We start from the raw sequence: 57671 nt of genomic DNA on the forward strand, positions 1-57671 counted from the left end.
AGAAGATTTATGAAAAAGGGCAGCGGTTAGGGAAGAAGATCGGGGAATGCATTGGAGAGCGCATAGGCAGACAGCAAGGGGAACGCGTTGGCGAGCTTAATGGGCAGAGAATGATGCTTCGACAGATGTTGAGCTTCCAGATTTCGATCGGAGAAAAAGAAACAGATTTGCTTCAACAGTTAAATGGTGATGAGTTGCTGATATTATCGGAGCGGTATGAGATGATCAAGACATCCGAAGATCTGGCAGAACAGGTTCGTCAGATTGTGAATCAAAGGACGAATGCCATCCCACAGTCTAAGCTGGCGGCCACGGTTTAAAACTATCTTCAGAGGTGATTCCAATGATCAGAATGACAGAAGAACAGCGGATGGAGTTTTTGAGAAGTACAAGCTTGGACATCGCATTGATGAGGACACGGTTTGATGAAATTGACGAACAGAAGATTTACGAAAAAGGGCAGCGGTTAGGGAAGAAGATCGGGGAATGCATTGGGGAGCGCATAGGCAGACAGCAAGGGGAACGTAAAGGGGAAGCAAGACAAAGAATGATGCTTCGACAGATGTTGAGCTTCCAGATTTCGATCGGAGAAAAAGAAACAGATTTGCTTCAACAGTTAAATGGTGATGAGTTGCTGATATTATCGGAGCGGTATGAGATGATCAAGACATCCGAAGATCTGGCAGAACAGGTTCGTCAGATTGTAAGCCAAAGAAGAGAGCGAAAAATCAATTTAAACGAGTTTCCAGAGTCGGAAGCTTATAGAGAAATCGGAGAAATACTTTAAAAATTTTATTTTGTCTGTACCGTTATATTTCATAACTTAAACAATAGCGGTAAAGCAGGCAAGATGTATCGTATTCATGAGGACATACCGTTTAGATATGTGGGTTGGTATTCAATTTTTGATACCCCGTTAAAAAACACAGTCTGGTTCAGTTCAACAGTTCAACTGAATGAGAGGCTCTTCGATAAGATCTTAAATATCCGGACTAAAGCAGACATAGTTTTTTCACAAAAACTTTAATAAGATTTAAGAGTTGCCAGGATTGAATCATGATATACTCCTATCATGAACCGGAAAGAAGGGATACTGTGTTTAAAAATAAAAATGGAGAACTTCGTTCCGGCTGGAAAATCGCAGGAATGCTGGGAACGGTTTTCGGCGTTTTGTTTCTTCTTATGTTTCTCATTCAGTTTGGATTTGTGTTTATCATGACCACAACCGGGAATCTGGATCCGACGACTGCGGCCGCGACGCCGCTGGCTTTTCAGACAGCAGCGATCATCAACAGTTCCATGATGTTCTTACAGACGATCGTTATGATCACGATTCCGATTCTGTTATGGACGAAGGTGCTGAAAAAGGATAAGGCGTCGCTGGGACTTCCGCCGCTGGCGAAGCAGAGAAGGACAATGAGACAAGGACTGGCGATGGGCGCTGGCTCCATGACGTTAGTTTTTCTGCTTCTCATAGTCACGGACAGCGCACAGGTTTTGACTTGGATTCCCCAAGGCTCACCTTCGCTGCTGATCATGTTCTTCCTGTATATTCTGATTGGCTATTCGGAAGAAATCATCTGCCGCGGCTATATTCAGGGCGTTATGCGGCAGACACACAATCCAGGGCTGATCATTTTGGTGCCTTCCCTGATCTTTTCGCTGCTTCACTCAGCGAATCAGGGGATCGGGTGGCTTCCCTATCTCAATCTCTTTCTGATCGGCTTGTTTCTGTCGCTGATCACACTTTCCAGCGGCAACCTGTATTCGGCCATCGGTTTTCATATTTTCTGGAATTTCTTCCAGGGACCAATTTACGGCTTTTCTGTCAGCGGCGGTCAGGAAAGCGGTCTGCTGACAACCTATATGAAAGGCAATTCCCTGCTTAATGGCGGAACCTTCGGACCAGAAGGCGGGTTGATCGTAACGGCGGTCATGTTATTCATGATTGGCGCCTGGTATTGGCGGACAAAAGAACAGCTGCCGGAAATGATTGCCATGTTGAAAACTGAGGAGAATTCCGTCGCAAAACCGGTTTTCGTTAATGACGACACAAAATTCAGGCCATCGGGAATGAATACAGAGGAAAAGGCCAACGCAGAATCCATCCACATCAGTCAGGCTGAAACGCCGATCCGGTAAAAGCCTGAAGTAAAACGCGTTCACCCCTGAACTGACAGGATGAACGCGTTTATTTTAAATAAATCTGAACTTTGTAATCTGATTCCGGTTTAGTCTGCCGTTTTGGAGTCCGCTAACAGCCGGATTTCACTGCGGTATAAGAACAGGATGTAAACGAAGGTGATCGCCATATTCACGACGTTGCTGACAAGCGACAGGACGCTGGACCAATCGGATACAAACAGCAGTAAGACGGAAAACAGAATATTGAGCCCATAGCTGATAATCATCAATTTCCAGGTTGTTTCCCCATGCTTGACCAGCGCTTCTTCCTGCAGTTCACCCAGGAATTTCGTCGTTCCCTTGATGATGAAGAAATTCTGAAGAAATCCAAACACGGCGGCGACGACAGACAGGATCAGCGCCACGATCATAAAGGTTTGAGCCGCGCCGAGATTTCCATCGGCATACAGGCTGGAAAAGTAAACTGTCGCCATAGACAGAACCAGACTGCAGCCCAAGCTGCACAGAACCATGATAAAAGCCCGGTTATATAAAGCATCCGCTTTGCGGATTTTGACAATACCGACTAAAATGGTAATTCCGGCGATCAAGCTGATGAGATTTCCCACATTGGGCAAACTGACGAACAGCGCGATGACCTGACCGATGAAAATCAATTTCAGGGCTTTTCCGGCTGTGAAAAAACGTTCTTCTAACATAAAATGCTCCTCTCTGCGTGAATTTGCATGAAATTGCGATTGTACAACGGGAATTCTACCATAGAAAAGGGCGCAGGACAAGGCGGGGACCGGAATTGGGGTAGCGGCAAAAGGGATAAGCGGCAGAATTCAGGAAAGAATAGCGGATAAGGGAGGATTTGCGCAATGTACTTTAATTATCATGCCAAAGCGATGCGTCTGATCCGTCAGGGACATTGCACCCATTTTGAACTGGTCGAGCGATGGAATCAGATTGCTCCGGCGCTGGTGCTCTACTTTGACAACGAACCGCCGATGCCAATCCGTGAAGAGCGCTGGGCAGATTATTTTGAATTGATCGACGAAATTCATAACAAGACCATAAAGGAAGGGGAATAATCCTTTACTCTGGTTGGGAAATCCGCTAAACTAGAAGCGATTGAGAGGGTGATGACATGACGCAGATCAAAGCGGTTGTGTTCGATATGGACGGGGTTCTGATCGATTCGGAACAGTATTATCAGGATAGACTGATGGAATATTTCAGAGCGATGAAGGTGGATCTGCCGCCGCAGCGATTAAATCTGCTGGTCGGCGCGAATGGCAAGATGAACCTGTGGCCGAAAATTCTGGAAGGCATTGAACTGCCGCAGCCGTATGACGAATTCATGGTCGGGATGCGGGAATATCGCCATGCGCAGCGAATTGAAGATTATCAGGCGCTGTTGTTTCCGGGAGTGGAAGAGACGTTGAAAGCGTTGAAGGCGCAGGGAAAGAAACTGGCGCTGGCGTCTTCCAGTTCGTTTGCCATGATTGAGAAGATGTTGTCGGACACCGGTCTGTATCCTTATTTTGAACTGGTCACCTCCGGCGGAATGTTTAAAGAATCGAAGCCGAATCCGGAAATCTATCTGTTCACGGCGGAGAAATTGAAATTGGATCCGCGGCAATGCGTCGTTGTGGAGGATTCGCCGTATGGGATCCAGGCGGGCGTCTCGGCAGGAATGACGGTAATTGCCCGGCAGGGCGAACGATTCCCGATGGATCAGTCGAAAGCCCATTATTTTGTAAAACAACTGCCGGAAATACTGGCAATTCTGGCTCAGCTGGGCTGAATCGGCAAAAACAAATCAGGAAGTCAAGGCGATCGCCAACAGATCCTGATAGCCGCATGATTCCTGATTTTATTTCTATCCCTTTCGAAGTTTATCTGGAATTCAAGTCACAACCAGGCATAATGAGTCTTAAATCCAAGCGTAAAGCTTGAATATTACGTTTGATCCTGACTCATAGGCGTCAGCCGTGAAGGGCTGTGGATTTTGAAAAATCATCAAAAAAAACTGAAATCTGTTCCGGGCGATGCTTCTGGACAGATTTTTATTTGTGAAAAAACAAGTTTGTAAGCGCTTCACATTTTCTCTTGACTGGTCTGACCAGATCCTGCTATGATGGAAGAGTCGAAAAGGAAATCTCTGGAAAGAGATCGTCGAAAGAGAGGAACAAGGATGAAAAAACTGATGATTTTAGTCCTGGCTGCCGTGTTAGCCACCACGGCGGCAGGCTGCAGCGCAAACAACTCGTCATCCGCCGGCCAGCCTTCGGCGCAGACGAATGAAACGCGCGGCGTTACGCTGAGCGAAGGCGTCAGCGTTAAAGGCGTTCAGGCAGATGTCACCTATCCGCTGGAGGGATTGGACGACACGCTGGCGATGAACAATCTGACAACAATCAAAACGTATGCCGGACAAGGCCAGGTTTCCGTGACGCCGAAGGGAGCGGAAAGCTTCGATCTGTTCATCAACGGAACAGCCGTCGATCACAGCGAATTTGCGGGGAAAGCCTTCACGGTCGATTTCTCGGCTCTGGCAACCAACGAGATCAACACGATTCAGGTAACCAACATTCTTCCGGAAACCGCAAGCGTCAATATTAAAGTTGACTATCCGACGGTGATCGAAGGGACACCGGAGGAAGTCGGCTTCAGCAGCGAGAAGCTCAGCTTTATTGACGATCTGCTGAACAAGGAAGTGGAATATGGATTCCCGGGTGGTCAGCTGGTCATCATCAAAGACGGAAAGATGATCAAAAACACGGCTTACGGCTATGCCAATTCCTACAATCAGGATGGAACGCGGATTGAAAATCCGGTGCCAAGCACTCCGGAAACCTTATATGATTTAGCGTCCAACACCAAAATGTACGCGACCAACTATGCGCTGCAAATGCTGGTCAGCGAAGGCAAGGTCAACATTACCGATACGATTCAAAGCTATTTCCCGGAATTCAAGGATGAAGCAGGCGCTGCCATCCGGGGCAAGGACACGATGACTCTCCAGAACATTCTGGAACATCAGGCCGGATTCCCGGCCGATCCGCAGTATCATAACGATACCTACGACAAGGATGATGGAATTGTCAACGGCGTCAACGATCTGTATTCAGTGGAAAAAGCCACGACCAGGGAAATGATACTGAAGACTCCGCTGCAGTATGAGCCGGGAAGCAAGACCGTATACTCTGATGTCGACTACATGCTTCTGGGACTGATCGTCGAACAGGTTACCGGCATGGATCTCGATGTCTTTGTCGAAGAAAATATCTACAAGCCGCTGGGCCTCGATCACATCGTCTTCAATCCGCTGCAGAAGGGATTTGAAAAAGACCAGTGCGCGGCAACCGAGCTGAACGGCAATTCCCGCGACGGCGCGATTTCGTTTACGGTTAACCGTACCGATACGATTCAGGGCGAAGTCCATGATGAAAAAGCTTTCTATGCGATGAACGGTGTTTCCGGTCATGCCGGTCTGTTTGCCGACGCGCAGGATCTGGCGCGCTTAGCGCAGGTCATGCTGAACCAGGGCGGTTATGGCGATGTCAAGCTGTTCTCGAAACAGACGATTGATCAATTCACCAAGCCGAAGTTCACAAGCCAGACCTATGGATTAGGCTGGCGGCGCATGGGCGATCATGGTTACAGCTGGTATTTCGGACCACAGGCCGGAGCTTCAACGTATGGTCATACCGGTTGGACAGGTACACTGAGTTTAATCGACCCGGAAAATGATATGATCGTCATCTGGCTGTCCAACAAGATCAACAGTCCGGTTGTCGATCCGACGGTCAATCCGAATTATTTCTATGGCAACCATTTCATCGGCGGAACCCTGGGCGGTGTGGCGACGCTTGCTTATGACGCACTGAATCCGACATCCATGGACAGCATCGATTCCCTGTTGGCGCAGATGGTTGCGAACAAGCTGACATTGATCGAAACTGACGAAGGCTATCAGAACGCGGCGGACGAACAATCGCTGCAAGCCTTGATGGATCTGCTGGTCAGCCGTGTGGAAAAGACCGGCTCGGCCGCCGTGAAGAGTCAGGCCGAACGGCTGGTTGAAAAACTGAGCGATGAAGCGGCGAAAACGGCGCTGAACGAACGGCTGGCTGCGGTGAAATAAACAATCTCGATTCATCAAAATCAGGATTTCACGCAAACTGTTGGAATGCAGAAATCTGCGGCAGGGAGCCTGCTTTCAGGCGCAGGGTGCTGAAAGGGCAGAGCTTGCCAAAAAAGAATCAGGATCAGGAAAAGGTTCTTCCTCAGCTTAGGGCAGACCTGAAATTTTCATGCAAAGAAGCAGGGGGTATGAAGCGTTATCAAAACTTCGTACCCCTGTCTTTTTATCTTTCCTCAAGTTTAAGAAAGAACACGGGAAAAGGAGCGGATTGAATTTCGCTTCTTTTTGCTTTTGTGCAGATGAAAAATTGAAGTCTTCATTGAACCCGCTCTAACTCGCCTCTTCGCTCCATCGTGCGGTAATCATTTTTCAGCCATTCCCCTTCCCCTATTTACCTGTTTCTTCATCAGAAACAGGAAAATGAGAGATAAAAAGCGGACTGCCCGGGCGTTATGTACACCGTCAGGCAATCCGCTGTTTTCGTAAGCAGCATTAGAGATAAAACGGAAATCTTTGAGCGAAAATCTTATTCTCTGTCCGTCGGTTTCCAAGATCCGGATCAGGGATGGGATAAAGTTTCGGCCTTTTCCGTTAATTGATCCTGAAAATAACCGCTGCCAAACAGCCGCTCATATTGCAGGGTCTGATAATCCTCAAGGACAGCGGTGAAATCCGTAGATTCCCAATGACTGTACGCATTTCCCTGCGAATCCATATAGCCCGCAAAGGTAACGACCGGCAGCGATGTGCGCAGAGTCTGTAAATACTGACCATAAGCATCCGGTTCCAATCCGGCATAGTTTAACAGAAGCGACGACAGAAAATTAAGACTGATTTCCGGCAGCGCTGTTTCCGGCAGGGGGTAATTAGCCCAGAGGACAAACGGAACTCGAAATTTGTTCATATACTCTTCCATGGATAATGTGCCGTCTTCCACGCCATAAGCTTTGTCCAGAAATGCCGGTTCCACGGAAGGCTGGTGATCGCCGAACATCAGAATCAGCACCGGTTCATCCTGTTGGCTGAAATATTCAGTCAGCCGCAGAAACTGGTCTTCTGTTTTGTGAACGAGCGTCAGATACTGTTCGGCCATCGGATAAACGCCCGGCTGATCCATCAGGCGAATTTCCGCCGGATAGTCCTTGACAGTGTACGCGCCATGATTCTGAATGGTGACGTTAAACAGAAATAACGGTTTGTCGGGATCGCGATGTTCATAGTCCCACACAATCTGATCAAAATCTGTTTCATCGCTGACATAGCCATGTTCTGTGATGATCGGAACGTCCAGTTCATCTGCGCTTTTAAACGAGTCGAAGCCCAGCCGCGGATAAGCCTGATCCCGCTGCCAGGAACTCCGCTCGCCCGGATGAAACGCCGCCGTTTGATAGCCGAGCTGTTTCAGCTGGGAAGCCAGAGAAAAGGAATCCTTTAAAATATATTGTTGATAAGGGATGCTTCCAGAGGGCAAAAAGGCCATCGAATTTCCGGTGAGAAACTCAAATTCACTGGCGCTGGTACCCGCGCCGAAAACGGAAGCATAGGCGTGGGAGAACCGGGCGTTATCCAGCTTGGCAATACCGTCGATGACGCTTTCGCTGAGCTGAAGATTGCCGAATTCTTCAAAATCCGCCCACGATTCATTCATGATTGCGATGATATGCGGTTTCTGATTCAAAGTCAGTGCCGGCGCCTTTGCAAAGACGGAGCTTAAGATCTGATCCAGCTTTTCTCTGGAGGTATCGGAAGGAACTTCGACGTTCATGAATTCGGTATTGCGCAGGAAGGTAGCGAGGATTCCGCTTTTCTGATAAGCGCCGCGCTGATCCCAGACATCTGTCTGAACGTTGAAGCGGGCCAGGTTTTTCGGAGAGGTGAAGACCGCGCAAAGCAGCGCCAGCGTCAGGCAGAGAAGCCGCAGCGGCAGGGGAAAGCGTCGGCAGAGCGCATGGGGCAGTACGTCAAACCTGCGGAAATGAAGGAGAACGATCAACGCTCCGATCAAAACTACCGCAGCGATGATCATGGGCCCGGTCGGCGTAAAATCATAGGTGGAAGAGACGGCCAGCGCCGTGTTCAGCGCCGTCAGGTCCCAGGGCAGAACCGGCGTGCCGCGGAAGACGGAGACGAAATAATTGATCGCGCCTAAAAGCGCGCAGGCCGTGTGGATCATAACGCTGGCGGCGGCCGGTTTGCGGATCAGGGCGCAAAGCAGATAATAAAGCACGCCGACGCAGATCGCGTTGGCCAGAAAGGCGGACGCGGAAATTTGCCACGGATCGCCGCAGTAGACATACTGCATCAGAAAGACGGCGGTAAAGGGCGTCGCGCTCATCAAGCACAAGCCTCCGATCCGAAGCCGATGCTTATTTATATTTTTTAACACGTGGTTCAAGGTGTTTATCCCCCTTTCATGTTCGCTTTCACAGAACGAACAACTTGGCTTATTTTAAACGAGTTCCCCGGAAAGATCAAGAAAGCCCTGGGAATTCACTAAAAATTCCCATATTTAAAAGGCTGCTTGCGATTGGCGTAGGGGGGAAAACCGCTGAATTCAGCAAGCGATAGCGGCCGAGAACAAGGAAATATGAAATGGTTAAACAGCGATCAGAATCAATCGGCGAGTTTAACTGCCGCAGGATTTGCGGAGATAGGGAAGCAAATTCGGGAAAGCGGAAAAAAGCGAAGCTTGACAACAAGCCGGACACCCTTCTTATCGTGCCTGCTCTCTGGGATATGGCGGGCTTCAATGAGTTTGTCAATCAGAGGGAAAAATTGAGTTCAGGCAACGATGCAAGGCAGCGATCCTCTCTGGAAAGCTGCAACATTGATCCCGAAAATACAGCGTCCATTCTCTGCGGACGTTTCCCGCCGTCTTGCATTCATTGTCATTTCGCCTTACAATATCTTTCATAACCAGCTTGAATAAGGGGGAATTCAGGATGAAGCGGGAAAACTGGGCGTTTTTAAAACGGGTAATTTTACTCTCGCTGCCGGTCATGATCCAGCAGCTTTTAACGAATATGCTGAACCTGTGCGATACGATGATGATCGGCGGGATCGGGGAGAATGCGATCAGCGCGGTCGCGATCGTCAACAAAGTCTTTTTTGTTTATCAGCTGATTTTATTCGGATTAAGCAATGGGATCGGAATCTTCATCTCGCAATACATGGGGGCGCGGCAGGAGGATCAGATTACCGATCTGTATAATTTTGGACTTGGCTTGTGCTGTGTGATGGGGATTCTGGTGACCGGAATTCTGGTCATTTTCCCGCAGCCGATTCTCGGTTTATTTGTTCAGAATCCGCTGGTGCTGGCGGATGCGGAAGCGTATTTAGGCGTGCTGCTGTGGACGCTGCTGCCGTTTGCCTGCACGTCGATGATCAGCGTGGCGTGCCGCGTCATGGGCCGGCCGGCGATTCCGATGGTGTCCGGCGTAATTTCCTGCCTGGTCAACATTGTGTTAAACGCGCTGCTGATTTATGGTTTATTCCACTTTCCGCGCTGGGGAGTGATCGGCGCAGCGGCCGCAACGATGATCGCGCGGTTTTTGGAAGCGGCTTATTTGTTCTATGCCTCCCGCAAATATCTGCCAACGCTGAAGCTGCGGTTAAAAAATAATCTGCCCTCTTCGATGCGTTGGACGGTTATCCGCAAGGCGCTGCCGCTGATGGGAAACGAATTGATCTGGTCGCTGGGGCTGAACATGATCTTTATTAATTACAGCTTTATCGCGGAACAGTACATTCCGGCGATCACGGTGGTCGACAACATCAGCAATCTGGTCTACGTTGCCTTCAGCGGCTGTTCGGTGGCGGTCGGGGTGATCATCGGTCAGGCGTTAGGTTCAGGGAAGCTGGACCAGGCAAAGCAGGATGCAAAGAAAATGATCGGCTTTGCGCTGACGGTGTATCTGGCAGGAGGTCTGATTTTAGTGGCGATCCATCGCTGGGCGCCGGTCTGGTTCTCGCTGAGTCCGGCGAATGTTTCGATGGCGGCGGTTTTAATTCTGGCGAAGGCATTTCTGGCCTGGACGCAGGGCTACGCGAACACGGTTTATTATATTCTGCGGGCGGGCGGCGACACGAAGTCGGTGCTGATCATCGACGGCCTGTTTACCTGGTTTGGCCCGGTGCTGCTGAGCTTTCTTGTCGCGCGGGTATTCCGGGTTTCGTTGTTTCCCGCTTACTGCATCGTCGAAGGCGCGGGTTTAGTCAAAGTTTGCCTGGCTACGGTTTTTCTGAAAAAAGGCAACTGGCTGAAAAACTTAACGGACAGTTCGTCAGAAAGAATTCAGGCTGAGCAGGCGTAATCTTTCTATAATAAAGCAAGGCAGACGCGTGATACTGGATTGTGAGGAACAGATTGACGGAAAATAATCAATGAATTTGAACAACGAATCAAAGAAATAAAGGAGTTAAAAAAAGCATCTCTTCCTGCCGCGAATAAGCGCTCCCGGAACAAGCGGGACGCAAAATTGCCGCGGGGGCATCAGGACAGATATGCTTTTTATTTCGTTTTAACAGGGAAAAAATCGTTTAATCATATTGATTAAAATAATGGCGTCAATAAGAGCGCGATCAGTAAGGCAGGAAGCAGATTGGCGACCCGAATTTTAGTGTTAAACATCAGATTGACGCCGACGCAGAAGATTAACATGGAACCGGTCATGGCCAGATTGGCGATCATCCCATCCGTCAGCACCGGGGCGATCAGCCGCGCCAGGAAAGTGATCGAGCCTTGGAACAAAACGAGCGGAATGACGGAAAAGACCGCGCCTTTACCCAAAGCCGAAGTAAAGATCATGATGATCAGACAATCCAGCACCGCTTTAGTGATTAACAACGACGGGTCGGCGGACAAGCCGTCCTGCAGCGCGCCGACAATCGCCATCGCTCCGACGCAGATCGTCAGCGAAGCGGTGAGGAACGCCTCCATGAACTGATCGTCCTGATCGCTGCCGGTTTTCTTTTTCAGCCAGCTTCCGAATTGCTCAAACCGGAATTCAAGGTTAATTCCTTCGCCCACCAGCGCGCCGGCAGCCAGGCTGATCACCGCCAACATTGTGCCCTGTACGCTGACAACACTATTTTGAATCACCAACATTTTTTCCAGGGCTCCGGAAATTCCGATAAAGATCGAAGATAAGCCCAGCGCCTGCATTAACGTGTCCTGAAACCGCTGCGGCAGACCTTTACGGAAGATCAGACCCAGCAGCCCGCCGCCGATGACCGCCAATCCGTTTATCAATGTCCCTAAACCTGGTATCAATGTTATCCCTCTCTCTCTGTTTACCGGCTTCTTGTTTTCCCTCGCACGTTGCGCTCAGAGGCTTTAATCGGCGCAGTGAGAAACAGTGGAATTCCATCGCTGAGATAGTGAAGAAAACCGCAGTCTATCGCATTCCCGCACCTATTTCTTGAATTCCCCATAAGTTTTATAGATTTTTTCTTCATTGTTCATGACGGTCTGACTTGGCTGATAATCCGTATCACCGTAAATATTCGCATGCAGATGACGCACCATATCACTGTAACTGCGCACCAGATAACCACCCAGTCCCGGACAGCGCATGATATCGTCATATTCGCCGCTCGGTTCTTTATACGTTTCAATTCTGGTCAGATCGAAGCTCAACAATGAAACGAGATATTTTTTGATCTCGGAATTCGTCAGGTTCGTCGTGATATAGGGAAGCATGTCGTTGACGATCTCCATCAATTCCAGAATATTCTTATGCTTCAGTTTGGCGATGATCGCGTTAATCACGTTGTTCTGGCGGTCCATCCGCACGAAATCACTGTCGATGTAGCGCTGCCGGCAGTACATCATCGCGTCGTAGCCATTGAGCGTATTGGTTCCCGTCTGCACGCTGTGCTTCGTTTTTCCTGTCAGCGCCCCGACTTCCCTGGCCGTCAGATCAATGTCGACGCCGCCGATCAGATCGACAAGCCTTTCCACCGCGTTAAAACTGAATGTCACATACTGCGTGATGTCCAGGTCCAAGTTGTAATTCAGGGTCTGAACGGCCAGCGTTGCGCCGCCGAACCAGTAAGCCCAGTTGAAATGTCCGTATTTTTGATGATCGCCGGGAATCCAGACGACGACATCCCGTTCCACGGACGTAATTTTTAATTTTTTGTTATCAAAATCAAGCGATACAATTTTCATCGCGTCGCTGCGGTCCTCGTCGGTGCCCGTCGGCCCCTGGCTGTTATCCGCGCCAAACAAAGCGATATTCACCAGCTTCCGTTCTTTCACCGCTTCGCTGACTTCCGGCGCGATCGCCGCCGTTTCGCTCTCGATGGTTTCGCCATGTTCCATTTTGTTAAGCATCGCATCCATCGCCCAGTTGGCCGCGCCATAGCCGCAGCCGCCGGTCAACAGGATGACGGCGATGACAATGCATCCTGTTTTTACCCCTTTTTTCAATTCCTTCACCTCTGCGATAATAAACGAGTTCATTCCTTTATCTTTTTCATTATACCAGTTTGAAGCCAAAGCGAAATGATAAAAGCAGAAAACCGGCGACGCAGGAACATCTCAGCAGCTATTTTGTAAATATAATTCAACTCATCCCTGAAAATAATAAACAGGAATGAAACGCAGGGATAACCGCACAGATTTTTTGAATAACAGGTTAAATCCGCAGGCAGCGATCGGGATGAAGCCGGATGACGAAGGGGCAAAATTAACTGGAGTTATGATTTTAATCTTTTGGTTTGTGAATCTGGTTTTTTCTTTCCGGCAAGAATGTATAAAATCACTGCCAGAATAATGATCAGGCAGCCGAGGATCTTCGCCGTCGTTAATTCTTCGTGCAATAACAATGCGCCGCAGATCACGCTGCCGATCGGTTCAAACAGGCAGAAAATCGAAGCGGTTGAGGAACCCAGAGCTTCAATACCTTTTTGAAGCAGGACCACCGCCAGAAACGAGGTCATCATGGCGATCACAATCATCGTCAGATAGGAAATGACCGGCTGTTGATAATGCAGACCATCGGTAAACGTTCCGACGAGAAAGAGATCGGCGGCCGCAAACAAAGCCAGCCAGAATGAACAAAGAAATGGATTCATCCGGGATAATCCTTTCTTTTCCAGCAAGACCAGATAAAATGCATAGGTCATTCCTGAAGCCAGCGCTATCGCGACGCCCGTCAGGTTTTTCAGATTGCCGAAGTCCATGAAAAACAAGGTGCCGGTCAAGGCCAGGATTAACGCCAGAACTTTAATTTTGCCCAATTTCTCGTGATAGAAAAAGCGGCAGAACAAAGCGACGAACAGCGGGTAGAAAAAATGCAGCGTGGTGCCGGCGCCGACGCCGATATAGGAATAACTGCTGTATAAAAGCAGCGGCGTAAGACAGGATCCCATTGTTGCGACGAACAACAGGGCGAGAAACTGATCCCGCGGCAGCTTAACCGAAACCCGGCTGCGTCGCATCAGAACGAACAAAACCGGAAGCACAAACAAATTACGGAACATGACCATGGTCAGCGGATTATTGCCCCAATCATAAGTCCAACTGACGAAAACCGGCGAGATGGCAAACAAGAGAGCGGAGAGGATCGTTAAAACGATGCCTGTCGTTTTCATGACGCATTCCTTCTTCCTTTTCTCCTTTTATTATAAACCTCTGGAAAGTCAGGTGAAGCAAGATGATTGCACGAATATTGAGGAAGTCGATTTTCATCTTGATTTTTCCATGAAATCTCTCTATAACTAAATCAGAACCTGAAAAGGAATTCCGTCAGGACGCTCCAAAGTCATGGAGATGGGAAACGGAAAACAGGGGGGAATAATGAAACTGATTGAACAAACCAATTCACAAAAACGGGTTTTTACCGGACGGCTGATTCATGTGCGGCATGATGAAGTTACCTTGCCCGACGGGACGGAAACGATCCGTGAGGTCGTTGAACATCCCGGCGGCGTGGCGATCGCAGCGCTGACCGATCAGAACGAGCTGCTTCTCGTCGATCAATTCCGCTATGCCCAACAGCGGATCATGCGCGAAGTCCCGGCAGGCAAACGAGAACCTGGCGAGGATCCGTTAGTCACCGCGAAGCGGGAGCTGCAGGAAGAAACCGGCTATACCGCTGAAACCTTTGAGTTTATGGGCGAGATGGTGCCGACCGGCGCGTATCTCGAAGAAACAATACAGATGTATTGGGCAAAGGGACTGACCTTTGTCGGTACGCATCTGGATGAAGATGAATTCCTGAACTGCGTAAAGGTGCCGTTAAAGGACGTCGTCGATCAGGTGATGCGCGGCGAGATCATCGACGGGAAAACGATCGCGATGACGCTGAAATTACAAGCTTTATTGGAGGAAGAACAATGATGAATTTCGACTGTTTTGATCAACCGTTTTCATCCAACCGCTATCCGGTGATGGCGCGCAGAGGGATGGTCTGTACCGGATCGGCGCTGGCGTCGGCAGCCGGCTTGGAAATGCTGCGGCAAGGCGGCAATGCGATCGACGCGGCGGTGGCGACGGCGGCTGCCCTGACGGTTGTGGAACCGACGGCCAACGGACTGGGCAGCGACGCGTTTGCGATCGTCTGGCATAAAGGAGAATTGATCGGGCTGAATTCTTCCGGCTTTGCACCGCAGGCGATCAGTGCTGAACAGGTCAAAGCTCAGGGTCATTCGACGATGCCGACCTTCGGCTGGACGCCGGTCACGGTGCCGGGCGCGGTCAAAGCCTGGAAAAGCCTGAACGAGCGCTTCGGAAAGCTGACGCTGGCGCAATGTCTGGCCCCGGCGATCCGCTATGCCCAAGAAGGCTATCCATGTTCCCCGGTTTTAGCGCATTACTGGCAGGCGGCTTTTGACAAGTACAAAAAAGAATTTGCCGGGAAACCGGAGTTTGACGAATGGTTTGCGACGTTCGCTCCGCAGGGACAAGCGCCGCAGGCGGGGGATGTGATCACCTTGAAAAATCATGCGGAAACATTAAAAGAAATCGGCCGCACGCAGGCGGACAGCTTTTACCATGGCCCGCTTGCCGATCAGATCGACGCCTGCAGCCGCAAATATGGCGGGTACCTCCGCAAAGCGGATCTGGAAGCGTTTGAAAATGAATGGGTCACTCCGATCCGGCTGAATTACCGCGGCTATGAAATCTGTGAAATTCCGCCGAATGGGCAGGGGATCGTCGCCCTGATGGCGCTGAATATTCTGAAAGAATTCCAATTTCATGAGAAGCTGCACGTGGAAACGGTTCACCGTCAGCTGGAAGCAATGAAGATGGCGTTCAAGGATGGCTTGTTCTATATTACAGATCCGAAGGCAATGAAGGTGAAAACGGAACACCTGCTTGATCCGCAGCTGGGGCGTCTGCGCGCCGCTCAGATCACGGACATTGCGCAGGATCCACAGGTCAGCGAGCTGCCGCAGAGCGGAACGGTGTATTTATGCACGGCGGATGAGGAAGGCAACATGGTGTCCTATATTCAGAGTAATTATATGGGCTTCGGCAGCGGCATCGTCGTTGAGGGCACCGGCATTTCCTTGCAGAACCGGGGTCATGATTTCTCGCTGGATGACAAGCATGCCAATTATTTAGAGCCGCGCAAGCGGACGTATCACACGATCATTCCGGGATTTTTGATGAAAGAGGGGAAAGCAGTCGGACCGTTCGGCGTCATGGGCGGCTATATGCAGCCGCAGGGGCATGTCCAGGTGGCGATGAACCTGATCGACTTTCATCTCAATCCGCAGATGGCGCTGGATGCGCCGCGCTGGCTGTGGGAACGGGACAACCGGATTCTCGTTGAACCGCACTTCCCGACCGCTTTAGCGAAGGCGCTGCAGAAGCGGGGACACCGGATTGAGGTTTGTCTGGATCCCGGCGTTTTCGGCAGGGGACAGATGATTCTCAGAATGGAGAACGGCACGTTGATCGGCGGGACAGAATCCCGTACCGATAGCAACATTGCCTGTTTCTGACAATGGCTTCGACATTGGAATTTGTCAGGTATGTGTGCGATCAGCTGGCTTTGGCCGGCACAATTACCTGGAAACGAATGTTCGGGGAGGTTGGCCTGTATTGCGATCAGGTGTTCTTTGCGGTGATCTGCGACGATCAGCTGTTTATTAAAATCACGCCGGAGGTGGCGGCCAGGATGCCGGATTGTCCAAAAGCGCCGGCTTATCCGGGCGCGAAGGAAAGTTTTTTGATGGAAGATCTGGATGACCGGGAAAGACTGGCACAGATCGTCCGAGCGACCTGTGACGCTTTGTCCAAGCCAAAGACGCGGCGGCCGAAAACCGCAAAATCCGAATGATGTCTAAAAATGATGTCTAAGATAGAACGGCAGGTTATGCTCTGTTCTATCTTTTTTTCTTTTTTTCCTGAATCCGGCAGTCAGTAAGCGGGGATGAACCTGTCGTCGCCGGCAGCGGTGGGTTAAAGAAGAAATTTCGGCAGAATTCGTCTTATTGGAAATCCGGTTTTGCGGTTTTGTCGTAATCGTCCGGGCTTGCGTGAGCGTCGTGCAATGCTCCTGCTGAACGGTATTGGAAGATGCGAAATTCCCATCGGGAGATAAACCGCGGAATAACTTTGACTTCTTCGCAGCACCAGACAGTACCGAAAGTAAAATAAAAGGGGACAGGGAAGCTGTGCTTTAAAAGAAAAACGAGGGAAATCCAAAACGGGAATCCCTCGCTTTCCATCCAGATAACGGATGTTCAAATCCTTAATGTTACAAGCCGTTAAGGACGATAACGTTCTTCATTATAAGCGTGCGTCAGTTTTTTGAACTGATCGTCCGGTTCTTCGTCCTGAACTTCCTGCCAATATTCCCATGGCGTCGCAGAAGGGGCGAACGGATGTCCTTTCCGAATTCGCTCGTCAACCGCTTCTTTATATTGTTTTCTTACGGGCGAAAGTGCTTCCGGATGCAGCCAGGAATGCAGACGCTGACGCAGTGTCGGCCGGGGTTCCAGCGCGGAGGCCGCGATTTTCTCACTGCGGAAGTTGCCTTCCAGAGAAGGGTAATGCGTTTTCCGGATTAAACGAATGAACCAGCGAAGTAAGAGAAAAAGCAGAAGCCCGGCGGCGATGATGAGGATCAAAGTCAGAATTCCATTGAAAAGCGGCGAAGTCGTCATTGCGGATTCTGGGTTCTGCGTGATCGTTGCTTCGCTCTGGGGCGGCTGCATCGTGACTTCTGTTCCTGTTTGATGCGCCAGAATCCAGCGGATCAGACTTTGCAGCGACAGGATGATCGCCGAGAAGACAAACGCGAAAATTTCGATCAGACGGCTTAAAATCCAGGTCAGCACCTGGCCTGCTCCCTCAGCGGCGGCAAGAATCAAAGCGCTCAGCGGCCCGATCGCCAACGTGGCCGCAAGCTGAATTCCAGCCATCCTGAGCAACAGTTTTTCCTGATCGGGATCGAGCTGGTACAGGGATGCCGGATCAGCCGGATTGAATAGTTGAGACTGCACGCGCAGGCATAACGCCGCCAGTGCCAGCAGCAATGAGCTGCGGATCAGGTCCGGACTGGCGCTGACCGTATTGATGAGGATCAGGATTAAGCCGCCGATCCCCAACCGTCCCCAGGAACAATCCCGGAAATTTTCCAGCGTCAGGATCAGGCCGGTTTCCAGAATCAGTCCGACGGCGGTTAACGCAATCGCCGGAATATTTTTCTGCAAGGGAAGCAGAAGCGCAAAGATCACGATGTTCAGCCACAACAGGCCAGAGCGCAGCGCTGGTTTTTTCTTGTTGGAAAGCAGCGACAGGCCCCATTGCAGGATGAAGAACAGGACACATCCCGGCAGGAAAAGCATTCCGGACAGAAACGCCTGCGCCAAGACAAGCATGATCCACAATCCGCACAGAACCTGTTGGAAGGCGATCAGATAAGGAAAGCACCGTTTCATTCTGTTCCCTCCTTCCGCAGCGGCAGCGCCTGACAACGCGCCGGCAGTGTCCTGGGATCGGGCAGCGTCCAGCAGACCAGCGTGACGGCCGTGCCCTGGGCGCAGAGTTTCATCACCCATTCGCGGATGGCGTCCGTCAATGAATTGAGAATGAACAGGCAATGATGCGAGGCATCCAACAGCTGTGGATATCGCTGAAATAACCGCGTCGGTTCACCCAGCGGATAGGGTGCGGCACAAGCTAACAGATCCAGACAGCTGACCGTATGGTTCAGACTGGTATCGCACGCCGAGGTATCCGCGACGGTAAAGCGCACGACGGCATTGGTGACCAGCGCTGCAGGCAGCTGTTGGCGCTGGCTTTGGTCCAGTACGGCGGCCGCGAACTGCACCGCGCTTTCCATAAATTCTGCATCATCCGCAAACAGATTCTGAATCGACTGCAGGATTAAGAAAATCGAAAATGCCGGATCGGAGGTATGATCGTATTCTTTGACATAAAACGATTGATACCGCGCCGTCGCCCGCCAGTCGATATCGCGGAAGCTGTCCTGCGGCTGATAGGGACGCACGCCGGTATAAAAGATCGGATCCGGATAGAGCCAGCGGCGTACTGACTGCTGCCCCTGAAGACCGCACGGACTGGCATCGAGCGCCGCCGGGAATTGCCGCAGGGGATGGACGACGCATAAACGCGGCGCAGCCTGCGGACCGTCCAGCTGGGTCAGATTCAGATAATCGGAAAGCGTCGTTGCGGCCCGGAATTCGCCAGCCCCACGCTGTTTCGCAGTGAATTGCAGCGTGCGGGTTTTCTTCTGGCGTCCACTCAGGGTCGTATGCAGGACAAACGCATTCGTCGCGCTTTCGCCGGTCAGGGACAGATCGGTTTCCTCGCATTCCAGAATCGCGGGAAAAGTGATCCGCACCGCGGCATGCGGCACGCTCATCCGCTTTTTATTCTCCAGAATCACCGTCAGCGTCAGCGTCTGTCCCGGTTCCAGCCGGCTGACGTCGCTGAACAGCGTGACCGTTAACTCCCGAGCGCCGCGGCGTTCAAAATCATAGCGTCCCAGCTGGGCGAGAAACAGACCGAGGACGAAGATGAACAACAATGTCATGGGGAATCAACCCTGAAACTTTTCAACCGGAACCGGGATCTCTTCCAGAATCTGCGCCAGCACGGCTTCTGCCTGTCGGTCCGATCCGAGGCTTAATCCGCCCAGAATCAAACGATGCGCCAGCACCGGCTGGGCACAGGCTTTCAAATCATCCGGCAGCACATAATCGCGCCCCTGGATCGCGGCCGTCGCTTTCGCGCAGCGCACCCACGCCAGCGCTCCGCGGGGACTGACGCCTAATTGAATCCGCTCATGCGCCCGCGTTCTGCCTACGACCTGCAGCGCATACGCCAACAGCTCGTCATGGATCTGAACTGCGTCGACCTCACTGCGCAATGTAAGCAGCTGTTTTCCGTCGAGCACCGGCGAGAGCTGCGGCGCGGCTGCCTGAGCGCTGAGATTTTTCAGCATTCGCTGTTCCTCCTGCGGCGAAGGATAGCCGGGATGAATGCGAATCATAAACCGGTCGATCTGCGCTTCCGGCAGCGGGAAGGTTCCCTGATTTTCAATCGGGTTCTGCGTTGCGATGACAAAGAACGGCTCCGGCAGCGGATAGGTTGTACCCTCCACGCTGATCTGGTGTTCTTCCATCGCTTCCAATAAGCTTGACTGGGTGCGCGGGGCGGCGCGGTTGATCTCGTCCGCCAGCACAAGCTGGGTAAATAACGGACCCGGCCGGAATTCGAATTCCCCTTTGGCCTGATTGTAGAACTGAATGCCGATCAAATCGGACGGCATCAGATCCGGGGTAAACTGAACCCGCTTAAACGAGAGGTTCAGCGATTGGGCGACTGCTTTGGCCAGCGTCGTCTTTCCGGTGCCGGGCACGTCTTCTAACAGAATGTGGCCTCCGGCTAATAAACTCATCATGATCAGGTCGCAGCTCTGTTCGCTGCCGACCATGATCTGTTCGATATTCTTCTTTAATAAGGATGCGGCTTCCTGACATTTCATGGATATTCCTCCTGCGATTTTATTTATTTTATCACGAATTGCGTCCCGTATTTGAAAAGTCCTCTGAAAATTGACTGGGAAAATGATTGAAATTTGTAAAATTGAAATATTTCAATGAAATTAGACAAAAAGTCCCAAACTGTTCACCGCTCCTTCATTGAATCTGAAAGCATTCAATGAGATAATAAAGCCAATCGGAAATTGGTGTTTCCTGTCGCAGGAAAGGACTGATGACCAATAAGGAAGACAGGAGGCGGATGAAATGTATGAACGCATGCTGGACGGCGGGCATCGTCCCTCCACTCTGGAAATTCAAAATACGCTGGGCATGAAAGCTTGTGCTTATCTGAACCTGTTGGAAACACGGCTTGCGGATCTTTACGATCTGCGCAAAGAATTCCGCTTCCCTTTTGGCAACGATTACGGTTGGGGTGTGAAGTACAGTCACAAGGCTGTTCACTTAGTTTACGTCTTTTTTGAACAGGGAGCGTTCACCGTGATGCTTCAGATCGGCGACGCGCGCGTGCCGTTGATGAAAGAGAGCCTGTCCTCATGGAGTGAAAAGGCGCGGACTCTGTGGGAAAACCGGTATCCGTGCGGGGAGGAAGGCGGCTGGATCCGTTATCGAATTCTGGAACAAGAGGAAATTGAGGAAATAATCCGGCTGATCATGATAAAAAAAGCGCCGCCGAAAAAACGGTGAAATACCATTGGAAACCAACGATAGAAAGGGGCTGACTTATGCGAAAAGGCAATCGTTTATTACTGATTTTGACCGGCATACTGGGATTGTGCGCCGTGGTGCTGCTGCTTCTGGTCAGCGTGTTCCGGGTGGAAAGCCTGACGATTATCGAACAGAATACCGAATTGATCTATCAGAGCAGTTCGGCGGAAATGATGGGCTTTGAATTCAGTTATTTAAGCGCTCAGGACGAACCGAAAACCGTCGCAACGATGCGCTTTGTCGCCAGGGATTTTCCGGTCTATGTGATCGGGCGCACGACGCAGAGCTTCGGTCCGTTTGAAGTGACGACGGTGCAGGCGGTCATCGCGCCGATGGACACGGAGTGGCCGGAAAGCGGCGGGCTGGACTTGTCCGACGCGATCCTGACGTTCACCGACGGCAGTGAGGAACAGATCCGGCTGGGCAAGCTGAAGCTGGTGCCGAAAGAAAAAAATGAAGGTCCGTATGAAATTACGGAAATGACGTCCAAGGATGACGGAAGCTTTACGATTCGGTTAAACGCGACGAAAATGCTGCATTTTGCCAGTATTTCCAGTACGACCACGGAAAATGTGCTGGATGTGCTGGAACTGATTATCAACGACAAGCCGGTGGAGGAATGGAAAGGGTTGCTTGTGCCGCAGGGCGAGATCGTGATTCAGGGCAGCTTTAAGGACAAAACGGTCGATCCGCTGCAATCCATGCGGCTCAGCCCGACGATGGTTCTGGAAGATGAAAAAGGCAATCCGTTCGATCTTCAGTTTTCCACCCAGCGCAAGCGGCAGGAAGGGTTTAACGTCTTCAACCTGTTGTCGACCACGCGGAAGGGAGGCAGCGAATGAAAAAGGGAATGCTTCTGATTTTCTGGGGCCTGATGTTTCTGACCCTGACGATCGTAAAACTGCCTTGGGAAGGGCTGGTTTGGGGTTTTAATATGATCGGCTACGGCTTGTGCGCAGCAGGCATGCTGATGAGCTTCAGAGCCAGCGAAATCCGCGCGTTTCTGATCTCCGGCGTCGGTCTTTTAGGCGCGATGATCTGCTGTCTGTTGTCGTTGGCGGCCAGTCTGCCGCTGCGGTACAGCGGCATTCTGATGCTGGTATGCAGGATCTTTGAACTGTTCGGCTTTGCGAAAATGTTTGAAGGGTGCTGGCGGCAGTTCCGCCGTCGGCGGCTGCGGGAAAAAGCGAAGGAAACGGATCTCCGCATGAAAATCTACATGCTGGCGTTCACGTTATGCGCCATCGCCGAGGCGGCCTGTTGGTTCATCGGCGCGGCCTGGGCCTCGCAGATCGTCCAGCTGATCATCCGGCTGGTTTACGGCATGTTGATGGCGTGCGTTATGCTGTATTCGGAAAGCGACTCGCTGCTGCCGCGCGAGGAAGAATCGAGAATTTGAATTTGATCAGAAAACCGGTTCGCCGGTTTTTTGTCCTTTTGGCGAGTGAAAATTGAAAAAATGATAAAACGGAATCGCACGATTAGGGAAGTGTGTTTTCAGATGTGAAGAAAGAGCTTCTGATTTCATTCGGATGATTCGATTTTATAAAAGAAGCGTTAGCAAGTTGATTAGACAGTTTATCTTACAAATATCAATATGATTTTTTCCAGAATCCTACTTAACCAGACGATTGGGAAAACAATCGTTTTCTTCCTCTTTATAAGTTCATAAAATCTGTTATAATAGTAAACGTTTTGAGAGAAGACATGTCAGTCGCAATCCCCTGACAATAAACAAAACACGAAAGGAATTCAATAAGATAATGAAAAACAAAACTTTAGTTCGTTTTTGTATCAGCGCGGTGATCGCCGCGTTGTACGCCGCCGTTTCTCTGGCGTTAGCGCCGCTTTCATTCGGACCGGTTCAGATCCGGATCGCGGAAGCGATGACGCTGCTTCCGGTTTTATTCCCGGAGGCGATTGCCGGCGTGACGCTGGGCTGTTTTCTGACTAACTTGATCGGCGCGATCATGGGCGTCAATTTGTTAGGCTTTTTTGATGTGCTGGCGGGGACGCTGGCGACTTTCCTGGCCGCTCTTCTGACCTGGAAGTTCCGCAAGCTCTGCGTCAAAGGACTGCCGCTCGTTTCAGCGCTGATGCCGGTGCTGTTCAACGCCGTGATCGTGGGCGCGGAATTGGCGTATGTTCTCTATCCAACCGCTTTGGTTACCGGCTTTATGATCAATGCGCTGGAAGTCGGTTTTGGCGAGCTGATCGCCTGCTTCGTTCTGGGCTTGCCGTTAGTCAAAGCGCTGGATAAAGCGCAGGTGGCCAGGCGCTTCGGATTATAAAGGTAAGATCGACTCTGTTGAAAAGACCTCTCAAGACAGACTGCTAAAGGGATTTCGGACGCTTTCGGGCGTCTTTTTTTGTACCATTCCTGATAACCACTTTTTAATTCTTCTAATTTCATGAAAGACCTTGCCTTCCTTCCCCTCTATCCTTTACAATGAGGGGAAAGAAGGAATGTAAGAATTACGGGGGGGAAAGAATGGGCCGGGAAAGAAGGCAAAGGAAGAAACAACATCATTGGACAAGAACGCTCACAGTCATGATGATCGGGATTTTGCTTTGCGGCTGCAGCGTGAAGCCGACATCGGATGTGCCGATGCCTTCGTTGGTGCCAACGCCGACAGCGAATGAAGAAACTCTATTACGGCAGTTCCTGAATGATAAAGGTGTGATGGATCGCCTGAATGCAGCCTGGTATGATTTTAGTCATCAATATGAACTGGACATCACTGAAGCGGCATGGGTCTTTACAGATACATTGGGTCAAGGAGATATTGTCGTCAATCTAATTAATTCTGAAATCACTTTTGGTTTTCCTGATGTGACGATCGAATACAAAAAGAAAGATCGCGTTATTAAAACAGCAGTATTTTCAGCGCAGCTTATGATGAATTTGAAGAGCTCTGATTCTGTTTGGCAATCGGAAATCGTTACAGAAGACCATCAGCGGTTCCTCATTCAATTCGACCCGCAAACTTTGGAGCTTCAAGACGCAGAATTGAATTCTAAGACGTTAGGGAAGAAAATGAATTTTGCACCATCGCTTTATGGTCAGTGTTTGAGTTATTTTAAACGATATTGGAATCAATCGCTGACTCAGCGCACTCTGATTCAACAAATGGTGGCAGTCGCTGCTGAAATTAAACCAGGAATGAATCTGAATGAACTGGCAGAAAACTTTGCTATACTTTATGATCAGCATGTTGATATTCTGGAACCTGGGGCGATCACGCCGGATATCACGCTGGAAGTGGAAATGAATTTTAATGATAAGGATACGCTATATCTGAAGGATACGACAAAGCTTGAGAAAACATTGTACCTGTTCACCGCGATGGATCAGGGCTTCGACGATCCCTCTGCGATTGATTGGGAAGCGCTGGCGCCAACCTTGATGAGCGCGATTCCTGACTATGGCTGCGATGGCCGATATTGCAGGAATGCCGAAGGACAGGTGCGGTTTGCGGACTTCGCGATCCGCGAGGGCTATGGCTCGCTGGTTACCCAGCCAGACATGAACAAGGCGGCAAAGGTGCTGAGCGGGCAGGATTATGTTTATGACGATTATGATAACCGGAAGTTAAGCAGCGGTGTCGTTTACAGCCAAAGTGTGAACAGCTATGTCGCCTATTCCCGCGAAGGCGACTGGCTGCCAGCCAGTCCCGGTGTGATCGTTTTGGATCAAAAGCAATCAGATAATCGAATCACCGTGGATTTTGTGACCTATGTGCCTCATTGGGATAACAAGCTGATTGTAGAAGGGATTCCGATCGAAGCCGAAAATGGATTGAACAATGCCAATCAAAAGATTATTCAGACGGTGAAAGACAATCTCGACCGCATGCCGCACTGGACTGCGGAGCTGGAAGATACCGGTGATGATCAGTTTTACCACCTGCTTTGGGCTGTCCGGTATTAAGCGCAGGGAAAAAAGAGAGCGTTAACAAAAGAAAACTATCCGTTTATCCGGGCGGATAGTTCTTTTCTATGGAGAAATTCAGCGTTCTATCCCGCCTGCGCAGGAAGGGAAAGGTTGTAGCGTAACTACGGTTAACCGTGATATAATAGCACAGGAGATCAAGGGTGAGCGTATATGAAAAAAGGTTATTTTATTACATTTGAAGGCCCGGACGGCAGCGGGAAAACCACAGTCAGCACGGCGGTGGCGAAGCGGCTGCAGGAAATGGGCGTTGATTCCCTATATACCCGGGAACCGGGAGGGATTGAGATTGCGGAGCAAATCCGCCGCGTGATTCTCGATCCTGCCAACACGGCAATGGATAGCAAGACCGAAGCGCTGCTTTACGCCGCGGCCCGGCGGCAACATTTGATCGAAAAAGTACTGCCGGCCTTAGCCGAAGGCAAGGTCGTAATCTGCGACCGCTTCGTCGACAGCTCGCTGGCTTATCAAGGCGTCGGCCGGTATTTGGGGATCGAAGAAGTTTTGTCGATCAACGAGTTTGCGATCGAAGGCCATTGGCCGGATAAAACCTTGTATCTCGACCTGGCTCCTCAACAGGGGCTGGACCGGATCGCCAGCCGGCAGGACAAAGACCGGCTCGATCAGGAAAAGATTGATTTCCATCTGCGCGTCTGTGAAGGCTATCGCCAGGTGCGTCGGCGGTTTGCCGAACGGATGATCGTGATTGACGCCTCCCAGCCGGTTGAGCAGGTGATTGACGATTGTGTAAAAGCGATTGGAGCGCTGATCCAACGTGAAGTTCGCTGAACGCTTACAGGCTCAGCAGCCGGTCGTTTATCAGACGCTGAAACACGCGTTAATGCAGAAGAAACTGGCGCATGCGTTTCTGTTTGTCGGGCAGAAGGGAACGCCGCGTCTGGAAACGGCGCTTCTGTTAGCGCAAAGCCGGATCTGTCAGCATGTTCACGACGGATTCGCCTGTGAAGAATGCATCGACTGCCAGCGGATTGCGGAGGGCAACTATGCCGATCTGATTCTTTTGGACGGCGCGTCCAAGTCGATTAAAAAAGAGGAAATTCGCTCGCTGCAGGAACGTTTCAATAAAACCGGACTGGAGCGCAGCGGACAGAAAGTCTATATTCTCAACAACGCGGAGAACACGACGCCCGAAGCACTTAACAGCCTGTTGAAGTTTCTGGAAGAGCCGCAAGGCTCTGATACTCTCGCGATTCTGATTGTGGAAAATCAGGACCGGATTCTGCCGACGATCGTCTCCCGCTGCCAGACGCTGACCTTTCGGCCGCTGACGCAGCGTCAGATACATCAGATCGCATTGGAAGAACAGCTTGACGAAACCGACGGCTATCTGTTGTCGCACATGATCCGCGACGTCGATCAGATCAAACAGACGGCTGAGGATGAAGCGTACCAGAATGGAATGCTGATGATGCGCCGGTTTATCCGTGAATTCCCATTGCGTGAAGAAGAAGTGCTGGTGTGGATGCAGACCGAGTATCTGGGAAGCAAGGATAAGGAGAAGGACAAACGAACCTTCGGTTATTTTATCGACTGTCTGCTTCAATTTCTCCGCGACGCCGCGGTAGGGCATACGGAAGGCCCGGCCTGGATGGCGGAGGAAATAGGAAACTGGAATCAGCGTCCGCTGCGGCTGGATCGGCTGATTATCGTTTTGCTTGAATGCCGGGACAAGCTGTCCCGTAGTTATAATCTGCCATTGTTGGCGGATCAGTTAATTTATCAAATGAAGGAGGGAATGAAAGATGAGTGAAAATCAGGAAGCTGTAAAAACGGAAGAATCCAAACCGGCTCCGGCTTACCGCTATGTCGTCTCCGTGCGGTTTAAGAATTCGCGTAAGGCGTACAGCTTTGGCGCGAACGATGAAACGCTGGAATATGGCGATTATGTCGTCGTGGAAACTATCCGGGGCGTCGAGATGGGCGAGATCATCAGCAACCTGCGCGACGTGTCGATGCACACCCAGAATACGCCGCTCAAGCCGGTGCTGCGCAAAGCGACCCGGCATGACCGCGAGATGTATGCCGAAAATAAAGATCTGGCCAAAGAAGCGCTGGCCCGCTGTCAGGAAGCAGTGGCCCGGCTCAAGCTGGATATGAATCTGATCAGCTGCGAATACACGCTGGATCGAAGCAAGATCATCTTCGTCTATGTCGCCGACGAGCGTGTCGATTTCCGCGAGCTGTTAAAGGAACTGGCGGGGATCTTCAAGTGCCGGATCGAGCTGCGTCAGATCGGTCCGCGCGATAAAGCGAAGATCATCGGCGGTCTGGGCACCTGCGGCATGGAAACCTGCTGCTCGCGGTTCATGGATGATTTTGACGTCGTGTCGATCAACATGGCGAAGAACCAGCTGCTGGCTCTGAACATTCAGAAATTGTCGGGACAGTGCGGCAAGCTGATGTGCTGTCTGAAATTTGAGGATGAGAATTACAAACAGCTGCGCGCCGGATTACCGAAGATGAACGCTCAGGTCGAATATGAAGGCAAGCTGTACCGCGTGACGTCGATGAACGTGATCAACGGGACCGCCAAGCTGGAAAATCGGGAAAACGTACAGTTTATTACGCTTGCGGATTTAATGGAAAAGGGCGTGTTCCGTCGCCCGGAAGCCCAGAACGCAAAAAACAAAGAGAAAGAAAACCGGCCTGGCGAACGCAAGGATGACCGCCGGGATAACGAACGGAAAGAAAACAACCGTAAGGAAACGCACGAGCGTCGGGAAGCGGAGGCGAAGGAAACCGAGCGTCAGGACGATCGGAAAGTAACCGATCGAAAACCTGCCGAAGAGAAAAAGCAGGAACGCAGAGAACCTGCCCGGCGTCCGGCTGAGAAAAAAACGGAAAAGAAGCCGGAAGAAAGAAAACCGGAAGAAAAGCGCCGCGAGGATCGCAAACCGCAGGAGAACCGCAGACATCAGAAGCCGCGGGAGAGCGGGAAGGAAGTCAAACCGGAAGGCGAAGTTAAGGCGCAGGAAGGTGATGGCGAGGCGAAAACTCAGGAGCGGAAACGGCCGAATCGCCGCCGGCGGCACCCTGGCCGCAAAGAGGGTCAGCCGAAAAATGCGCCGGGAGAGGATCAGAAATGATTCGCCAGCAAAGCTTTTCCAATGAAAAACCGACGCTGTATCTCGTACCGACGCCGATTGGGAATCTTGAAGAAATGACGCCTCGGGCGATTGAGATTTTGCGCACAGTGGATGTGATCGCCGCGGAGGATACCCGCAACACGATGAAGCTGCTTCAAGTGTTCGATATTCATACCCGCATGATCGCCCATCATTCTCATAACGAACGGGAAAGCGCCAAAGGATTGTTAAATCTGCTTGAACAAGGTCAGTCCGTCGCGGTGGTTTCCGACGCCGGGTATCCCCTGATTTCCGATCCGGGGCAGAATATCGTCGAGCAGGTAACGGCCGCGGGGTATAACGTCGTGCCGGTGTCTGGCTGCAGTGCTTCGATCAACGCGCTGGTCGCGTCCGGTTTGAAAGCTCAGCCATTCTTGTTCAAAGGATTTCTTTCCAGCAATGACCGCGAGTGCGTGAAGGAGCTGGAAGGGTTGAAATCCTTGCCGTTCACCATGATCTTCTATGAAGCGCCGCATCGGATTGAGCGGATGCTGGGGCATTGTCTGGACGTTCTGGGCGACCGCAAAGCATGTCTGGCCCGGGAAATCACCAAGCGGCATGAGGAATTTCTGCGCGGAACCTTAAGCGAGCTGAAAGCGGCGGCGGCCGGTCTGAAAGGCGAAATGGTCCTCGTTGTGGAGGGCTGCGGACAGGAAAGCCAGCCGGCTCTGGATATGGCGCAGATCACCGATCAGATTAACGAACGGATCCGTTCCGGGATGTCCGCCGCTGATGCGATCAGGCAGATTGCGAAGGAATCCGGCGTGTCCAAGAATGAGATTTACCGCGCATATCATCAGGAATCATAAAGAAGAAAGCTCTTTTTGGATCGGAAATCCCCGATACCGAAAGAGCTTTTTATATCGAATTGGGAAATAATGAAAAAAATGCCGAAAGGATCAGAACGGATTCAACATAGACTAATGCGTTTTCTGCCGGATTTCCTTAAGTAAAGTTTTGAGGAAGCACAGGCAGAAACCGGTCAGCCCTGAAGCAAGAACTGTAAAAAAGATTCCCTGCGCACCTTTCTGCCTGGCAAACAGAACAATCGCCAGAGAACCGGATCCAAGGGTGATGACGGTAAGCACAAGAAATAAGCCGCTGAAGAAAATCAACCCCAAAATACGCAGCGGCCGGGGCGCGGAAGGATTTTAGGCAGACCAGCCTGACAAACGCACGAGCATTGCCGCGGCAAAATCAAGGAACAGCTGCATCATTCCACCTTCTTTTCATGGTTCTTTCCTTTATCTGCTTTCACAGCTTTTATAAACTTACGGCAGAAGGAAACAAAATCAACAGCCCGATCAACCAGAAAGCTGTAAAAAAGACTGATCCAAAAACAAAACGTCAGGGCCCGGATTATCCGGTATACCTGATTTTTTGTTTTCTTTTGTTCCACGGCAGAAGTCTGCCTGTCAACTTCTGTTTCCATTTTTGGCAATGCGCTTCATTCAGGATTTTTCCCCTCGTTGCCCACCGGAAGATCCCGGTTCTCAAACGTCGGCGTCCAAGGGGGGATATTCAGCATATCCGTTCGGAAAACCAATCAAAAATTTAAAAAATTTTGAACGCAGCGGCTTGACTCTCAGAAAACTTATGCTATAATGATAAAGGTTATCGTTATTAGGAGGTGAGATGATGATTCGCAGGAATTCAAGGCAACGCCAGCTGATCCTGGATGTGATGCGCGGCGAAGGAATTCACATGAATGCCGAGCAGGTTTACCAGAAGGTAAAAGAAGCTGATCCTTCCATCGGAATCGCAACCGTCTATCGCAACCTGAATCTGTTGTCGGAACTGGGTGAAATCCAGAAGTTCCAGGACCGCAGCGCTGGATTCATGTACGATGGAAATCCGAAAAAGCATCATCACTTCTATTGTCGATACTGCAAGCGGTATTTCGACGTTTCCTTCTCCGTTGAGGAGCAGATGATCAGCCAGGTGGAAGATCAGATGGGCGTCAGCGTGGAAGATCTGAATATCTCGTTGGAAGGCTGCTGCAACCAGTGTAAAGACAAACAGGAAAAAGAGAAAGAAAGAGGTAAAGAACAATGGAATTAAAAGGATCAAGAACTGAACAGAACTTAATGAGCGCTTTCGCCGGCGAATCTCAGGCCCGCAACAAGTACACTTACTATGCAATGAAGGCTCGTGCCGAAGGCATGGAACAGATCGCGAATATCTTTGAGGAAACAGCGCGCAACGAACAGGAACATGCGATGCTGTGGTTCAAGGCTCTGCATGGCGATCAGATTCCTTCGACAGACGTTAACCTGCAGGATGCGGCCAATGGCGAAAACTACGAATGGACTGACATGTACGCTGAATTCGCCAAGATTGCGCGTGAAGAAGGCTTCAACAAGATCGCGGCCCAGATGGATATGGTTGCCAAAATCGAAAAGCGTCATGAAGAACGTTATCTGGCTCTGTTAAGCAATGTGAAGGAAGACAAAGTCTTCAAGAAGGAAGAAGACGTCATGTGGAAATGCCAGATCTGCGGTTATACTCTGGTCGGCAAGAACGCTCCGGGTCTGTGCCCGCTGTGCGGCTATGCGAAGTCTTTCTTCGAAGTTGAAAAAGCCAACTATTAATTTCTCTGATTCACAGGATCCGCTCGCCGGGTCCTTTTTCTTTTAATCCTTATTTCTATTTCAAGCTTTCGCTTCAGATTCCGCTCCGGTTTATCACCGATCTCATACATATTTATGGATTCCGGGACATACATTGGAAACAGAATCGGAGGAAAACGCAATGAAAATCAGAATCCTGCAATGCGATCCGATTGACCCGCAGGCCGAGGATCAGGTTCACCGGATCCGCCATCAGACGGGCGATCTCGTCATTGAGTACATCCAAATTCAAGATGCCGGCAGCCGTCCCGAAAAATGGGATCAGACAATTCTATGTTCCTCGAAAGCTGTGGATCCGCAGCTGGCCGCTTCCTTTCCCCAGCCAATTTTAATTATCAGTCCTCAACCGCTGGCTGATTATCCATCCTGGCAGATTCGCAGCCGATTGACGGACCCCTGGAATGGCGAATGGCTGGTCAAAATGATCAGTCAATTAGTGCATAACGGACAGCCGCTGAACCAAAGTCAATGCCTGGAATTTGTTAAAGTGAAAAAGGAGCGTAAAATCAGCGCGGAACTGGAACATCTGCTTTCTGGCATCAAGTCCCGGGATTATCCTGCGGCGTTATGGCTGTTTGTGCAGGATCGGCAGAATGAGGCGATGGAGCCGGAGGGAGAGGCGCTGCCTTTTCCTGTCCATTGTTACTGGATGAAACAGAAAGCAGACGTGAACGTCGCTTGTCTGATCTATCCCCAAGTTCCCTCAACTGTCTGAGGCAGGGGACAGGCTCAGACATTTCTCTTTTAAACCCTGAACCAAGAAGAAAAGCACTCGCAGGAGTGCTTTTCGCATGTCTGATTCGAAAAGACAATTAAAGCTTGCAGACGTTCGCAGCCTGTTCGCCGCGATCGCTCTGGACGACTTCAAAGCTTACCGCTTCGCCATCGTCTAAGGTTTTAAAACCTTCTGTCTGAATCGCGGAATAATGAACGAAGACGTCTTTTCCTTCATCCGTCGTGATGAATCCGTAGCCTTTTTCAGCATTAAACCATTTGACTTTTCCTGTAACCATGAGCTGTCCTCCTATGCCACTATAATAAAAGACACATGAGCGCGGGAATTAACTATCCTTTCCTCATGTGAAATTATAGTTATAGCCTTGAAAATCTAACTACAATATAGCACGATTTCCTGGCGGAATCAATCCGGATTTCATGATAAATTTGGACGAAATAGTCGGTTATTGTTCGAAATTGTAATAATTTTAATGGATTCCCGATAAAAATCAGAAGCGAAAAGAAGACAGAATCAGTCCTTTTTTCAAAGCTCTGCATCCTTGTTTGAAAGAGAATTCCCCGGGTCTGAAAGACCCCGCAAAATTGATCAGCAGGAAGCATTCTGATAGAAATTTGTTCAGAATTTGACTATGATAATCAGGAAAGAAAAGATTTCTGTTAATTTCCAGAATATTGGGAAAGAATGAATAAAGGAGTGATGCAGGATGGCAATCAATCAACAAATAACCAACGACCTGACCTGGGTAGGTGTCCAGGATCCGCAGCTGAAGGTATTTGATATCATCATGGAAACGGAATATGGAACGACGTACAACGCGTATATCCTTAAAGGTACAGCGAAAACGGCGCTGATCGAAACGGTCAAGCTTCCGTTTTTTGATGAGTTTGAAAAGCGTGTTGAAGCGGTGCTGCCAGTCGATCAAATCGACTATTTGATCGTGAATCACACCGAGCCGGATCATGCCGGTTCGATCGCGAAGTTGTTGGAAGTGAATCCGAATCTGACCATCGTCGGCAGTCCGGCGGCGCTGCAATTCTTAAAGGAAATCGTCAATCAGGATTTCCGCTCACTGACAGCGGCAGAAGGCATGACGCTGGATCTTGGCAAAAAGACGCTGCGGTTTATCATGGCGCCCAATCTGCATTGGCCGGATACGATGGTTACATTGGCACAGGAAGATGGGATTTTGTTTACCTGTGATTCGTTTGGCGCACATTATGCGTTTGAAGGGCTGCGCGTGAGTGAGGTCGAGGATCAAACGGCCTATCAGAGTGCGTTAAAATACTATTATGATCATATTTTAAAGCCATTTCGCCCATTCATGCGGAAAGCGCTGGACAAAGTGGCCGGGCTGGATGTGAAGATGATCTGTCCTGGTCATGGACCTGTGCTGGATTGCGGGCTGGAGGAGATTTTAAACCAATATCGTAGGTGGAGCGCGGAACCGCAGTTGGAAAACAAGCTGATTCTGGCCTATGTCAGCGCTTATGGCTACACGGAACAGCTGGCGCAGGCGATCGCCCGGGGCATTGAAAGTGCCGGCTGGAAAGCGGAATTGATGGAACTGACGCAGATCCCGGTGACGGAAGTGGTGGAAAAGCTGGAACAGGCCCGGGGATTTCTGTTGGGATCGCCGACGATTCTGGCGGAAGCACTGCCGCCGGTCTGGATGCTTCTCTCTTATTTGAATCCGGTCGTGCACGGCGGAAAGTTTGCGGCAGTCTTCGGCAGCTATGGCTGGAGCGGGGAAGCGTTCGCTCATCTGGAAGAACGGTTAAAACAGCTGCGGATTACGGTCATGCCAGCCTTGAAAGTGCGGTTTAAGCCGTCCATGGCGCAGCTTGAGGAAGCAGAACAGGCCGGACGGCGCTGGGTGGAACAGATCGCCGGGAAATAAACTGGGTTTATTAAGCAAACGGACTTCCTTTCAATTAAAGAAGGAGCTGCTTTCTTTCAAATTCATTTCAAGCGCATAATGGGAAGTCACGAAAACAGATGGCTGCCGCTGGGGAGGTTCTTAGTCGAATTTGCATGATGAAATGGGCAGGATAAACGGTTATACAACGCTTTATCCTGCCTGTTTCTTTGTATGGAAATTCTATTCTTACCCTGAGCCAGGGAAGAATTACTGCGGATACCGTCTGTTTTTTAATTGTCCTCAATCTTCAGAATCGCAGAGGGACTTTTGCCATAAGGAAAGTTTAAAACGCAGGGGAATGCCGCCGCTAAGAAAACGGTTCCGTCTGAAATATGATTCTTTTCGCCAGATTACAGGAACTTCCAGAAATCCGGTGAAAGGACGCTTGCTTTTTTTTCACAGTCATGGTAAGCTGATTACGCTTAAGGTTAGATATGGCTAACTAAAAAATAAAAGAATCGATCTGACGTCGACTCTTTTATTTTTCCATCAATGTTAGATTAAACTAACATTCAACGATGAAAGGAGAACGTTATGCTTCAACGATTTAAAAGTACGCTGATTCTGGCCGCAGTTCTCTTGGTCTGTTCCGGGATTTCGTTATTGATCGGCGCGGCGGATTTCGGCGTATCCGACGTGCTGAACGGAAACTGGGAGGCGCTGGAGATTCTGGTTCTTTCCCGCCTGCCGCGGCTGCTGGCGATTTTATGCACTGGCATGGGCATGAGCGTGGCCGGCTTGATCATGCAGCAGCTGTGCATGAATAAATTTGTTTCCCCCTCGACCGGCGCGACGATTTCCTCCGCTCAGCTGGGAATTCTGTTCGCTTTTCTGTTCATGCCCGGCTCGACGCTGTGGGTGCGCGCGGGCTTTGCCTTCGTCAGCGCGATTGCGGGAACCTGGATCTTTGTGGCGTTTATCCAGCGGATTCAGTTCAAGGACGTTGTGATGGTGCCGTTAGTCGGCATTATGTTCGGCAATGTGATCGGCGGAATCACGAACTATCTGGCGTATAAATACGAAATGACGCAGGCGCTCTCCTCGTGGTTGGTCGGCCACTTCTCCCTGGTGATGAAGGGGCGCTATGAGCTGGTCATTCTGGTTGTGCCGTTAGTTCTGGCGGCGTTTCTGTTTGCCAACCATTTCAATATCGTCGGCATGGGCAAAGACTTCTCAAAGAACCTCGGCGTGCCCTATAACGCCGTGCTGTTTCTGGGATTGACGATCGCCGCGATGATCTCTGCCAGTATTGTCGTGGTGGCCGGCAGTATTTCCTATATCGGATTGATCGTTCCCAATCTGGTCACGATGTTCAAGGGTGATAAGCTGCGCGGAACATTAGCCGATACCGCGCTGTTCGGAGCGCTGTTCTTGCTGGTCTGCGACATGCTCGGCCGGATCGTGATCGCGCCGTATGAACTGCCGATCGAGCTGATCGTCGGGATTCTGGGCAGTCTGATCTTCATCGGCCTGCTTTGGATGCGGCTCAACGGGAAAGCCCGTATCGTCAGAAAACCGGAAGGAGGCTGCAGAGGATGAAGCGCTGTGATGCCAATCATTTTAAAGCGGCGGTTCTGATCACGCTGGCTATTCTGGCGGTGATCGGCTATCTGACACTCAATGTCAATCCGAAATATGTCGAATTCGCAATGCGCCTGCGCGTGCCGAAATTATCAGTTATGCTCGTGACAGCCTTCTGTATCGGCGGCGCGTCGATTGTCTTTCAGACATTGATTCAAAACACGATTGTGACCCCCTGCCTGCTGGGGATGAATTCGTTGTACGCCCTGATCCATACCGCAGTGGTGTTCTTTCTCGGCTCCGGCAGTCTGATCGCCCGGCATCCGCAGCTTTCGTTTCTCGTCGATCTGACGATCATGGGGGCAGCCGCGATCTTGATTTACGGAACGTTGTTTAAGAAGATGAAGCATCAGATTCTCTATGTGCTGCTGGCGGGCACGGTCATGTCGACGTTGTTCTCCAGCATGCAGACGACGCTGACCCGGATCATGGATCCCAACGAATACGATGCGCTGTTAGGTTCGCTGGTCGCCAGTTTTTCCAACGTCAATTCCAGTCTGTTGGCGATCTCAGCCGTGCTGATCGGCTTGGTGATCTTCGCGCTGCGGAAGGAGCTGAAGCTGCTCGATGTGATCGCGCTGGGGAAGAATCAGGCGATAAATCTGGGCGTGGATGTGGACAAAACGATCCGCCGGTTATTGCTGGGCGTAACGGTGCTGATCGCGATCGCCACGGCGCTGGTCGGTCCGATTTCCTTTCTGGGCCTGATCATTGCGAATCTGTCGCGGCAGCTGTTTAAGACATACAGGCATACCTGGCTGATTTTTGGCGCAGCCGTGCTGGGGATGATCGTTCTGGTCGGCGGACAGCTGATCGTCGAGCATGGCTTTTCTTACAGCATGCCGGTCAGCGTATTCATCACGATCGGCGGCGGTTTGTATTTTTTGATTCTGTTATTTGGAAAAGGGAGGCAGCGGGCATGATTATTAAACAACTGACAAAGCACTATGGCGCAAAACGGGTTGTCGACGAGGTGAGCTTCGAAATTCCCAAGGGCAAGGTCCTGTCCCTGATCGGTCCCAACGGCGCGGGCAAGTCGACGGTCATGGGGATGATTTCCCGGCTGGTCGCTAAAGATGCGGGACTTGTGCAGTTTGAAGGAAAGGATCTGGCGAAGTGGAACAGCCGCGACCTGTCCAAACGGCTGGCGATCCTGACGCAGTCCAACAACATTCAGATGAAGCTCACGGTGCGCGAACTGGTCAGCTTCGGCCGTTTCCCTTATTGTCAGGGGCGGCTGCAGGAAGAAGACCGGCGGAAAGTGGATGAAGCGCTGGCCTACATGGAGCTGGAAGCGATCGCTGATCAATTTATCGACGAGCTGTCCGGCGGGCAGCGGCAGCGGGCGATGATCGCGATGGTGATCGCTCAGGATACGGATTATATTCTACTGGACGAACCGACGAATAACCTCGATATCTATCACGCGTCAAACATGATGAAAATCGTACGCCGGCTGTGCGATGAATTGGGAAAAACGGTGATTCTGGTTCTGCATGAAATCAACTACGCGGCGTTTTATTCGGATTATATCTGCGCGTTTGTCGGCGGTAAGGTAGCACGATTCGGGACTGTTGAGGACGTGATCACCAAGGAAAACCTTTCGGCGATCTACGGCGTGAATTTCGAGATTCAACAGGTCGCGGGCCGGCCGCTGTCGATCTATTATTAATAGGTTTCTAAAATTCAGAAGAAAGGCGAGAGAGAAATTTCAGCTGAATTGGAAAGGAAAGTCAGTTTGAATGATGTGAATCACAGGTTTTCCCGCAACAAATCATAGGTCACAAAGGAAAAACAAAAAGGAGAAAAGAATATGAAGAAATTAACGGGTTTCATGGCCGCCGGCTTGTTGATGCTGAGCGCCTGCACCGCAAAACCGCAGAAGGAGGAGCAGCCGAATCAACAACCAGTTGCGACGATGACGATCACCACACTCAACGGAAATCAGGAAAAAGGTCCGCTGGAAGTCCCGGTCGATCCGCAGCGGATCGCAATTCTGGACATGGCGGCGCTGGATATGCTGGACAGCTGGGGATTGGGCAACCGCGTCGTCGGCATGCCGAAATCCTCAACGGTCGATTATCTGAAAGCATATAATGAAAATAAAGCGATCGTAAATCTGGGGACGCTGAAAGAAGTCGATATGGAAGCGCTGATGGCCAGCGAACCGGATGTGATTTTCATCGGCGGCCGGCTGAGCGCGCAGTACGACGCGTTGTCTGAGATCGCCCCGGTTGTGTATCTGAGCACCGATGCCGAGCTGGGCATAGTGGAAAGCGTGAAGCAAAACGCCATGACTATCGCTTCTTTATTTAATATGGAAGACAAAGCGAAGGAACAGCTGGCTGGTTTCGACAGCCGAATTGAAACGCTGCGTCAGGCGGCCAAAGGCAAAACCGCGGTGATCGGCATGGTGACCTCCAGCAACTTCAATACCCTTGGCAACGGCAGCCGCTGCTCGCTGATTGGCAATGAAATCGGCTTTATCAATCTGGCGAACGATGTGGATTCCACCCATGGCAACGAATCGTCGATGGAATTGTTAGTCAAGCTGAATCCGGAATATCTCTTCGTGCTCGACCGTGATTCCGCGATCAATACCGAAGGGGCGAAGCTGGCGGAGGAAGTCATGAACAATGAACTGACCGCCAGGACGCTGGCCGCGCAGAACGGTAATATCGTCTACCTCACGCCGACGGTCTGGTATCTGGCAGAAGGCGGGATTACCGCGTTAGACGTGATGCTTCAGGATCTGGAAGCGGCGTTATTGAAATAAACAAAGCAAAAAGGATGAAGGTGACTTCCCTCAATGAGAAGTGCATGTTCATCCTTTTTTGTGAAAAGATTGGGAGGGAGTGTGAAGCAGGGAGAGAGAATCGGGATGTTATTGCAGCGTGACGTAGCCGTAATACGGTGTGGTTCCTTTCTTCGTGGCATTCTGGACTTTCTCACTCTTGAGGATCGGTGTGTTATAGCTGAACAGCGGAATGATATAGGCCTGCTGCTCAATCAGGTATTCTTCAGCCGCATGCAGTGCATTCATATACTCCGTATGATCCACAATCTTCGCAGCGTCCTCAATCATCTGATCATAAGCGGGATCCTCGACCGCAGGAACGACTTGTTGTCCAATAGTCCACAAGGTCAAAAACTGGGATGGATCATCGCTGGCGGTGTAGCCGTACCGGGAGAGTTCAAAGTCGCCGTTGTCGATCTGATTATAGAAGACGCCGGATTCCACAACCTCCAGTTCGCAGTCGATTCCGATATTTTTCCACATCGCTTCCAAAATCTGCGCAACGTCGGCGTGGATGAAGGAAGAAGAATATTTGTATTTGATTTTTAACGGATGGGCTTCGTCATAACCGGCTTCTTTCAGCAGCGTCTTCGCCTGTTCCGGGTCATACGCCTGCAGAGTCTCTTTCGCGTCGGCTTCCTTCCGGAAATCCCCATCTGCGCCGTTAAGTCCGGATGGGACATAGCCGCCTAATGCCTGATAGTATTCCTCAGGGCCCAGGGTGGAAGCCAGAGCTTTTTTGTCGATGGCAAGGGCCAGTGCTTTCCGGACCCGGCTGTCTTTCAGGCTTTCCGGAGCGGTAGAACCAGAGTTTATTGCGATGAAGTAGGAGGTTGGAGACGGAATATTCCAGACTTCGTTCTGGTTCGGATAATTGACGCCAACATCAACCGGAACGTTTAACGCGACATCAACTTCGCCATTTTTATAAGCGAGCGACTGGGCGTCGCTGTCCGGCATGACCAGAAATGTAATCTGATCCAGCGTGATTTCATCAGCTTTGTAATAGCTGTCATTTTTGACGATGACGGCTTTTTCGTTCTCATTGCATTCCGTCAGCTGGTAAGCGCCGATGCTTGGATAGCCGGGTTTTAATGCCCATGTGGAATCGTGCGCATCCGCAAAATCCGGTCTTAACGGCGCAAAGACGTTGCCAGTTAACAGATTCAGGAAAAAGGCGCAGGGTTGTTTCAGAGTTAAAACCAGCGTAGACTCATCCGGCGTCTGGACTCCGTCAATTTCGATCGTTTCCGCGTCCAGATCGGTATTTGCCGCAATTTCTTCCGCGCCTTTTAAATAGGTGGTCAGATTGTAAATCGTCAGGGAGTTTTCCGCGCCATAGGTCAGGTTGCGCAGGATGGCATATTTAAAATCCTGTGAAGTCAGAGCTTTTCCATCACTCCAGGCCAACCCTTCCTTGATTTTTATAGTATAGGTCAGACCATCGTCGCTTACGGTGCAGTTCTCGGCAAGCTCAGGAATGACGTTGCCATTTTCATCCTTGGTCATCAGACTGGAAAGGGTATGGGCAAGAATGTAATTGTTGACAGTCTCTGTATTGAAGCCGGGGTCGAGCGTTGTGATCTGGCCTCCAACCGCGACGACAATGGAATTTTGTTTTGTTTCCGGTTCTGGCGAAGAAACATTAGCGTTGGAAGAACAGGCGGTGTTCAGGATGAATAAGCCTGCGCAGAGAAGCATATTTAATTTTTTCATGGTTATTTTCCTTTCTTAGATGAGTTTCGTTAAAGATGCAGAAACATCGTCGATAACGTTTCCTGGAATGTTGGATTTCTGATTTCTGTTTATGAATTGATATGTTTACAGCGGGAATCATCAACATCACTCCTTTCCAGAATCCTGAGGGAAAATAAAAATCGTCCCCAGCCTATGCTAGAGACGATGGATTCGCGGTGCCACTCTAATTGCCGGTTTATTCCGGCCTCCTCAAATCCTTAACGCGGATATTCGGATTTTCCTACTGAATTCAGAAAGTCATCTCCCAGATGCGTTTTCATTGGAACACGTGCCGCTGACCTTCCACTCTGTATCAGCTCGCTGATGGATTTTTCCAATTACTTTTTCTGTTCATTGATTTTATGGTTCTTAGTTTAAACGAGAAATGAAAAGATGTCAATGCTAGAATGATTATATTTTCATAAAATAAGAAATATTTTTCATGCGGAAAAGAAAGAGAAATTCATACTCTTTATTTTATTCCGGTCTCGTTTTGCTGACTATCAAATTTCTAAAAGCAGACAAAGAAAAATGAGGAGTAGTTCATCCTCATCTGTTCGTAAGTAAAGTTCTTCGGATCAGTTTGCTTTTTCAACTTTGACGGTAGTAAATTCAGTATCGCCGGTGACGCTGAGTTCGCCTGTGTAGGTGACTGTTACCTGATCACCATCTTTGATACCCTCCATTTTGAAATTTTCATCAATCGGGAAAACATAGGCGTCTTTTCCATCATCCAGAATAAACATGACATTTTTGATATCGCTGATTTTTCCGGTGATGGTTTTTTCTTCACCTTGTTTCGCTTCGGGAGCCATTGTCGGTTCTGTGGTTTCCGGCTTATCCGCCGGCGTTGCCTCCGGCATACTGGACGTTGCTTCCGGTGTCGGCGTTGTTTTGTCTTCCTTGGATTGGCAAGCGGCAGCCCCGAATAACAGACCTGCGGCTAAGATGATCATCACTATCTTTTTCATTTCTTTATCCTCCATGTATCCTTTTGGGTGATACTATAAGATTAGAGAAATTGAAAAAGGAAAAAATTGAAGGAAGCAGGAAATGTCATGAATTTGTCATAATTTTATTCGCTGTATTCGACAGGCTTCCAATTATTAGCCTGCATTTGAGTCCAAATATCATCCCAAGTACTGTTCATTACTTGAATATTATTAGACCCGGTATACCATTTATTATTATCAGGATTATAAATAAGACGTGTATTCCAATTTCCTTCTTGAATTGTGGAAGCATAGATGATCGCATTGTCCATGGTAGGATTATTATAGGAGCTTTTATGATTGAAACAGATTTGGATCTTATAGTCCCCTGATGGCAATTTCGCTGTTTCAACGACTCCCTTTTCCAAAGAAGGCCAGTCCCCTCCATAAATTTCATTTTTCATAAACTTACGTATTTGATCGTTATTCATATAACCAATACATTCTTTCATGAGATCTGAATCTTTTACAAATTCCTGCATGATGGAAATCATCGTTTGTTGAATTCCTTTCGGCGTGTAATCCAGATTATCGCTGGCAATGCTGCCATGTTTTGAACATTTGATTAAGGTAACGACACCTTTAATTTCGATTGCGGTCAATTTTCCTCCCGACGCGCATTTCGGTGTGGAAATAAAATATTCATCATCTTTGTTCTTTAATAAATCCCCAATCGACACCGGTTCACCTTTGATCTGGTAAGCATTGTACATTTCCATGACTTTCTGCCGTGTCTGCTGACACTGGACTTCAGCCGCAGTGGACGTAAAGCCTGTGAGTCTTGGAACCAATATGAGTAACAAAGCAACCAGGATCGCAACGACGACGATTAACTCGATTAATGTGAAACCGCGCTTCTTTTGTTTTTGCATAATTATACACATCCCTCTTTGATAACCATTATATCATGCTTTAGCGATTGAGAACCAGTGAAACAATCGTAAGAAAAAAGCGTTGACAGACGAGATTAAGGCTTTACATCGGCAGTTTCTGTGACTATAATTAAGAACGTAAAGGTAGAGAAAAGAAGAGTAGCTTCTCCATTTTCTGAATCAGAGAGCCTGAGTCGGTGAAAGCAGGACAGAAAACAGAAGCGAACATGGTCTTGGAACTGATTATCCGAACAGCGTAGGATAAGACGTGACTTCGCGTTAAGAAGCAAGCGCATATCGAAAAGATATGAAGTAAGGTGGTACCGCGCGAAATCAGCGTCCTTTCAGGGACGTTTTTTTATTATCAAAAAGGAGGAATTATCATGAGCGAAAAATATTACATTACAACGGCGATAGCCTACACGTCGGGCAAGCCGCACATCGGCAATACCTATGAAATTGTTCTGGCCGACAGCATTGCCCGGTATAAGAGAATGTTGGGATACGATGTTTTCTTCCAGACCGGAACCGATGAACACGGTCAGAAGATCGAAGACAAAGCCAAAGCCGCAGGCGTAGCGCCGCAGCAGTTTGTCGATCAGGTCGCAGGGCAGATCAAGGAAATCTGGGATCTGATGAATACGTCCTACGATAAATTTATGCGGACAACCGATCCGGATCATGAGCGGCAGGTTCAGAAGATCTTTAAGAAACTGTATGATCAGGGCGATATCTACAAATCAGAATACGAGGGCTGGTATTGCAAGCCTTGCGAATCATTCTTTACCGAAAGCCAGATCGTCGATGGGAAATGTCCGGATTGCGGTGCGCCAGTTGAAAAAGCGAAGGAAGAAGCCTATTTCTTCCGGATGAGCAAATATGCGGATCGCCTGCTGAAGCATATCGAAGACCACCCGGAATTCATTCAGCCGGAATCCCGCAAAAACGAAATGATCAACAACTTTATCAAGCCGGGTTTACAGGATCTCTGCGTTTCCCGGACATCCTTTACCTGGGGCGTGCCGGTCGACTTTGATCCGAAGCATGTCGTCTATGTCTGGATCGACGCGCTGACCAACTACATCACCGGTCTGGGTTATGACTGCGATGGCAATCATGGCGAAAAGTTTAAGCATTACTGGCCGGCGGATGTTCATCTGATCGGCAAAGATATTCTGCGTTTTCACACGATCTACTGGCCGATCATGCTGATGGCGCTGGATCTGCCGCTGCCGAAGCAGGTGTTCGGTCATCCATGGCTGTTAGTGGGCGAGGGCAAGATGTCCAAGTCCAAGGGCAACGTGATCTATGCGGACGATCTGGTTCGTTACTTCGGCGTCGACGCCGTGCGCTACATCATGCTTCATGAAATGCCGTTTGCCCAGGATGGCACGGTCACCTATGAATTAATGATCGAGCGGATCAATTCCGATCTGGCGAATATCCTCGGTAATCTGGTCAACCGCACGCTGTCGATGACCAATAAGTATTTCGGCGGGTTAGTCCATAACGCAAACGTCAGCGATCCGATTGATGACGAACTGATCGCCTTGGCTAAAGCGACGCCGGCGAATGTTCAGAAAAAGATGGACGAGCTGCGGGTTGCGGATGCGATCGACGAGATTTTCGCTCTGCTGCGCCGAAGCAATAAATATATTGACGAAACAATGCCGTGGGCGCTGGGCAAGGATGAAACGAAGAAAGATCGTCTGGCTACCGTATTGTATAACCTGCTGGAAAGCATCCGGATTGCGGCCGTTCTGTTGGAAAGTTATTTGCCGGAAACGTCGAAAGCCATTCTCGATCAGCTCAATACGCAGCAGCGCAGCTATGATTCCGTGCTGACTTTCGGTCAGCTGGAAGATGGGATTCACGTAACGCCGAAGCCGCAGATTCTGTTTGCGCGGATTGACGAAAAGGAAATGCTGGAAAAGATCGAAGCGGAACAGCCGAAGAAAGCGCCGGTAAAACCAGCGGAGCCGGTGAAGCCGCAGATCACGATCGACGACTTTGCGAAGATTGAAATGAAGGTCGGACAGGTTCTGTCCTGCGAAAAGCATCCGAAGGCGGATAAGCTGTTGGTGTCTCAGATTGACATCGGTGAAGAAAAGCCGCGGCAGATTGTCAGCGGGATCGCGGGCAGCTATAAGCCGGAACAGATGATCGGTAAGAAAGTCGTCGTCATTACCAACTTGGCGTCGGCCAAGTTAAGAGGCGTCGAGTCGCAGGGTATGATTTTAGCCGGAATGGGCGAGGATCAGATCGAGGTGCTCTCCGTTGAAAAGCTGCCGGTCGGCAGCACGGTTCGCTAAGTCTCAGGAATTCCTTGCTGGAATAAAGAAAAAAGAAAACGCAGAATGAGAGAGTTCTCTCACGCTGCGTTTTTTTGATGGTGATCGCCAGTGATGACGTTGATTTTATCACCTGTAAAAAATTTTGCGAATTTCCGTTTTTCAATACTGCGTGTAAATCTGTTCGATCCGATCAAGCAGGGAATCCGTCGAATTGCTGAACCATCCTGTCGAATAAGCCTGATAGTTAAGGCGAAGAGTATGATCGCCGTAGATCTCAAGATTCCAGGTCTGATTTCCATCGCTGAGAAACAATTTTCCTGTTCTTACGGGGATTTCATGAGCGGTTTTCTGAGAAAAGAAGAGAGTACGGGTAAAACGATCTTTTTGAAAAAGCAGACTGAGCTCCCTGATTGTATCTTCCTCCGTGATTTCAATCGGCTCGCACGCTGTATCGCTGGTTATGATTTCACAATAAGTCAGGCTGATTATCCTGGAATTGGCAATGAGCATTTCTAAAGAAACCGTCGTTTTGATTTTAAAGCCGCAAAATCCAAGAAACAAGAGAATGAAACTCAGACTCAGGCCGATACTTTTTTTCATTTTTGTCCTCCTTGACGAAGTGAATTCTTGTAAATATCCTGCCGGTCAGCTGACTTTGCATCCAGAACCTTTGCAGCCGCGTTTAACGAGCGACCGTCAGACAGGACTTCTGACTTTATATTATCATAAGCCGGCGGCGAACTTCCATGATATAATCAAACCAACAGAGAGAGGGAGGATCAACTCATGCGGATTGACGATTATGCAAAATGGCTGCGGACATTGGTTTCCGAAGCTGTCGTTCAGAACTATATCAAGCGCTGCCGGCGGGTGGAAAAGAATCTGGACGTCAGTCTTGATCTGGAATTCAGAAAAGACGGGGGTGCTTCCCTGCTGGATCAACTAACGTATACAACGGAAGACTGGCAGAAACATCGTCCGCTGCGCTGTTCCTTAAACTTCAAGGCCGGATCAGACTGGTACAACGGGTTGGCTTCCTTAAAAACAGCGGTTAAAAAATATTTTGAATTCTGTCAGGTTTCCGTTTCATCGCAGGAATATTGAACTTTCAATCAGATTCAAAAAAGAAGAAAACGCGCGGCAGGGACAGCGCTGATGTCCGCTTGATGAAAAGCTGGAAATGGAGGATCAGAAAATGAACGACACACTTCAATTCGCCACGCGCGGAGAATTCAGGGCATGGCTGGAAGACCATTGCTTATCTGAGGAAGGCATCTGGCTGGTGTTGGGCAAGGCAGGCGGGCCGAAAACGATTAAAGCGGGCGAAGCGCTGGAAGAAGCGCTTTGTTTCGGCTGGATTGACGGTCAGATGCAGAGTCTTGACGATAAAACGTATCGCAAATACTTTTCGCAGCGCCGCGGGAAGAGTAAGTGGTCGGAAAAAAACAAGCAGCTTGTTCAAATGCTGGAAGAACAAGGCCGGATGACTGATTCAGGTCGGAAAAAGATTGCGGAAGCCAAAGCGAACGGACAATGGGACGCGCCGAAACCGGCGGCGGTCACCGAGGAACAAATTGCGTCGCTTTCCGCCGTTTTGGAAGCTTATCCCCAAGCCTATTCCAACTTCCAGGCGATGTCCATGTCGGTTAAAAAAACATATACCCGCGCTTTCCTGGATCCTATAACCGAAGCCGGGCGGGTTAAGCGCATCGCCTGGATCGTTGACCGGCTGAACAAGAACTTAAAACCGATGTGAGAGAGAAGTAAAATTAAACAAGCAGGAAAAAACGCTGTCAGATTCAATGATTTAATGGCAGCGTTTTCTCATGGACTATAAAGAACCGGCGGATCGGTATTAAATAAAGACTGGCGTCAAAAGAACGCCAGTCTTTCGCAAGACTTTAAAACGAATTGACCGGTTGATGAAGGAATCAAAATTGACTATTTATTTTCCAATCGCCTGAGTGAAAAATGCCCGCATATCCGCTCCGAGCAGTTTCGCGCTTTCTTCTCCCAGATAGGCCATGTGACCCGACGGATATTCACCGATCACAACCCGGCTTGGATCTAAATGAGAATGTGTTGCCAGATAACGGGCGTTGCCGGCCGTCGTGCAGAGATCGTACAAACCGCTGGCAAAGAAGACGCGCAGCTTCGGATTACGCCGCATCGCTCCGGCTAATGCCTGAGCCGGCGAGGATTTCGACTTTCGCTGCCACGTTTCGTTGACGTCGAAGACCAGTCCCTTACTGCTGCGGTTGAAACTGATGTTCAGCTCCTTGCAGATCAGCGCGAAAGCGGTCTGGAAGGCAGGCGTGTACTGGCCCATCGCCGGATCATCCGCAATGACGTTGGCATCCCGGATCGCCGGATCGTCTTTCCAGGTATAGCGGCCGTCATAGAAACCGACGGCCAGTCCCTGATCCTTTAACAACAGATGCGCAAATTCCTTCTGCATATCAATCCGCAGATGATGGCGAATCCAGAACTCGGTTTCAATGCCGGTGAAATACGTCAGTTTTTCCGCGATGGCCGCCTGTTTTGCTTCCGGCAGCGCGTCGCCCTGAAACAAGGCGCTCAGGTATTCTGTTTTGGCGAAATCGAAGGCCTGAGCGATAAAAGCATCCCGATCCGGTTTGCCTTCCGGATGATGATAGTGATTTGTTGCCGCCATCGTGATCAGATTCACGGCAGACGGTTCTGCCGGATTGGCTTCAAAGAACGTGCTGCCCAAAAGCATGATGCCGCTGACGGACAGCCCCAGCGTATCCGGTTTGACCGGCCCCGCGCCCATCAGCTCCGCCGCTAACAAAGCCGAACGGCCGGTGCCATAGCTCTCGCCCGCTAACAGGATCGGGCTGTTGCGCCGGTTGTAACGGGTCAGCCATTGTTCGATGAACATCGCCATTGCCTTCACGTCGCCATCCGCGTCATAGAATTCAGCGCGCGCTTTTTCCTGAATCAGGCGTCCGAAGCCGGTGCCCACCGGATCGACCAGAACGATGTCGCACAGATCCAACAGACAATGCGGATTGTCTTCCAGCTCAAAGGGCGGCACGGTCGGCAGATGCAGCTCATCTTCCAGCTTGATGCGCCGCGGACCAAACAGTCCGGCGTGGACCCATAAACTGGAGCACCCCGGACCGCCGTTATAGGCGAACAAAACCGGACGGGTTGCCGGATTCGCAACATCGCTGCGGAAATACGCGTAAGAAAAGATCGTTGCGGTCGGCTGCCCTTCCTCATCGACAAAGAAATTATCTTCGCTGACGGTGCGGTATGGGATCGTCTGACCGTTCAAAACGACCGAGCCTTGCGATTCAAAACGGGACTTTTCAAGACATTCTTCAATTCTCATGGATTTCTCCCCCACTTTCTGATTGCTTAATTTTTAGTATACACCACGGCGGAAGCGGATGACAAGCAGGGAAGTCGGTTCAGAGCGAACGTGCGCTATAACTGAACGGGAGCGTGGATGCAGGCGAGTGTGCCTGAGGGCAGCCCGGTGCGTTCCGCGAGAACGGCACATTTGACTTTTAACAGGAAGTAACGGTTTTTATCCGGCTGATCGATCAGGCATTCGAAGTTGGCCTGACCTTTGCTTATCAGGACGTCGGCCTGACGGTAAACGGTCTGGAATTCTGCGCCAGTCCGCGCAATCAGCGTGCCGGGCGTATCGTCGCCGCTGCTTATTATTGTTGCTCATCGTTCGATTCCAGCCTGCCGAGCATCGGCAGCGATCACATCGTTGACAACCGGACAACCGCGCACGGCATAATAAAGCTGTAGTTTCGGATTCAAAATACGGATCTGTTCCAGAAGCAGCCTGTCGATCATCACTTCACCGAAATTATCGCCCAACACCAAAACGGTCTGCGCCCGGATCAGATCCTGCCGGAAAGTGTCCGTTTCCTTAAAGGGTGAAGAGGAACTCAGAAGGACATGTTGGAAATCCTGAAGCATCTGCGTGAAATCTGGCTGATGAAGCGGATTAAAATCGAAACTGTTGGCCAGCGCAGCCAGCCGCAGTGCTTCCGCAAACGGATCGGCTGCCGAGCGGATTCGCCTGATCAGCGCCGGGATTTCTGCCGCCACCTGTGTGTTGACCTGTTTTCGAAGTGAAGCGTAGGGATCCCCGGTTTTTGCTTTTTGCTTGATCAGGCGGTAAAGCAGGCCAATGGCCAAAGGCGCGGGCTGATCAAAATCAACGTTGGCGAGCGTGTGGAAAAAATCGCGGTAGAAAGCGGGACGGGAAGCGGCGGGGATCAGGGCGGCGCAGCGGACGCCCAGCGATACCAGACAGGGCAGACATGCTTCCTGGATTTTCATGATTTACCTTCTTTCGTTTTTTTTGTCAGATTCTGGTTTGAGTATACCGGAACCAGATTGGAAGAGGCAACCCCGGACTGTCAGCTGACAGACTGACGCGTTAATCGAGTCAGCCTGAACTACCTGCCATGACATCAGGTGGACGTCATGGACTGACGCCATAAAAAAGCGGCAGGTCCGGGGGAAATCCGCCGGACACATGCCACTTTGAATACTTTTAAACGTTGGATTATTTGTTAGCCGCAGCCAGCTGACCTGCGATCCGTCCATAGTAGACAGCGCCGCCGATGGCCATGCCGCAGCACGGATATTCGTCGCCGAACAGTCCGGTGAAGGCAACTTCGCCTGCCGCATACAGACCCGGGATCGGATTGTTTTCCGTATCCAGAACCTGAGCGTTGATGTCCGTTGTCAATCCGCCGAAGCTGACGGTAACGCTTGGATTCATCGACAAGGCATAGTAAGTGTCACCCTCGATCGGGATCATCTTTTCCGCCGGCTTGCCGAAGTCTTCGTCAACACCCTTGGCGCACAGCTCGTTGTAACGGGTAACCTGATCCGTCAGAACCTTGGCGTCAACGCCCATTAAACCTGCCAGTTCTTCCAGTGAGGAAGCTTTCAGCGTGGAATCCAGCGTCAGCGCATACTGGACAGTCGGCGCAGTTTCGTTCGCGCTGGCGATGTACCAGCCGTGATCCGTTCCCGATTTGAAGATCGCGTCCGCGACATGATACATATAGGTATATTCGTTGGCAACCCGTTCGCCGTTGCCATTGAGGATCAGACCTGCTTCTTCGTTGATGCCGACGCCGGAATAGTAGTTCAGGTAAACTGTCTGAATTTCCGGAGCGTCAAAAATCTTGGCGTTGACCTGTTCGCCCAGCTTCAAGCCGTCGCCGAGGTTGCCGGCCGGAACGCCTGTTGCATATTTATCACCGATCGAAGCGGCATACCGGCTTGTCATTTCACGATTGCTGGCATATCCGCCGGTAGCGATGATGACGTTTTTGGCATTGACCGTCACCTTGCTGCCGTCAGCTTTGGTTCCGCTTAAGCCGATAATCGCTCCGTCCGCATCCTTCAGGATGGTATCAGCGGTGGTGCCGTAGAAAATCTCACCGTTGTTTTTCAGATATTCTTCCGTCATCGGCACTGTGATGTTGCCGCCGAAGCCGTCGGTCATGCCGCCGCCATGATGGCCTGCCGCATTGGTCGTGTTATGAACGCGCCACGGCGTCAGCGACTGATGGATGGCTTCCACGTCGTAGATCATCACGCCCATGTCTTCCAGCCACGTCATGTTTTCAACCGAATTGTCGCAGAATGCCTTGACCATTGCTTCATCCAGCTGATCGGCGCCGGCCATGGTTTTCATGTATTCAAGCAACTGATCCGGGGTGTCTTCATATCCCTGTTTCTTCTGCCATTCAGTGCCGGCTGCCAGAAGCTTGCCGCCGCTGCGCGTCGTCGCGCCGCCGGTAACGCCCTGCTTTTCCAGAATGACGACTTTCGCGCCGGCTCGGGAAGCTTCGATACCGGCCGCCAGACCGGCTGCGCCGGCGCCCGCGATGACAACGTCTGCATCGAGTGTGACATCTTCAGCTGTCTTCTCAACCGGAACGTTTTTCAATGCTTCCGCATCGCCGCCCGCTTCGGTCACAGCGCTGGCCACTGCCGTTTTGATCGCCGCGGTGGTGATCGTGGCGCCGGTGATGTTGTCGACGCCTAACGACTGAGTTTCAACAATCTGCATCGGCAGAACTTCAACCGGGGAAGTTTCCAGGCCGTAGCCGATTCCGTAGGTTTCCTGATGATCTTTGACGACGATGTCTGTAATCGCGTCTTCGCTGACTGTCACTTCCACGGTGACGTCGCCCTTCATGCCGGGCGCGGCTGCCGTGTAGGTGCCGGCTGTGTAGGTCTGTTTGGCGGCTGCGTCCGGGGTTGGTTCGGTTTTCTTACCACTGTCGCCGCAGGCTGCTAACGACAGAACCATCGCTCCGCACATCAGCAGCGCCGCAAACTTGCTTGCTTGTTTCTTCATTTCTTTCCACTCCTTTTTGTTAAGGCTTTCGCAAAGTGATTATACAATGTCCTGTCGCAGGAAGGTCAATCCCTACTTTTATGCGGTCAAAGATTAGTGTATAATGAAGAAAAAGGACAACTATGTGAATATTTACAGCGCTTTCACAGAATAATCCGAACAAAACCGTTCCCTAAGAGGATGGTTTTGTTGTCTGATTTCCGGATCCATTCTCCATTTCGGATCCGATGCGCTATTACTGCGCCAGCCGGCAGTTTTCGGCAGGAACCGGGATAACGATTCAGAGAGAGAAGAGGTGATTCCCTTGCGGATTCAACAAGTCTGCCGGCAGACCGGTCTGACCAAAAAAGCGATCTACTTTTATATTGACCAGGGATTGATTCATCCCCGCCGCAGCACGGAAAATAATTATCTGGATTTCAGCGAGGCGGATGTCGACAGTCTGCGGATCATCGCTTTTCTAAGACAATATAATATTCCCGTGGGTGAAGTGGAGAATTTGATCAGTCATCCAAGCATGACGAATTTTTGTCTGCATAAGCAGCTTGCCGGATTGCGCATGCAGCTGCTGCGGCAGCTGGGGCTGATCCGGTCGTTGTCCTCCTTGTTGACGGAACTGCCGCCGCAGTACAATGTTAACGATCTGACGGAACAGATCAGCCGGCCGACGGCGCCCAGCGAGGCGGATCAGTCGATGCTTGATCTGGTCTGCCCGGATCAGGATGCCCGCATGATATCAATTTTTATCTGGAGTTCGTTTTTAAACGTGCCGAAAAGCGAATATAGGCTGTTTCTGTGGGGAAAGATTACCGAGCAGGCGCAGCAGGATCTGAAAGGATCGCTGCGTTATGTCGCCCGGATTATTTATGCGCTGGAATTTGAACAAATTGAAAACGATGCACGTCTGCGCTATTATGCCGCCCGGGCCATCTTAACGATGGATGAAGCGTTGTTTGCGAAGTTGAAGCAACAGGTTCTTGATCAGCTGCGGAAGATGGCTGAAAATCCGCTGGATCAGGCGTATTGGAAAATGAACTATGAAAAAGTCACGCTGCCGCTGGTTCGCTTTGTCAACGGGCCATTAGGCGATTTGATCGGCGAATATAACTGCGAGTATCTGACTTATACTAAAAACATGCAGCGGCTGGCGGCCAGCGTGCGCCATGAACTGCTCGAAGGCACGGAACAGGAACTCTACCGGAGGCTGCTGCTGGTTTTGGACGGGAAGCTCGATCTCAACGGGTATCCGGGACTGGTCAGCTTTTACACGTTTGAAATGGGCCTGTATATGATTTTGCCGCTCGATCAGCAGCGCCGGCTGCTGGAAAGCTAGTGCCTCATCGTTCTTTTGTTTTTTCCTGTCACTCTGTGCGGAAACTGAAGATGCCTGACTTCTAAAAGCAGGCTTTTTTACGCTTACTCCTTACGTTTGTTCAATGGATAACTGTTCAATGGATAACGGCTTATCCAAAATAAAAACTCCCTGCCTTTGCACGCTTGCCATGGATCCGGAATTCCGGATTGACCAGACAGGCGGGGACGCAGCCCTTGAAGCGGCGGCACGGGAGTTTTTTTTATTTTATTTTGATTCGGGATTCCAGCTGCTGAATCCGGTCTTCCGCCCGTTTCTTCAGCAGGAAGACGCTGAGAATTTCCGCAACATAGGTCAGCACGTTGATCTGAACCTGATCCCACAGCCGCTTTTCCCGGCATTCATCAAAGCCGATGTAGCCCCGCGGCCGGCCCCGGTCCTTGATCAGACATTGAAGCATGGATTTGATCTTCTGCGGTTCCAGCAGGCGGATCTGCGCCGGGTTCAGGGTGTGAATATCCTGACAATAGAAAATTCCATTTTCATCGAAGTTTTTCAGATATTGGCCTTCAAGGTCTTCTTGATAGGAAATGTGCTGGAGATTCTCTTTTTCCGCAGGAATGCCCTGATTGCACCATTCGAACGTGTTAGTGCAGAACTGATCGTCGTCGCTGTTTTCAAAGATATAGACGCGGCTGACGTCAAAATGCCGGCCGATGATCCCCAGAATTTCCTGAATGCAGCGTTCCAGGTCCTGCGCGTTGTAAAGCTTGTTGAAAATGAATTCGCTGATCTGCGGCGTCTCGTCGGTTTTGCTCGTGTTGGAATCGATCCGGGCATTGACGGCCGACGCGCCCTCCACCATTGGGAAAAACGCGTTCTCATCAGCCAGCTGATTGTAAAAAGCGAACTGGTTCTTGCCTTTGCTTTTCATCGAATACAGCGCCTGATCGGCACGGTGGAACCAGTAATGGAAATCCGGATTGACGGGCGAGGTCATCGCGATGCCGACGCTGCAGGATACTTTCAGGATCTTCTGATTGCGCAGTTCAATGGACTGGAAGGCGTCGATAATCTGCCGCGCCTTCTTTTCCACCTGTTCTTTGGAGGGAATATTTTTCATGAAAACCAGAAATTCGTCGCCGCCGACCCGGCCGAGGATATCCTCGCTGCGAAACAGCCGGCGAATCCGGGACGTCGCTTCGATTAAGAAGGCGTCGCCGAACAGATGGCCGAGCGTATCGTTGACCCTTTTGAAGTCGTCGATATCAATGATCATTAAGGCATTCTGCGTCGACTGGGTGGTCAGCCATTCCTGAATTAACGTCTGCGCCGTCTCCTTATTATAATATTGCGTCAGCGGATCGCGCTGCGCTTTCTCCAGCAGTCTTTGCGACCGTCGTTTTTCTTCGTCGATATTGGATAGAATACCGATCGCCTTGACGGGTTTCTGATTTTCATCCAGCTGCGTAGTCACGCGGATCCGGAACCAGACCGGCTGATGCTGGGCGTTGTGCAGCTGCAGTTCATCTTCGATGTAGGCTCGGCCGGCGCGGATCTGGCAGCACAAATCAGTGAATAAATGCCGCTGTTCCGGATAAAAATTCGTATTCTTTTCATCCAGCAGTCCGGATACCGTCAACTGCAGCGGATATCCCAGATACTGCTTCCAGTTCTCGGAGAACGTGAGTTCATCCGTTGGAATATTCCATTCAAAAATAATATCCTGCGTCTGGTTCATGATGATTTCATAACGCTGCAGGCTTAATCGGAATTCCTCGGCAATTCGCTTGGATTCGGAGATGTCGACCAGAATGCAGCAGAAATACTGCCGCCCCCATTCGTCTTGAAGATAGCGTCCTTTATCCAGAACCCAGATCGGCTCGGCGTTTTTGCGCAGCAGCCGAAACTGTAGTTCCTTATCGCAGCCATGACGCAGCTGTTCGCGGACCTCGGCGAGCGTATTCTCAAAATCACGCGGATCGATCAAGGCGCGGAAGCTGTTGTGCAGCTCAGAACGGATTTCTTCCCGGGTGTAGCCGGTCAGCTGCAGGAAGCTGTCGCTGGTCTGCAAGAGCGTCAGCGGTTCGTCGAACAAGCAGTGAAAAATACCGCCCGGCATCTGATCCGGCAGAAATGTTAACGACAATTCCTGATTTTGATAAGCGCTGGAAGCGATCTGAGCCGGACTGATCTGGACGAAACAGAATTTCCCGCGGATTTGGTCGCGGATCAGCGTCAGGATCAGCGAATGACATTCTTCTCCCTGCAGCAGGGCCTTAACGGTGGTCAAACAGTACCGTTCGTTTAAAACCGAACTGATCGGCGGCGTCGTACAGATTAAGGTTTCGTGATGCCGCGACATCTGATTTTTAATATGGCTGCGGACTTGTTCGCGGCCGGCATAGTCCTGCGGCGGTTCTGTGGCGTGCCATTGGACGTTTTCATCCAGCAGCGATTCTAAACAGTTCCAGTCGTTGTCGACAAATAACGCCTGAATGAGGGAAAAAACCTGCGGTTCGCCAGAGAATTCCGAATTGTTCATGTGGACGATCCTTTCTTCAACGTTAAGCGATATGTTCATTATCCTAAGTGTACACCATTTCCCAACTTTGCAAAAGAGCGGAAAGGCTAAAATGCAATCTTTGTCGAAAGAACTCAAAAACGAGGGAATCTGCGGTCTTCGCCAAAGCTTCGCCGGAAATTCAGTTTACTATCATGAACTATTCAAAAACAATTCACATTCCCATGGGAGAATAGCGATGCTTATTAGAGTGTGGAAAGCGAGCGTGATGAAATGAAATTCCAATTCTCACTGAAATCCCTGCATTGGACTAAAAAGAAAACACTGATTCTGGCGATTGGTCTTTGTCTGGCTGGGGCGGGGGGTTTTTATTTTTCCCGTCAGGGGACAACCCGAAAAAACAAAACGCAGGCGTCGTTTATTCGAACAACGGTGCTGAAAAAGACGACGCTGAACAATTCGATCAGCCTGACCGGCACGGTGGAAAGCGCGTCGGTCTCCAATGTGACAACCAATCAATCGCTGGCGGTCAAATCAATTCCGGTTCAGGTCGGAGACTGGGTGGAAGCCGGGGATATCATCTGTGTTCTGGATACAGAGGAAATCGACAAGAATATTGAGAAGACACTGGAAAGCTTACAGGAGAACATCGACAACGCGAAGGATTCACTGACTTCGGCAGAAGAAAATCTGTCCTGGGCGCAAAGCGATGCAGACAGTGCCTGGAACACGCTGGCAGAGAAGGAAAGCGCAATGAACAGCGCAAAGACGGCGTATGAATCCGCGCGCAGCTCTGTCGATGCGTTCCAGGCCAATGTCGATCAGGCACAGGCGGCTTATCAAAGTGCGGTGGAAGCTGAAAATCAGGCGCTTTCCACGTTGAACAGCGCGATCAGCGAGGGGACCTGCACGGGTCTGGAAGATACAGCCTGCCCTGCCGGGTCGGCATACAACACGGCCAGGCAGACCTCTGCCGACGCGAAAGCGAAAGCCGACAGTGCTCAGCAGGATCTCAAATCCGCCCAATCGGCGATGAATTACGACTCTCTGGCTGCGGCTTACAATACAGCCCAAAGCGCCTACAACGCCGCGCTTACCGCCTGGAATACAGCCCGCAATAACCGCGACAGCTGGCAGACGAAAGTCGAGGACGCCAAAGAAGCCGTCACAAAGGCTTCTTCCAGCGATACGCTCAACGATCTGTATGAGAAGAAGGAAAACTGCACGCTGACTGCTAAAACCGCCGGCAAGGTCACAGCGATCAACGTCACAGTCGGATCAATGGCGACCAACAACACGACGATCGCGACGATTCAGGACACAGACGCGCTGAAAATCACGGTGACGATTCCGGAATATGAAATTCAAAACGTCGAATTGGGGATGAACGCCAAGATTACGACGGACGCCACCGAAGGCGAAATCGAAGGGACGCTGACACAAATCTCGCCAACCGCTTCTTCGCAAAACGGCGGATTCCCGGCCGAGGTGACGGTCACGACGTCAAACAGCGGACTCTACGTCGGCATCAACGCCACGGTAGAGATTATCCAGTCCACCGTGGATAACGTCTTCGTCGTTCCGATCGACGCCATCGGCACCAATGACGCCGGAGAATCCATCGTGTTCGTCAAGGAATCCGGCTCCGGCAGTGACGCCATCTTTAAAGAAGTCGTCGTGACTACCGGGGAAGAAAACGACTATTATGTGGAAATCAGCTCAGCTGAACTGAGCGAGGGCATGGAGGTGCGCAGCAGCGCAGACCCAAAACAAGCTCAGGTGAGCGGCAGCGAAAGCAGCGAACCGGTTCAGATGAACGGCGACATGCAGATCGACATGGGCGGGGCGATGCCTTCCGGAGAAATGCCTGCCGGTCAGATGCCTGCCGGCGGATCGGGCGGAAACGGCGGCGGAGCGCCAGGCGGCCGGGGAGGCAACGGATGAGTGCGGCTCAGCCTGTTATCGTGATGCAGGGCATCGTCAAGCGGTATTCCATTGGCAAGCCCAACGAGCTTGAAATTCTGCACGGCATCGACCTGCAAGTGGAACCTGGCGAGTTCGTCGCGATCGTCGGCGAAAGCGGCAGCGGCAAATCGACGATGATGAACATTCTGGGCGCGCTGGACCGGCCGACGGAAGGCCACTACAAGCTCAATGGCGTCGATATCCAGACGGCCGGGGATAAAGAACTGGCAAAAATCCGCAACCGCCAGATCGGCTTCGTCTTTCAGACCTTCAATTTGATCGGCCGGATGAGCGCGCTGAAAAATGTCGAGCTGCCGATGCTGTACGCCGGGATGCCGGCCCGCGAGCGATCCCAACGGGCGGCAGAGCTGCTCGATCTGGTCGGGATGAGCGAGCGGAAAAAACACCAGCCCAACGAGCTTTCCGGCGGCCAGAAGCAGCGGGTGGCGATCGCCCGGGCGATGGCGAACGATCCTTCACTGATCCTGGCCGATGAACCGACCGGCGCGTTGGACACGGCGACCAGCCGGGTCGTCATGGATCTGTTTCACAAGCTGCACGAGGAACAGCACAAAACGATCGTGCTGATCACGCATAATCCCGAGCTGGCGGAGGAAACCCAGCGTGTGATCACGCTGCGCGACGGTCAGATCGTCAACGTTCGGAAAGGAGCGGGCGTCCATGGGCGTGCTTGATAATATCCGGATGGCGCTGTACAGCCTGAAAGCGAATAAAATGCGCTCGCTGTTAACGATGCTGGGCATCATCATCGGCATCAGCGCCGTTATCGCGATCATGACCGTCGGCGACTCCTTGACCGGTTCGATTACCGACAGTATGTCGGGGATGGGCGCAAGCAACATCACCGTATCGCTGCAGAAAAAAAGCAGCGCGTCTTCCAACAGCTATGGCGGAAGCCGGGTGTTGATGTTCGGCCCAGGCAATCCCGATGAGGAAGATCTGATCTCGGAAGCGATGATTACGGAATACCGCTCGCTGTTCGGCAGCCGGATCACAGCGCTATCCTGCTCAGAGAATATCGGCAGCGGTACGATCAGTCAGGCCGAGATGTCCGGCAGCGTCAGCGTGAGCGGCGTCAATCCCGACGCCCTGACTGTCGAGGATCTGGACATGATCACCGGCCGGTTTATCAATGAGAAGGACAATACGCAGACTAAACGCTCGGCCGTCATCTCGGATTATCTGGCGGAAAAGCTGTATGGTTCCGTTGAGAAGGCGATGGGCGAAAAGCTGGAGGTCAGCCTCAACAACGGCGTGCAGGTGTTCTATATCGTCGGAATTTATCATTATGACACTTCCAGCAGCATGATGACGGCGCTCTCGGATAGCGATAACCTTTCGACCTCGATGTATGTCCCGGTTGCCACGGCAAAGAAAATCACTCAGGCCAGCCAGGGCTATCAGTCCGTCACGGTCGTCGGCGCGGCAGGCGAGGACGTCGATACGCTGCTCAGCGATACCGAGGCGTTCTTCACCAGCTTTTACACGCATAACGATTCTTATACCATTTCCGCGTCGAGCATGAAGGAAATGCTGGAAACGATGACCGAGATGCTGGATACCGTCAAGGTTGCGATTGCAGGCATCGCGGCAATCAGTCTGTTGGTCGGCGGGATCGGCGTTATGAATATCATGTTGGTCAGCATCACCGAGAGAACCCGTGAGATCGGCACCCGCAAAGCGCTGGGCGCACCGAACCTGGCGATCCGGATCCAGTTTATCATCGAAGCGATGATCATCTGTATGATCGCGGGACTGTCAGGTGTTTTATTAGGCGTGGCGATGGGCGCAGGCGCGGCGAATTTGTTAGGCTATCCCGCCAAGCCGTCGGCTGCGGCCTG

General features: G+C 50.7%; 51 protein-coding genes, 1 pseudogene and 2 other annotated features (1 of these 54 running past the window's edge). Of the genes and pseudogenes, 35 read left to right on the forward strand and 17 right to left on the reverse strand.

The genetic code is table 11. From position 1 onward, the window contains the following. The 3 genes from I2G61_RS08905 to I2G61_RS16775 form a co-directional block, all read left to right on the forward strand. Window positions 1-320: hypothetical protein (locus I2G61_RS08905; RefSeq protein ID WP_229100724.1), on the forward strand; the 320-nt coding region annotated here is incomplete at its 5' end. 23 nt (window positions 321-343) lie between these two features. After that, window positions 344-787 carry a hypothetical protein gene (locus I2G61_RS08910; protein ID WP_195397189.1) on the forward strand — a complete coding sequence of 148 codons (444 nt, stop codon included), beginning with the start codon at window positions 344-346 and terminating at the stop codon, window positions 785-787. A 308-nt stretch (window positions 788-1095) separates the two neighbouring features. Further along, window positions 1096-2142, forward strand: a complete 1047-nt coding sequence (locus I2G61_RS16775) for a CPBP family intramembrane glutamic endopeptidase (RefSeq protein WP_072685265.1) — start codon at window positions 1096-1098, stop codon at window positions 2140-2142. Window positions 2143-2231: 89 nt separating this feature from the next. Here I2G61_RS16775 and I2G61_RS08920 read toward each other — a convergent pair whose 3' ends face one another. Next, entirely contained in the window at window positions 2232-2843 is a 612-nt protein-coding gene (locus tag I2G61_RS08920) for a hypothetical protein (RefSeq protein WP_072685266.1), read from the reverse strand. Window positions 2844-3008: 165 nt separating this feature from the next. Between I2G61_RS08920 and I2G61_RS08925 the strand changes: the two genes are divergently transcribed. The 3 genes from I2G61_RS08925 to pbp4b all read left to right on the forward strand — a co-directional run bounded on the left by I2G61_RS08925 (window position 3009) and on the right by pbp4b (window position 6280). After that, window positions 3009-3221: a thermostable hemolysin delta-VPH gene (locus I2G61_RS08925; RefSeq protein ID WP_072685267.1), complete on the forward strand. Its 213-nt coding sequence runs from the start codon at window positions 3009-3011 to the stop codon at window positions 3219-3221. Between the two features lie 56 nt (window positions 3222-3277). Beyond that, window positions 3278-3937 (forward strand): HAD family phosphatase, encoded by a 660-nt coding sequence (locus tag I2G61_RS08930; protein WP_072685268.1) that lies wholly within the window; start codon window positions 3278-3280, stop codon window positions 3935-3937. 390 nt (window positions 3938-4327) lie between these two features. Then, window positions 4328-6280 (forward strand): penicillin binding protein PBP4B, encoded by a 1953-nt coding sequence (pbp4b, locus tag I2G61_RS08935; RefSeq protein ID WP_159432817.1) that lies wholly within the window; start codon window positions 4328-4330, stop codon window positions 6278-6280. A gap of 559 nt (window positions 6281-6839) precedes the next feature. On the opposite strand, the gene I2G61_RS08940 is transcribed toward pbp4b, so the two are convergent. Further along, window positions 6840-8615 (reverse strand): LTA synthase family protein, encoded by a 1776-nt coding sequence (locus I2G61_RS08940; protein WP_195548188.1) that lies wholly within the window; start codon window positions 8613-8615, stop codon window positions 6840-6842. A 257-nt stretch (window positions 8616-8872) separates the two neighbouring features. Between I2G61_RS08940 and I2G61_RS08945 the strand changes: the two genes are divergently transcribed. Both I2G61_RS08945 and I2G61_RS08950 read left to right on the forward strand, forming a co-directional pair. Continuing rightward, window positions 8873-9196: a hypothetical protein gene (locus I2G61_RS08945; protein ID WP_195548189.1), complete on the forward strand. Its 324-nt coding sequence runs from the start codon at window positions 8873-8875 to the stop codon at window positions 9194-9196. Window positions 9197-9222: 26 nt separating this feature from the next. Continuing rightward, window positions 9223-10593, forward strand: coding sequence for an MATE family efflux transporter (locus I2G61_RS08950; protein WP_195397195.1), 1371 nt, complete (start codon window positions 9223-9225; stop codon window positions 10591-10593). A 239-nt stretch (window positions 10594-10832) separates the two neighbouring features. On the opposite strand, the gene I2G61_RS08955 is transcribed toward I2G61_RS08950, so the two are convergent. From I2G61_RS08955 to I2G61_RS08965, 3 genes are all read right to left on the reverse strand, one after another. Beyond that, window positions 10833-11552 (reverse strand): DUF554 domain-containing protein, encoded by a 720-nt coding sequence (locus I2G61_RS08955; RefSeq protein ID WP_229056880.1) that lies wholly within the window; start codon window positions 11550-11552, stop codon window positions 10833-10835. Window positions 11553-11693: 141 nt separating this feature from the next. Continuing rightward, complete coding sequence (locus I2G61_RS08960) at window positions 11694-12746, reverse strand: LCP family protein (RefSeq protein WP_195397196.1); 1053 nt, start codon at window positions 12744-12746, stop codon at window positions 11694-11696. Window positions 12747-12982: 236 nt separating this feature from the next. Continuing rightward, complete coding sequence (locus I2G61_RS08965) at window positions 12983-13879, reverse strand: DMT family transporter (RefSeq protein WP_195397198.1); 897 nt, start codon at window positions 13877-13879, stop codon at window positions 12983-12985. A gap of 205 nt (window positions 13880-14084) precedes the next feature. Between I2G61_RS08965 and I2G61_RS08970 the strand changes: the two genes are divergently transcribed. The 3 genes from I2G61_RS08970 to I2G61_RS08980 are packed head-to-tail and all read left to right on the forward strand — an operon-like array spanning window position 14085 to window position 16575. After that, window positions 14085-14627 (forward strand): NUDIX domain-containing protein, encoded by a 543-nt coding sequence (locus tag I2G61_RS08970; protein ID WP_072685274.1) that lies wholly within the window; start codon window positions 14085-14087, stop codon window positions 14625-14627. Beyond that, window positions 14624-16237 carry a gamma-glutamyltransferase family protein gene (locus I2G61_RS08975; protein ID WP_072685275.1) on the forward strand — a complete coding sequence of 538 codons (1614 nt, stop codon included), beginning with the start codon at window positions 14624-14626 and terminating at the stop codon, window positions 16235-16237. The genes I2G61_RS08970 and I2G61_RS08975 overlap by 4 nt, the downstream gene beginning before the upstream one ends. Before the next feature lie 2 nt (window positions 16238-16239). Next, entirely contained in the window at window positions 16240-16575 is a 336-nt protein-coding gene (locus I2G61_RS08980; protein WP_072685276.1) for a TfoX/Sxy family protein, read from the forward strand. A gap of 430 nt (window positions 16576-17005) precedes the next feature. Here the strand turns inward: I2G61_RS08980 and I2G61_RS08985 are convergent, their stop codons facing one another. The 3 genes from I2G61_RS08985 to I2G61_RS16780 are packed head-to-tail and all read right to left on the reverse strand — an operon-like array spanning window position 17006 to window position 20361. Continuing rightward, window positions 17006-18181 (reverse strand): DUF4129 domain-containing protein, encoded by a 1176-nt coding sequence (locus I2G61_RS08985; protein ID WP_072685277.1) that lies wholly within the window; start codon window positions 18179-18181, stop codon window positions 17006-17008. Continuing rightward, a complete protein-coding gene (locus I2G61_RS08990) occupies window positions 18178-19299 on the reverse strand; it encodes a DUF58 domain-containing protein (RefSeq protein ID WP_195548190.1) in 1122 nt (373 codons plus the stop codon). Before I2G61_RS08990 ends, I2G61_RS08985 begins: the two co-directional genes overlap by 4 nt. 6 nt (window positions 19300-19305) lie before the next feature. After that, window positions 19306-20361 carry a MoxR family ATPase gene (locus I2G61_RS16780; protein ID WP_308560092.1) on the reverse strand — a complete coding sequence of 352 codons (1056 nt, stop codon included), beginning with the start codon at window positions 20359-20361 and terminating at the stop codon, window positions 19306-19308. A 154-nt stretch (window positions 20362-20515) separates the two neighbouring features. Here I2G61_RS16780 and I2G61_RS09000 point away from each other — a divergent pair, with 154 nt between their 5' ends. From I2G61_RS09000 to I2G61_RS09055, 12 genes are all read left to right on the forward strand, one after another. Further along, a complete protein-coding gene (locus I2G61_RS09000; protein WP_072685280.1) occupies window positions 20516-20956 on the forward strand; it encodes a DUF3788 family protein in 441 nt (146 codons plus the stop codon). A gap of 38 nt (window positions 20957-20994) precedes the next feature. Beyond that, on the forward strand, window positions 20995-21819 hold the full coding sequence (locus tag I2G61_RS09005; RefSeq protein ID WP_072685281.1) for a hypothetical protein: 825 nt from the start codon (window positions 20995-20997) through the stop codon (window positions 21817-21819). Further along, the gene (locus I2G61_RS09010; protein ID WP_072685282.1) at window positions 21816-22376 is read left to right on the forward strand and encodes a hypothetical protein; all 561 of its coding nucleotides are present in this window, start codon (window positions 21816-21818) and stop codon (window positions 22374-22376) included. The genes I2G61_RS09005 and I2G61_RS09010 overlap by 4 nt, the downstream gene beginning before the upstream one ends. A 364-nt stretch (window positions 22377-22740) precedes the next feature. Next, window positions 22741-23268 (forward strand): QueT transporter family protein, encoded by a 528-nt coding sequence (locus I2G61_RS09015; RefSeq protein ID WP_072685283.1) that lies wholly within the window; start codon window positions 22741-22743, stop codon window positions 23266-23268. A 200-nt stretch (window positions 23269-23468) separates the two neighbouring features. Continuing rightward, the gene (locus I2G61_RS09020; RefSeq protein ID WP_139248646.1) at window positions 23469-24908 is read left to right on the forward strand and encodes a hypothetical protein; all 1440 of its coding nucleotides are present in this window, start codon (window positions 23469-23471) and stop codon (window positions 24906-24908) included. Window positions 24909-25082: 174 nt separating this feature from the next. Further along, window positions 25083-25718: a dTMP kinase gene (gene tmk, locus I2G61_RS09025; RefSeq protein WP_195397204.1), complete on the forward strand. Its 636-nt coding sequence runs from the start codon at window positions 25083-25085 to the stop codon at window positions 25716-25718. Continuing rightward, the gene (locus I2G61_RS09030; protein WP_072685286.1) at window positions 25705-26700 is read left to right on the forward strand and encodes a hypothetical protein; all 996 of its coding nucleotides are present in this window, start codon (window positions 25705-25707) and stop codon (window positions 26698-26700) included. Before tmk ends, I2G61_RS09030 begins: the two co-directional genes overlap by 14 nt. After that, entirely contained in the window at window positions 26693-28036 is a 1344-nt protein-coding gene (ricT, locus tag I2G61_RS09035) for a regulatory iron-sulfur-containing complex subunit RicT (RefSeq protein WP_072685287.1), read from the forward strand. The genes I2G61_RS09030 and ricT overlap by 8 nt, the downstream gene beginning before the upstream one ends. Continuing rightward, window positions 28033-28884, forward strand: coding sequence for a 16S rRNA (cytidine(1402)-2'-O)-methyltransferase (gene rsmI, locus I2G61_RS09040; RefSeq protein ID WP_072685288.1), 852 nt, complete (start codon window positions 28033-28035; stop codon window positions 28882-28884). The genes ricT and rsmI overlap by 4 nt, the downstream gene beginning before the upstream one ends. An 829-nt stretch (window positions 28885-29713) precedes the next feature. Continuing rightward, a complete protein-coding gene (locus I2G61_RS09045) occupies window positions 29714-30136 on the forward strand; it encodes a Fur family transcriptional regulator (protein WP_072685290.1) in 423 nt (140 codons plus the stop codon). Continuing rightward, window positions 30127-30666, forward strand: coding sequence for a rubrerythrin (rbr, locus tag I2G61_RS09050; protein WP_072685291.1), 540 nt, complete (start codon window positions 30127-30129; stop codon window positions 30664-30666). Before I2G61_RS09045 ends, rbr begins: the two co-directional genes overlap by 10 nt. Before the next feature lie 160 nt (window positions 30667-30826). Then, window positions 30827-31420 carry a hypothetical protein gene (locus I2G61_RS09055; RefSeq protein WP_072685292.1) on the forward strand — a complete coding sequence of 198 codons (594 nt, stop codon included), beginning with the start codon at window positions 30827-30829 and terminating at the stop codon, window positions 31418-31420. Between the two features lie 97 nt (window positions 31421-31517). Here I2G61_RS09055 and I2G61_RS09060 read toward each other — a convergent pair whose 3' ends face one another. Next, entirely contained in the window at window positions 31518-31718 is a 201-nt protein-coding gene (locus I2G61_RS09060) for a cold-shock protein (RefSeq protein ID WP_072685293.1), read from the reverse strand. A gap of 429 nt (window positions 31719-32147) precedes the next feature. On the opposite strand from I2G61_RS09060, the gene I2G61_RS09065 reads away from it, so the two are divergent. The 5 genes from I2G61_RS09065 (at window position 32148) to I2G61_RS09085 (ending at window position 37719) form a co-directional block, all read left to right on the forward strand. Then, complete coding sequence (locus I2G61_RS09065; RefSeq protein WP_072685294.1) at window positions 32148-33341, forward strand: FprA family A-type flavoprotein; 1194 nt, start codon at window positions 32148-32150, stop codon at window positions 33339-33341. Between the two features lie 555 nt (window positions 33342-33896). Continuing rightward, the gene (locus I2G61_RS09070; protein ID WP_195548191.1) at window positions 33897-34901 is read left to right on the forward strand and encodes an ABC transporter permease; all 1005 of its coding nucleotides are present in this window, start codon (window positions 33897-33899) and stop codon (window positions 34899-34901) included. Next, window positions 34898-35866 carry an iron chelate uptake ABC transporter family permease subunit gene (locus tag I2G61_RS09075; RefSeq protein ID WP_195548192.1) on the forward strand — a complete coding sequence of 323 codons (969 nt, stop codon included), beginning with the start codon at window positions 34898-34900 and terminating at the stop codon, window positions 35864-35866. Before I2G61_RS09070 ends, I2G61_RS09075 begins: the two co-directional genes overlap by 4 nt. Continuing rightward, complete coding sequence (locus I2G61_RS09080) at window positions 35863-36615, forward strand: ABC transporter ATP-binding protein (RefSeq protein ID WP_072685297.1); 753 nt, start codon at window positions 35863-35865, stop codon at window positions 36613-36615. Before I2G61_RS09075 ends, I2G61_RS09080 begins: the two co-directional genes overlap by 4 nt. A gap of 141 nt (window positions 36616-36756) precedes the next feature. After that, window positions 36757-37719, forward strand: a complete 963-nt coding sequence (locus tag I2G61_RS09085) for a siderophore ABC transporter substrate-binding protein (protein ID WP_195548193.1) — start codon at window positions 36757-36759, stop codon at window positions 37717-37719. 108 nt (window positions 37720-37827) lie between these two features. Here I2G61_RS09085 and I2G61_RS09090 read toward each other — a convergent pair whose 3' ends face one another. The 3 genes from I2G61_RS09090 to I2G61_RS09100 all read right to left on the reverse strand — a co-directional run bounded on the left by I2G61_RS09090 (window position 37828) and on the right by I2G61_RS09100 (window position 41341). Continuing rightward, a complete protein-coding gene (locus I2G61_RS09090; protein ID WP_229100725.1) occupies window positions 37828-39456 on the reverse strand; it encodes a peptide ABC transporter substrate-binding protein in 1629 nt (542 codons plus the stop codon). Window positions 39457-39632: 176 nt separating this feature from the next. Further along, window positions 39633-39841 (reverse strand) — a binding site (T-box leader). Between the two features lie 214 nt (window positions 39842-40055). Next, window positions 40056-40448 (reverse strand): DUF1344 domain-containing protein, encoded by a 393-nt coding sequence (locus I2G61_RS09095; protein ID WP_072685299.1) that lies wholly within the window; start codon window positions 40446-40448, stop codon window positions 40056-40058. A gap of 104 nt (window positions 40449-40552) precedes the next feature. After that, window positions 40553-41341 (reverse strand): prepilin-type N-terminal cleavage/methylation domain-containing protein, encoded by a 789-nt coding sequence (locus I2G61_RS09100; RefSeq protein ID WP_229056882.1) that lies wholly within the window; start codon window positions 41339-41341, stop codon window positions 40553-40555. 138 nt (window positions 41342-41479) lie between these two features. Further along, window positions 41480-41688, forward strand: a binding site (T-box leader). Between the two features lie 36 nt (window positions 41689-41724). Between I2G61_RS09100 and metG the strand changes: the two genes are divergently transcribed. Continuing rightward, a complete protein-coding gene (gene metG / locus I2G61_RS09105) occupies window positions 41725-43653 on the forward strand; it encodes a methionine--tRNA ligase (RefSeq protein WP_195548194.1) in 1929 nt (642 codons plus the stop codon). Between the two features lie 141 nt (window positions 43654-43794). Here the strand turns inward: metG and I2G61_RS09110 are convergent, their stop codons facing one another. Then, complete coding sequence (locus I2G61_RS09110; protein WP_195397217.1) at window positions 43795-44235, reverse strand: hypothetical protein; 441 nt, start codon at window positions 44233-44235, stop codon at window positions 43795-43797. 186 nt (window positions 44236-44421) lie between these two features. On the opposite strand from I2G61_RS09110, the gene I2G61_RS09115 reads away from it, so the two are divergent. After that, window positions 44422-44739, forward strand: a complete 318-nt coding sequence (locus tag I2G61_RS09115) for a hypothetical protein (protein WP_072685304.1) — start codon at window positions 44422-44424, stop codon at window positions 44737-44739. 91 nt (window positions 44740-44830) lie between these two features. Then, window positions 44831-45391, forward strand: coding sequence for a YdeI family protein (locus I2G61_RS09120; RefSeq protein ID WP_072685425.1), 561 nt, complete (start codon window positions 44831-44833; stop codon window positions 45389-45391). Window positions 45392-45580: 189 nt separating this feature from the next. Here the strand turns inward: I2G61_RS09120 and I2G61_RS09125 are convergent, their stop codons facing one another. From I2G61_RS09125 to I2G61_RS09140, 3 genes and pseudogenes are all read right to left on the reverse strand, one after another. After that, entirely contained in the window at window positions 45581-46993 is a 1413-nt protein-coding gene (locus I2G61_RS09125) for a S10 family peptidase (protein WP_072685305.1), read from the reverse strand. 95 nt (window positions 46994-47088) lie between these two features. Next, a pseudogene (locus I2G61_RS09135) lies at window positions 47089-47964 on the reverse strand (DUF89 domain-containing protein). Between the two features lie 229 nt (window positions 47965-48193). Then, window positions 48194-50008, reverse strand: a complete 1815-nt coding sequence (locus I2G61_RS09140) for an FAD-dependent oxidoreductase (RefSeq protein ID WP_195397224.1) — start codon at window positions 50006-50008, stop codon at window positions 48194-48196. 304 nt (window positions 50009-50312) lie between these two features. On the opposite strand from I2G61_RS09140, the gene I2G61_RS09145 reads away from it, so the two are divergent. Beyond that, on the forward strand, window positions 50313-51341 hold the full coding sequence (locus I2G61_RS09145) for a MerR family transcriptional regulator (protein ID WP_195548195.1): 1029 nt from the start codon (window positions 50313-50315) through the stop codon (window positions 51339-51341). Window positions 51342-51582: 241 nt separating this feature from the next. Here I2G61_RS09145 and I2G61_RS09150 read toward each other — a convergent pair whose 3' ends face one another. Next, a complete protein-coding gene (locus I2G61_RS09150; RefSeq protein ID WP_195548196.1) occupies window positions 51583-53865 on the reverse strand; it encodes a diguanylate cyclase domain-containing protein in 2283 nt (760 codons plus the stop codon). A 252-nt stretch (window positions 53866-54117) separates the two neighbouring features. On the opposite strand from I2G61_RS09150, the gene I2G61_RS09155 reads away from it, so the two are divergent. The 3 genes in view from I2G61_RS09155 to I2G61_RS09165 are tightly spaced (each overlapping or abutting the next) and all read left to right on the forward strand, a layout consistent with a single transcriptional unit that may run on beyond the window. Next, window positions 54118-55788 carry an efflux RND transporter periplasmic adaptor subunit gene (locus tag I2G61_RS09155; protein ID WP_195548197.1) on the forward strand — a complete coding sequence of 557 codons (1671 nt, stop codon included), beginning with the start codon at window positions 54118-54120 and terminating at the stop codon, window positions 55786-55788. Then, window positions 55785-56504, forward strand: a complete 720-nt coding sequence (locus I2G61_RS09160; RefSeq protein ID WP_195548198.1) for an ABC transporter ATP-binding protein — start codon at window positions 55785-55787, stop codon at window positions 56502-56504. Before I2G61_RS09155 ends, I2G61_RS09160 begins: the two co-directional genes overlap by 4 nt. Then, on the forward strand, window positions 56491-57671 hold the 5' portion of the coding sequence (locus I2G61_RS09165; RefSeq protein WP_195548199.1) for an ABC transporter permease. The gene runs 106 nt beyond the window's last position; only the first 1181 of its 1287 coding nucleotides appear in the window; it begins with the start codon at window positions 56491-56493; the stop codon falls past the right edge of the window. The genes I2G61_RS09160 and I2G61_RS09165 overlap by 14 nt, the downstream gene beginning before the upstream one ends.

This window comes from Holdemania sp. 1001095H_141210_F2, from assembly GCF_015558105.1.
Taxonomy (GTDB): domain Bacteria; phylum Bacillota_I; class Bacilli_A; order Erysipelotrichales; family Erysipelotrichaceae; genus Holdemania.

Coding starts and splice junctions, on each gene's coding strand:
- I2G61_RS08910 (WP_195397189.1), top strand. CDS start 344: ATGATCAGAATGACAGAAGAACAGCGGATGGAGTTTTTGAGAAGTACA.
- I2G61_RS08920 (WP_072685266.1), bottom strand. CDS start 2,843: ATGTTAGAAGAACGTTTTTTCACAGCCGGAAAAGCCCTGAAATTGATT.
- I2G61_RS08925 (WP_072685267.1), top strand. CDS start 3,009: ATGTACTTTAATTATCATGCCAAAGCGATGCGTCTGATCCGTCAGGGA.
- I2G61_RS08930 (WP_072685268.1), top strand. CDS start 3,278: ATGACGCAGATCAAAGCGGTTGTGTTCGATATGGACGGGGTTCTGATC.
- pbp4b (WP_159432817.1), top strand. CDS start 4,328: ATGAAAAAACTGATGATTTTAGTCCTGGCTGCCGTGTTAGCCACCACG.
- I2G61_RS08940 (WP_195548188.1), bottom strand. CDS start 8,615: ATGAGCGCGACGCCCTTTACCGCCGTCTTTCTGATGCAGTATGTCTAC.
- I2G61_RS08945 (WP_195548189.1), top strand. CDS start 8,873: ATGGTTAAACAGCGATCAGAATCAATCGGCGAGTTTAACTGCCGCAGG.
- I2G61_RS08950 (WP_195397195.1), top strand. CDS start 9,223: ATGAAGCGGGAAAACTGGGCGTTTTTAAAACGGGTAATTTTACTCTCG.
- I2G61_RS08960 (WP_195397196.1), bottom strand. CDS start 12,746: ATGAACTCGTTTATTATCGCAGAGGTGAAGGAATTGAAAAAAGGGGTA.
- I2G61_RS08965 (WP_195397198.1), bottom strand. CDS start 13,879: ATGAAAACGACAGGCATCGTTTTAACGATCCTCTCCGCTCTCTTGTTT.
- I2G61_RS08970 (WP_072685274.1), top strand. CDS start 14,085: ATGAAACTGATTGAACAAACCAATTCACAAAAACGGGTTTTTACCGGA.
- I2G61_RS08975 (WP_072685275.1), top strand. CDS start 14,624: ATGATGAATTTCGACTGTTTTGATCAACCGTTTTCATCCAACCGCTAT.
- I2G61_RS08980 (WP_072685276.1), top strand. CDS start 16,240: ATGGCTTCGACATTGGAATTTGTCAGGTATGTGTGCGATCAGCTGGCT.
- I2G61_RS08985 (WP_072685277.1), bottom strand. CDS start 18,181: ATGAAACGGTGCTTTCCTTATCTGATCGCCTTCCAACAGGTTCTGTGC.
- I2G61_RS08990 (WP_195548190.1), bottom strand. CDS start 19,299: ATGACATTGTTGTTCATCTTCGTCCTCGGTCTGTTTCTCGCCCAGCTG.
- I2G61_RS09000 (WP_072685280.1), top strand. CDS start 20,516: ATGTATGAACGCATGCTGGACGGCGGGCATCGTCCCTCCACTCTGGAA.
- I2G61_RS09005 (WP_072685281.1), top strand. CDS start 20,995: ATGCGAAAAGGCAATCGTTTATTACTGATTTTGACCGGCATACTGGGA.
- I2G61_RS09010 (WP_072685282.1), top strand. CDS start 21,816: ATGAAAAAGGGAATGCTTCTGATTTTCTGGGGCCTGATGTTTCTGACC.
- I2G61_RS09015 (WP_072685283.1), top strand. CDS start 22,741: ATGAAAAACAAAACTTTAGTTCGTTTTTGTATCAGCGCGGTGATCGCC.
- I2G61_RS09020 (WP_139248646.1), top strand. CDS start 23,469: ATGGGCCGGGAAAGAAGGCAAAGGAAGAAACAACATCATTGGACAAGA.
- tmk (WP_195397204.1), top strand. CDS start 25,083: ATGAAAAAAGGTTATTTTATTACATTTGAAGGCCCGGACGGCAGCGGG.
- ricT (WP_072685287.1), top strand. CDS start 26,693: ATGAGTGAAAATCAGGAAGCTGTAAAAACGGAAGAATCCAAACCGGCT.
- rsmI (WP_072685288.1), top strand. CDS start 28,033: ATGATTCGCCAGCAAAGCTTTTCCAATGAAAAACCGACGCTGTATCTC.
- I2G61_RS09045 (WP_072685290.1), top strand. CDS start 29,714: ATGATTCGCAGGAATTCAAGGCAACGCCAGCTGATCCTGGATGTGATG.
- rbr (WP_072685291.1), top strand. CDS start 30,127: ATGGAATTAAAAGGATCAAGAACTGAACAGAACTTAATGAGCGCTTTC.
- I2G61_RS09055 (WP_072685292.1), top strand. CDS start 30,827: ATGAAAATCAGAATCCTGCAATGCGATCCGATTGACCCGCAGGCCGAG.
- I2G61_RS09060 (WP_072685293.1), bottom strand. CDS start 31,718: ATGGTTACAGGAAAAGTCAAATGGTTTAATGCTGAAAAAGGCTACGGA.
- I2G61_RS09065 (WP_072685294.1), top strand. CDS start 32,148: ATGGCAATCAATCAACAAATAACCAACGACCTGACCTGGGTAGGTGTC.
- I2G61_RS09070 (WP_195548191.1), top strand. CDS start 33,897: ATGCTTCAACGATTTAAAAGTACGCTGATTCTGGCCGCAGTTCTCTTG.
- I2G61_RS09075 (WP_195548192.1), top strand. CDS start 34,898: ATGAAGCGCTGTGATGCCAATCATTTTAAAGCGGCGGTTCTGATCACG.
- I2G61_RS09080 (WP_072685297.1), top strand. CDS start 35,863: ATGATTATTAAACAACTGACAAAGCACTATGGCGCAAAACGGGTTGTC.
- I2G61_RS09085 (WP_195548193.1), top strand. CDS start 36,757: ATGAAGAAATTAACGGGTTTCATGGCCGCCGGCTTGTTGATGCTGAGC.
- I2G61_RS09090 (WP_229100725.1), bottom strand. CDS start 39,456: ATGAAAAAATTAAATATGCTTCTCTGCGCAGGCTTATTCATCCTGAAC.
- I2G61_RS09095 (WP_072685299.1), bottom strand. CDS start 40,448: ATGAAAAAGATAGTGATGATCATCTTAGCCGCAGGTCTGTTATTCGGG.
- I2G61_RS09100 (WP_229056882.1), bottom strand. CDS start 41,341: ATGCAAAAACAAAAGAAGCGCGGTTTCACATTAATCGAGTTAATCGTC.
- metG (WP_195548194.1), top strand. CDS start 41,725: ATGAGCGAAAAATATTACATTACAACGGCGATAGCCTACACGTCGGGC.
- I2G61_RS09110 (WP_195397217.1), bottom strand. CDS start 44,235: ATGAAAAAAAGTATCGGCCTGAGTCTGAGTTTCATTCTCTTGTTTCTT.
- I2G61_RS09115 (WP_072685304.1), top strand. CDS start 44,422: ATGCGGATTGACGATTATGCAAAATGGCTGCGGACATTGGTTTCCGAA.
- I2G61_RS09120 (WP_072685425.1), top strand. CDS start 44,831: ATGAACGACACACTTCAATTCGCCACGCGCGGAGAATTCAGGGCATGG.
- I2G61_RS09125 (WP_072685305.1), bottom strand. CDS start 46,993: ATGAGAATTGAAGAATGTCTTGAAAAGTCCCGTTTTGAATCGCAAGGC.
- I2G61_RS09140 (WP_195397224.1), bottom strand. CDS start 50,008: ATGAAGAAACAAGCAAGCAAGTTTGCGGCGCTGCTGATGTGCGGAGCG.
- I2G61_RS09150 (WP_195548196.1), bottom strand. CDS start 53,865: ATGAACAATTCGGAATTCTCTGGCGAACCGCAGGTTTTTTCCCTCATT.
- I2G61_RS09155 (WP_195548197.1), top strand. CDS start 54,118: ATGAAATTCCAATTCTCACTGAAATCCCTGCATTGGACTAAAAAGAAA.
- I2G61_RS09160 (WP_195548198.1), top strand. CDS start 55,785: ATGAGTGCGGCTCAGCCTGTTATCGTGATGCAGGGCATCGTCAAGCGG.